The organism is Flavobacterium bizetiae, assembly GCF_902804475.1.
Classification (GTDB): Bacteria; Bacteroidota; Bacteroidia; order Flavobacteriales; family Flavobacteriaceae; genus Flavobacterium; species Flavobacterium bizetiae.
The window spans coordinates 1-57,671 of record NZ_CADCSU010000045.1 but is presented as its reverse complement, the minus strand read 5'-3'; the positions used below and the strand labels follow the sequence as shown (position 1 = coordinate 57,671).

The 57,671-nt window shown below is 35.4% G+C and carries 40 protein-coding genes (1 of these 40 running past the window's edge); 19 read left to right on the top strand and 21 right to left on the bottom strand.

All coding sequences use genetic code 11. The annotated features are described in order from the left end of the window. From FLACOL7796_RS04055 to FLACOL7796_RS04035, 5 genes are all read left to right on the top strand, one after another. Window positions 1-1,353: the 3' portion of an alkaline phosphatase gene (locus FLACOL7796_RS04055; RefSeq protein WP_173969554.1), read on the top strand. 471 nt of this gene lie to the left of the window's left edge; only the last 1,353 of its 1,824 coding nucleotides appear in the window; its start codon lies beyond the left edge, outside the window; it ends in the stop codon at window positions 1,351-1,353. A 441-nt stretch (window positions 1,354-1,794) separates the two neighbouring features. Then, window positions 1,795-2,130 carry a hypothetical protein gene (locus FLACOL7796_RS04050; protein ID WP_232067288.1) on the top strand — a complete coding sequence of 112 codons (336 nt, stop codon included), beginning with the start codon at window positions 1,795-1,797 and terminating at the stop codon, window positions 2,128-2,130. Window positions 2,131-2,237: 107 nt separating this feature from the next. Further along, on the top strand, window positions 2,238-3,893 hold the full coding sequence (locus FLACOL7796_RS04045; RefSeq protein WP_173969552.1) for a peptidase domain-containing ABC transporter: 1,656 nt from the start codon (window positions 2,238-2,240) through the stop codon (window positions 3,891-3,893). Window positions 3,894-3,895: 2 nt separating this feature from the next. Further along, on the top strand, window positions 3,896-5,251 hold the full coding sequence (locus FLACOL7796_RS04040; RefSeq protein WP_173969551.1) for an HlyD family secretion protein: 1,356 nt from the start codon (window positions 3,896-3,898) through the stop codon (window positions 5,249-5,251). After that, window positions 5,232-6,650 (top strand): TolC family protein, encoded by a 1,419-nt coding sequence (locus FLACOL7796_RS04035; RefSeq protein ID WP_173969550.1) that lies wholly within the window; start codon window positions 5,232-5,234, stop codon window positions 6,648-6,650. The genes FLACOL7796_RS04040 and FLACOL7796_RS04035 overlap by 20 nt, the downstream gene beginning before the upstream one ends. 117 nt (window positions 6,651-6,767) lie before the next feature. Here the strand turns inward: FLACOL7796_RS04035 and FLACOL7796_RS04030 are convergent, their stop codons facing one another. Further along, complete coding sequence (locus tag FLACOL7796_RS04030) at window positions 6,768-7,379, bottom strand: helix-turn-helix transcriptional regulator (protein WP_173969549.1); 612 nt, start codon at window positions 7,377-7,379, stop codon at window positions 6,768-6,770. Window positions 7,380-7,804: 425 nt separating this feature from the next. Between FLACOL7796_RS04030 and FLACOL7796_RS04025 the strand changes: the two genes are divergently transcribed. From FLACOL7796_RS04025 to FLACOL7796_RS04010, 4 genes are all read left to right on the top strand, one after another. Then, window positions 7,805-8,302 (top strand): DUF2480 family protein, encoded by a 498-nt coding sequence (locus FLACOL7796_RS04025; protein ID WP_173969548.1) that lies wholly within the window; start codon window positions 7,805-7,807, stop codon window positions 8,300-8,302. Window positions 8,303-8,305: 3 nt separating this feature from the next. Next, window positions 8,306-9,427, top strand: coding sequence for an efflux RND transporter periplasmic adaptor subunit (locus tag FLACOL7796_RS04020; protein ID WP_173969547.1), 1,122 nt, complete (start codon window positions 8,306-8,308; stop codon window positions 9,425-9,427). Window positions 9,428-9,433: 6 nt separating this feature from the next. Then, window positions 9,434-12,583, top strand: coding sequence for an efflux RND transporter permease subunit (locus FLACOL7796_RS04015; protein ID WP_173969546.1), 3,150 nt, complete (start codon window positions 9,434-9,436; stop codon window positions 12,581-12,583). Between the two features lie 256 nt (window positions 12,584-12,839). Further along, window positions 12,840-14,225, top strand: a complete 1,386-nt coding sequence (locus FLACOL7796_RS04010) for an efflux transporter outer membrane subunit (RefSeq protein WP_173969545.1) — start codon at window positions 12,840-12,842, stop codon at window positions 14,223-14,225. Between the two features lie 60 nt (window positions 14,226-14,285). Here the strand turns inward: FLACOL7796_RS04010 and FLACOL7796_RS04005 are convergent, their stop codons facing one another. Both FLACOL7796_RS04005 and FLACOL7796_RS04000 read right to left on the bottom strand, forming a co-directional pair. Next, window positions 14,286-15,695, bottom strand: a complete 1,410-nt coding sequence (locus FLACOL7796_RS04005) for an MFS transporter (RefSeq protein ID WP_173969544.1) — start codon at window positions 15,693-15,695, stop codon at window positions 14,286-14,288. A 127-nt stretch (window positions 15,696-15,822) separates the two neighbouring features. Further along, entirely contained in the window at window positions 15,823-17,211 is a 1,389-nt protein-coding gene (locus tag FLACOL7796_RS04000; protein ID WP_173969543.1) for an aldehyde dehydrogenase family protein, read from the bottom strand. Window positions 17,212-17,495: 284 nt separating this feature from the next. On the opposite strand from FLACOL7796_RS04000, the gene FLACOL7796_RS03995 reads away from it, so the two are divergent. Beyond that, entirely contained in the window at window positions 17,496-17,924 is a 429-nt protein-coding gene (locus FLACOL7796_RS03995; RefSeq protein WP_173969542.1) for an SRPBCC family protein, read from the top strand. Between the two features lie 337 nt (window positions 17,925-18,261). Here the strand turns inward: FLACOL7796_RS03995 and FLACOL7796_RS03990 are convergent, their stop codons facing one another. The 9 genes from FLACOL7796_RS03990 to FLACOL7796_RS03950 all read right to left on the bottom strand — a co-directional run bounded on the left by FLACOL7796_RS03990 (window position 18,262) and on the right by FLACOL7796_RS03950 (window position 34,529). Continuing rightward, entirely contained in the window at window positions 18,262-19,119 is an 858-nt protein-coding gene (locus FLACOL7796_RS03990; RefSeq protein WP_173969541.1) for a class D beta-lactamase, read from the bottom strand. A 484-nt stretch (window positions 19,120-19,603) separates the two neighbouring features. Beyond that, complete coding sequence (locus FLACOL7796_RS03985; protein ID WP_173969540.1) at window positions 19,604-20,875, bottom strand: acyltransferase family protein; 1,272 nt, start codon at window positions 20,873-20,875, stop codon at window positions 19,604-19,606. Between the two features lie 65 nt (window positions 20,876-20,940). Then, entirely contained in the window at window positions 20,941-22,149 is a 1,209-nt protein-coding gene (locus FLACOL7796_RS03980) for an anhydro-N-acetylmuramic acid kinase (protein WP_173969539.1), read from the bottom strand. A 134-nt stretch (window positions 22,150-22,283) separates the two neighbouring features. After that, window positions 22,284-25,286 (bottom strand): glycoside hydrolase family 3 N-terminal domain-containing protein, encoded by a 3,003-nt coding sequence (locus tag FLACOL7796_RS03975; RefSeq protein WP_173969538.1) that lies wholly within the window; start codon window positions 25,284-25,286, stop codon window positions 22,284-22,286. Between the two features lie 79 nt (window positions 25,287-25,365). Continuing rightward, complete coding sequence (locus FLACOL7796_RS03970; RefSeq protein ID WP_173969537.1) at window positions 25,366-26,871, bottom strand: sodium:solute symporter; 1,506 nt, start codon at window positions 26,869-26,871, stop codon at window positions 25,366-25,368. A gap of 128 nt (window positions 26,872-26,999) precedes the next feature. After that, window positions 27,000-27,866, bottom strand: coding sequence for an N-acetylmuramic acid 6-phosphate etherase (gene murQ / locus FLACOL7796_RS03965; protein WP_394367904.1), 867 nt, complete (start codon window positions 27,864-27,866; stop codon window positions 27,000-27,002). Between the two features lie 159 nt (window positions 27,867-28,025). After that, entirely contained in the window at window positions 28,026-29,225 is a 1,200-nt protein-coding gene (locus tag FLACOL7796_RS03960; RefSeq protein WP_173969535.1) for an exo-beta-N-acetylmuramidase NamZ family protein, read from the bottom strand. A 258-nt stretch (window positions 29,226-29,483) separates the two neighbouring features. Continuing rightward, on the bottom strand, window positions 29,484-31,217 hold the full coding sequence (locus tag FLACOL7796_RS03955; RefSeq protein ID WP_173969534.1) for a RagB/SusD family nutrient uptake outer membrane protein: 1,734 nt from the start codon (window positions 31,215-31,217) through the stop codon (window positions 29,484-29,486). A 24-nt stretch (window positions 31,218-31,241) separates the two neighbouring features. Beyond that, window positions 31,242-34,529: a SusC/RagA family TonB-linked outer membrane protein gene (locus FLACOL7796_RS03950; protein WP_173969533.1), complete on the bottom strand. Its 3,288-nt coding sequence runs from the start codon at window positions 34,527-34,529 to the stop codon at window positions 31,242-31,244. 246 nt (window positions 34,530-34,775) lie between these two features. Here FLACOL7796_RS03950 and FLACOL7796_RS03945 point away from each other — a divergent pair, with 246 nt between their 5' ends. The 9 genes from FLACOL7796_RS03945 to FLACOL7796_RS03905 all read left to right on the top strand — a co-directional run bounded on the left by FLACOL7796_RS03945 (window position 34,776) and on the right by FLACOL7796_RS03905 (window position 50,868). Next, complete coding sequence (locus tag FLACOL7796_RS03945; protein WP_173969532.1) at window positions 34,776-35,525, top strand: DeoR/GlpR family DNA-binding transcription regulator; 750 nt, start codon at window positions 34,776-34,778, stop codon at window positions 35,523-35,525. A gap of 136 nt (window positions 35,526-35,661) precedes the next feature. Beyond that, window positions 35,662-37,587 (top strand): glucosamine-6-phosphate deaminase, encoded by a 1,926-nt coding sequence (nagB, locus tag FLACOL7796_RS03940; protein ID WP_173969531.1) that lies wholly within the window; start codon window positions 35,662-35,664, stop codon window positions 37,585-37,587. Window positions 37,588-37,684: 97 nt separating this feature from the next. After that, window positions 37,685-40,600, top strand: coding sequence for an FAD-binding and (Fe-S)-binding domain-containing protein (locus tag FLACOL7796_RS03935; protein WP_173969530.1), 2,916 nt, complete (start codon window positions 37,685-37,687; stop codon window positions 40,598-40,600). An 85-nt stretch (window positions 40,601-40,685) separates the two neighbouring features. Continuing rightward, the gene (locus FLACOL7796_RS03930; RefSeq protein ID WP_173969529.1) at window positions 40,686-41,510 is read left to right on the top strand and encodes an alpha/beta hydrolase; all 825 of its coding nucleotides are present in this window, start codon (window positions 40,686-40,688) and stop codon (window positions 41,508-41,510) included. Between the two features lie 387 nt (window positions 41,511-41,897). After that, the gene (locus FLACOL7796_RS03925; RefSeq protein ID WP_173969528.1) at window positions 41,898-43,733 is read left to right on the top strand and encodes an outer membrane protein assembly factor BamB family protein; all 1,836 of its coding nucleotides are present in this window, start codon (window positions 41,898-41,900) and stop codon (window positions 43,731-43,733) included. Between the two features lie 427 nt (window positions 43,734-44,160). Further along, a complete protein-coding gene (locus FLACOL7796_RS03920) occupies window positions 44,161-45,633 on the top strand; it encodes a glycoside hydrolase family 10 protein (RefSeq protein WP_173969527.1) in 1,473 nt (490 codons plus the stop codon). Between the two features lie 22 nt (window positions 45,634-45,655). Then, window positions 45,656-48,160: a beta-N-acetylhexosaminidase gene (locus FLACOL7796_RS03915; protein ID WP_173969526.1), complete on the top strand. Its 2,505-nt coding sequence runs from the start codon at window positions 45,656-45,658 to the stop codon at window positions 48,158-48,160. A gap of 5 nt (window positions 48,161-48,165) precedes the next feature. Continuing rightward, the gene (locus FLACOL7796_RS03910; RefSeq protein WP_173969525.1) at window positions 48,166-49,470 is read left to right on the top strand and encodes a serine hydrolase domain-containing protein; all 1,305 of its coding nucleotides are present in this window, start codon (window positions 48,166-48,168) and stop codon (window positions 49,468-49,470) included. A gap of 252 nt (window positions 49,471-49,722) precedes the next feature. Then, a complete protein-coding gene (locus tag FLACOL7796_RS03905) occupies window positions 49,723-50,868 on the top strand; it encodes an exo-beta-N-acetylmuramidase NamZ family protein (RefSeq protein WP_173969524.1) in 1,146 nt (381 codons plus the stop codon). A 78-nt stretch (window positions 50,869-50,946) separates the two neighbouring features. Here FLACOL7796_RS03905 and FLACOL7796_RS03900 read toward each other — a convergent pair whose 3' ends face one another. From FLACOL7796_RS03900 to FLACOL7796_RS03860, 9 genes are all read right to left on the bottom strand, one after another. Next, on the bottom strand, window positions 50,947-51,414 hold the full coding sequence (locus FLACOL7796_RS03900; protein ID WP_173969523.1) for a phage holin family protein: 468 nt from the start codon (window positions 51,412-51,414) through the stop codon (window positions 50,947-50,949). 90 nt (window positions 51,415-51,504) lie between these two features. Continuing rightward, the gene (locus tag FLACOL7796_RS03895; RefSeq protein ID WP_173969522.1) at window positions 51,505-53,403 is read right to left on the bottom strand and encodes a fibronectin type III domain-containing protein; all 1,899 of its coding nucleotides are present in this window, start codon (window positions 53,401-53,403) and stop codon (window positions 51,505-51,507) included. Between the two features lie 79 nt (window positions 53,404-53,482). After that, window positions 53,483-54,142: a hypothetical protein gene (locus tag FLACOL7796_RS03890; protein ID WP_173969521.1), complete on the bottom strand. Its 660-nt coding sequence runs from the start codon at window positions 54,140-54,142 to the stop codon at window positions 53,483-53,485. A 15-nt stretch (window positions 54,143-54,157) separates the two neighbouring features. Next, the gene (locus FLACOL7796_RS03885; protein ID WP_173969520.1) at window positions 54,158-55,204 is read right to left on the bottom strand and encodes a hypothetical protein; all 1,047 of its coding nucleotides are present in this window, start codon (window positions 55,202-55,204) and stop codon (window positions 54,158-54,160) included. Between the two features lie 187 nt (window positions 55,205-55,391). Further along, complete coding sequence (locus tag FLACOL7796_RS03880) at window positions 55,392-55,694, bottom strand: hypothetical protein (protein WP_173969519.1); 303 nt, start codon at window positions 55,692-55,694, stop codon at window positions 55,392-55,394. Further along, the gene (locus FLACOL7796_RS03875; protein WP_173969518.1) at window positions 55,681-55,968 is read right to left on the bottom strand and encodes a hypothetical protein; all 288 of its coding nucleotides are present in this window, start codon (window positions 55,966-55,968) and stop codon (window positions 55,681-55,683) included. The genes FLACOL7796_RS03880 and FLACOL7796_RS03875 overlap by 14 nt, the downstream gene beginning before the upstream one ends. 211 nt (window positions 55,969-56,179) lie before the next feature. Continuing rightward, window positions 56,180-56,512, bottom strand: a complete 333-nt coding sequence (locus FLACOL7796_RS03870; protein ID WP_173969517.1) for a hypothetical protein — start codon at window positions 56,510-56,512, stop codon at window positions 56,180-56,182. Further along, window positions 56,499-56,981, bottom strand: coding sequence for a hypothetical protein (locus tag FLACOL7796_RS03865; RefSeq protein ID WP_173969516.1), 483 nt, complete (start codon window positions 56,979-56,981; stop codon window positions 56,499-56,501). Before FLACOL7796_RS03865 ends, FLACOL7796_RS03870 begins: the two co-directional genes overlap by 14 nt. 4 nt (window positions 56,982-56,985) lie before the next feature. Then, the gene (locus tag FLACOL7796_RS03860; protein WP_173969515.1) at window positions 56,986-57,468 is read right to left on the bottom strand and encodes a M15 family metallopeptidase; all 483 of its coding nucleotides are present in this window, start codon (window positions 57,466-57,468) and stop codon (window positions 56,986-56,988) included. Window positions 57,469-57,671: the final 203 nt, after the last annotated feature.

Genomic DNA, 57,671 nt, shown 5'->3' with positions numbered 1-57,671 from the left:
GACGGAAGATTAAACGAAAACTATACTCCGGAACAATTATCCCGCGTCGAAATGATTAGCGAGGATTTAAAACAAATCACCATCTGGAATGGTAAAGGAGTAATGACTCAGGCTGACGCCGAAAAAGTGCAGGCCATCATTAAAAAAGTACACGATCAGAACAAAAAAGTGCGTTTTTGGGCTACGCATGATAATGTAAATACCTGGATGACATTGATGAACCTAAAAGTTGATTTTATTGGTACCGATAATGTACCGGAATTAACGCATTTCATCAATAATATTAAATCGACTTTTTATCAAAATACGGAGTTTCATCAGGCATACGTTCCCAGAAACGGATTGACATTTTCGAAAAAACAACCTAAAAATGTTATTCTACTAATTGGTGACGGAATGGGATTAACGCAAATTTATTCGGGTTACACCGCAAATAAAGGTCAGCTGAGTTTGTTTAATATTCCAACACAAGGGCTTTCGATCACTAAATCATCCGACAGTTATATTACCGATTCGGCTGCGGGAGCAACAGCAATGGCAACGGGACATAAAACCAATAATCGTTTTATAAGTGTTGATGAAAGCGGAAAACCTCTGGAATTGATCACGCAACAATTGGCAAAAAGAAACTTTAAAACGGCCATAATTTCAGCAGGAAATATAACTGATGCTACGCCAGCCTGCTTTTATGCACATCAGCCGGAAAGAAGTTACAGCGAGCCTATTGCCGAAGACTTTTTATCAAATCCATCGGATATTTTAATTGGCGGTGGAACAAAAGAATTTACAACAAGAAAGGATGGTAAAGACTTGTCGAAAGTTTTAATGCAAAAAGGCTATACTTTTTCGGATAAATTCAGTTCACTTGATACGATTAAAAACTTCAAATTTATTGTTTTGGATGATGCTTCGGTGGTTTCTATGAAAAACGGAAGAGGAGATTTTCTAACGAAATCTTTGGCGAAAGCTACCTCAACTTTTACCAAAACTAAAAATCCGTTTTTTATTATGGCCGAAGGTGCACAAATCGATTATGGCGGACACCAAAATAATGTAGAATATATAGTTCGCGAAATGCTTGATTTTGACAAAGTGGTAGGACAAGCTATGGAATTTGTAGATAAAAATCCGGAAACCCTTTTGATCGTTACAGCCGATCACGAAACGGGTGGACTTTCGCTAATCGACGGAAGTATAGAAAAAGGTTACGTACACGGAAGTTTTAGTACCAACGATCATACAGCTGTTCCCGTTCCGGTTTTTGCTTACGGTCCAGGCGCACAAAATTTTACTGGTGTTTATCAAAATACCGAAATCTATACTAAGATTATGGAAGTTTTATCTAAAAAATAAAAGGAAATCATCTTCTAAATAAACCGCTTTTTTCTATTGTTGAAAAAAGCGGTTTTTGCATTTAGAAATCATTGTACAACGCAGGTTTTACATGAAAATTGGAGTTTTAATCTTGTATCTTTTTTTTTATAAAAAAGTAAGTTTTGGAAAAAAAGCAAATAAATAAAAGTTTCTGTGTTTTTTAAATAACTGATAATTAGTGTTTTGTTTGCGTGTCTTGAAATTCTAATGTTCCTCTAATGTGGCAGCGAAAATTTAGATTTAAATTGCGCGATTATTGTTTTTTTTTAGAAAAAGAACCTTGAATCTGAATTGGTTTTCAAGAGAAAAAACGGAGATCAAGAGTTCTTTTTTGTAATAGTATTTTAATAGATGTTGAATAAAATTAAAAATAGTTTTTTGTGTAAATGCCTTCAGGCGTTACTAATTGGCTATTTTTTAATGAGCAGCATTAATATATCCAGTAGTTTCAGCCAGATCATAAATAATAATACCGAGGTAGATTCTGTAAAAGGGATTACCTGCAATTTCTTGAAAAAAATATTCAAATGCGACAGAATTGCGGAAGAATTAGATGACTATGAAACAAAAGATACTAAAACCGCTAAACTGGCAAAAGGAATTGTTTTATTAGAATATCTGGTTCCGTTCGAAGCTTTTTTACCGGGATTATATTTGCAGATTGCATCAAAAGCCAAAAATTATACAGACAACCCCGTCTTTTTATTTGCATTTCATGGCAAGATTTATTTGCCTCCTCCTGAGATGATTGTATAAATATTTCACTTTTTTTTTGTAGATTTAAATGAAAATCTAGCATCCTTAATACGGTATTTATCGTACATTATTTTCTATCTATTAATCTTGTATTTATATATAAATTCATGACACCATTAAAACGTTTTTATAATTTACTGGCACTTGATAAGCGCGACGTATATCAAATTATATTTTACGCCGCTTTTGCGGGTCTCGTAAATCTTTCCCTGCCTTTAGGAATTCAGGCCATCATTAATTTTATTCAAAGCGGACAACTAAGTGTTTCGTGGGTAGTATTGGTTTTTTTAGTAACCGTTGGAGTTGGTTTTGGCGGTGTATTAATCATTTTACAACTTCGAATCGTCGAGAATCTGCAACAAAGAATTTTTGTACGTACCTCATTTGAATTCGCTTACAGAATGCCTTTAATTAAATTTAAAGAAATGTATTCTGAGTATGCGCCTGAAAAAGCCAACCGCTTTTTTGATACGCTTATGGTTCAAAAAGGAACTGCAAAATTGCTGCTGGATTTTTGTGCTGCCTTTTTGCAAGTAGGTTTTGGTATCATATTGCTGGTTTTGTACCATTCCTTTTTTACCGTAATCGGACTTTTATTTATCGTTATCCTTTATGTGATTTTTAAATTTTCGTACAAAGACGGTTTAGAAACAAGTCTCAACGAATCTAAGTTTAAGTATAAAGTAGCAGCCTGGATTCAGGAAATTGCACGCAATCGTGAAAGTTTTAGAAGAAAAGGCGGTTTCGAATATGCATTAAACAGAAACGATGGTTATGTGAGTCAATACATTAACTATCGCGAGAAGCATTTTCAGGTAATGAAAAAACAATACATTCAGCTCACTATTTTTAAAGTTATTGTTACGGCTGCCCTTTTGTCGATTGGCGGTTTTCTGGTAATTCACCATCAAATGAATATCGGGCAGTTTGTGGCAGCTGAAATTGTCATTGTATTGCTGATCAATTCGGTAGAAAAAATAATTTTTGGATTAGAATCTTTTTATGATGTATTGACTTCTGTCGAAAAAATTGGTCAGGTTACAGATATGGAGATTTCAGGTATTCCGCAAACTTCAGCCGTAAACGATACCGGTATTAATATCGAAACTGAAAGTGTTGCTTACAATTATCCCGATCACAACAAAAAATCTCTTAAAAATATTAACCTGAAAATATCTCAGGGCGAAAAAATCATTTTAAGAGGACCAAACGGAGCCGGAAAAAGTACGCTGTTACGCTTACTTTCAGGTTTACTTGAACCAGAAAGCGGTACCATGTACATTACAGACAACTATATGAATCGTCTGGACGAAAATACATACAGAGCGCAAGCGGGTACATTTTTACAAGGCGATACGCTTTTTGCCGGAACCATCAGAGAAAATATTCTTTTTGGTAACGAAACTATTGATAATGATGAACTAAAATGGGCTTTAGACAATGTTTGCCTTACGCCGTACATTAAAACTTTTCCTAACGGACTTGAAAATCAGATTCATCCGGGCGGACGTGAGCTTTCGGCTTCAGATGTTCAAAAAATTCTTTTGGCGCGAAGCATTGTAAACAAACCGAATATATTATTCCTCGAAGATCCCGTTGATAAAATGGACGAAATGACTTCAGGTAAAATTGTTGATTTTTTACTTTCTGATGAACATAACTGGACGGTTATCCTGACTTCTAAAAATGATATCTGGATGAACAAATGCGACCGTATGATCACGATCGATGACGGAAAAATTATTAACGACATAAAGCTTTAATCATGCTCAATATATCTAAAGATAATCATGTACTTATTACTCCGGGAAAATACGCTTCGATAACCAGCGTTGCCCGCAGACCCCATTATAAAATTTTAAACAGAGTCATCGTAGGGTTTTTATTGTTTGGCGTTGCCTGCTTATTCCTGCCCTGGACACAAAATATTTCAGGAAGCGGATCTGTAACGACTTTAAAACCCGATCAAAGACCGCAAACCGTGCATAACGCCATTGCCGGAAGGGTAGAAAAATGGTTTGTAAAAGAAGGTGATTTTGTAAAAAAAGGAGATACAATTCTTTTCATTTCAGAAACCAAAGAAGATTACTTAGATCCTAATTTAGTGGGGAATACCAAAGAACAGGTCGATGCTAAAAAGTTGGCAGTAGAATCTTATGGAGACAAAGTAACCTCTCTTAACGATCAGGCGACTTCGCTGAATGCCGAAAGAGAATTAAAATTACAACAAGCACAAAATAAAATAAAACAAGCCCTGCTGAAAATTAAAAGCGACAGTATGGATCTTGAAGCTGTAAAAACACAATTAAGAATCGCGCAAACACAATTTAATCGTTCTACTGCACTTAACAAAGAAGGCCTAAAACCAATGACTGATGTAGAGCAAAAACGATTAAAATTGCAGGAATCCGAAGCTTATATTATTACGCAGCAAAATAAATTTTTGAGCAGTAAAAATGAACTCATAAATGCTAAAGTCGAGATTAATCGAATCAAAGCAGAGTATTCTGAAAAAATTTCGAAATCAAGAAGTGATAAGTTTACCGCTTTAAGCACACAATATGATACAGAAGCTCAGGTCAATAAGTTAGAGAATCAATATGCCAATTACAGCATAAGAAACGGAATGTACTACATAACAGCGCCTCAAAGCGGTTATGTAAACCGTGCATTATTAACGGGGCTTGGCGAAACTATAAAAGAAGGAACGCCAATTGTAAGCATTATGCCGGCTACTTATGATATAGCAGTAGAAACTTATGTCGATCCTATCGATCTTCCGTTGGTGCATCGCGGTGCAGATGTACGTGTTTGGTTTGACGGATGGCCAAGAATCGTATTTTCAGGTTGGCCGGGATTATCTTACGGAACCTTTGGAGGTAAAATTGTAGCCATCGAAAATTTTATAAGTCCTAACGGAAAATACAGAGTACTAATTGCTCCCGATGGAAACAAAGAAGAAAAATGGCCAAAAGAACTCAGCATAGGTGCCGGTGCACAAAGTATAGCCCTGTTAGAAACCGTATCGGTATGGTACGAAATATGGCGTAACCTGAATGGTTTTCCTCCAAATTATTATAAGACAGATGAAAAAGCAACAAATGGAAAGGAGAAGAAATAAGATGAGAACCGTTATAAAATTATTTTCTTTTTTATTCTTATTAAGCATCGTAAAAGGCTATAGTCAGGATTTTAATAAAGAAGAATTAAGTTATAGCGAGTTTTTAGGATACGTAAAAAAATACCATCCATTGGTAAAACAAGCCAATCTTGAAGTAAGCAGCGCTCAGGCAATGCTTATGGTGGCCCGTGGAGGATTTGATCCGAAAATTGAAGTAGATTACAATAAAAAAGAATTTAAAGGAACCGAATATTACTCCTTATTAAACAGCAGTTTTAAAATTCCGACCTGGTATGGAGTCGAAATCAAAGCCGGTTTTGACGAAACAGACGGACAATATTACAATCCGCAAAATCGTACACCCGAAGCCGGATTAACCTCTTTAGGAATCAGCGTAGCTTTAGGTCAGGGAATGTTTATCAACCAGAGAATGGCAGATGTACGTGAAGGAAAATTGCAGCTAAAACTAAGCGATGCACAGCGAAAATTACGAGCCATCGAAGTTTTATATAAAGCCAGTGAAGCTTATTTTGAATGGAGAAAAAGTTACAACGAAGCCGAACTTTATAAAAGTTATCTCGGTTTTGCCAGTACACGTTTTAATGGCGTAAAAAAACTGATAGAATTGGGCGATTCGCCTGCAATTGATAGTGTCGAAGCCGGAATAACGGTAAGAAAAAGGGAACTGAATGTAGAGAACGGAAACCTGAAACTGGCCAAAGCCAAACTTAATCTTTCTAATTATTTATGGATCGAAAATGTACCGGTAGAATTAGAAGATAATGTAAAACCGGAACAGAATTTAATTCAGACATTAGAAGAAACATTAAAAACCTCAGCGATGATGGTCAACTCAGAAACATTTGAGGCTCATCCTAAAATTCAGGCTTTGGAAACTAAAATGTCGATGCTCGAAATCAACAGACAGCTCAAAGCAAATTCGTTATTGCCAAAGCTGAATGTGGGGTATAATTATATCTCAGAACCGTCATATTTTAATTCTTTTAATGCCGATGATTATAAGTTCAATATTGATTTTAGTATTCCTATTTTTTTACGAAAAGAAAGAGGAGGACTTAAACTCGCCAAACTTAAAATTCAGGATTTAAAGTTTGATATCGATCAGCAAAGACTAGAATTAAAGAATAAAATAAAAGCGCAGCAAACAGAAATTGCGTCTTTAAAAAGACAAAAAAATGTTATTGATAATCTGGTCAAAGATTACGTGACCATGCTTAACTCAGAGGAGAAATTGTTTTCCTTTGGCGAAAGCTCCATATTCCTTATCAATTCGAGAGAAAACAATCTGGTAAGTGCAAAACTATCACAGATAAGTATCGAAAATCAGTATTATATTTCGAATGCCGAGTTGTATAAAATCCTGGCAAACCCCGATTAATCTTGTATTATCTTAGAATTTAATTATATTTAATTATATTTAATTGTTGACTGAAAAAGCCTGTAAAATTGATGTTTTACAGGCTTTTTCTATTTAAAATCTATATTTAAAATCAGATTAATTTGCCGTAATCTGATAGGCACATCTTCTTTCTCCGGCAATAATATGACTAATGCGATTTATGTTTACTTCGTTTCCTAACACAGACCGGAATGTGTTTAATTCAGACGAGCAAAATCCCTGACAAATTGTTGCAGCAGCACAAATAGGGCAGTGGTTTTCTACTAAAAGATAACCATCGTCATTCTTAGAATATTCGGCCATATAACCTTCCCGGGTTCTTATTTCGACCAGTTTTTCTATCTTTTGTTCTAAATTATCGATCGTATCAATTTCTTCATGATACTTCTTTTTCCCTACTTTTTCATAAACATTAATAACATCATCCAATGTATTTTTGCCCATCGAGCTAATAATATTAATTAGTTTTAAGGTCAATTCAGCATGCGTATCCGGAAATTTTGCATTTCCATTAGCTGTAAGACTAAACGTTTTTTGCGGTCTTCCCACACCTTTAGATTCTTCCAGCGGATGAATAAGTTCTTCCTCAACAAGCTTAACAAGTTGTTGTCTAACGCCTTCCTTCGTTATTTTAAGCTCATGCGCAATCTCGAGAGCCGTAAGAGAACCTCGCATTTTGAGCAACATTAAAATCTTATTTGTAGTCATAAATTAATAAAACAAGTATTTAGTTGTTTTATTATGCAAAATTATTAATTTTGTCCTTCTTATCAAAGCCCATTGCGAGATATTATGCCGTAAAAGCAATCAAACTTGTGAGTTACAGAATTTATTAATGCAAATTGTAGATTATGGTACCAGAATTACGATCACCTCCCCTTAACTTATACGATAGGATGACTTTACCTGTTGATATTGTTCCGTATTGGAATGTATTGATGAAAACCTATAAATAATACATCCTCTCTACAGTAGATTTTAAAAATCTCAAAACTTTGGCTAAAGATTAAAACCTACTCAACCCGCTACAAAAAATAGTACTCAGGTTGGGACGGGGATACCTATGCCTAAAAATTAGCCCCATTCAACAAAATAAAATGCAGTAAATACCTCAATTTTTTAATCATCCAACTATGGAAATAATAAATAAAATAGATGCCTCAGGCATACAAACACTCGATTTACGATCCTACAAACCCGATGAAAATGATGTTATAAAATTCGATATCGTACCCTTTCTTATAGAAGATTTTCTATTACAGGAAAAAGCCTTCCGTTCAGCCATGAGCGCTATAGACTGGACTCAGTTTACAGGAAAAGATGTCGTAATTCTTTGTTCAAATGATGCCATCGTTCCGCTTTGGGCTTATGTACTAATCAGTTCATTACTAGCGCCACATGCAGCAATAGTAGTGTATGCCGCAACTGGAAATTATATTAATCTTTTGTGGACAGAAAGAATACGAAGAATAGAATTTTCGGCATTCATCAATCAAAAAGTAGTGCTTAAAGCCAATTCCTCCATACCCGAAGAAATCCTTGTTTTGGCCACAAGCCAGTTAACTAAATATGTACAAACCCTAATGTGGGGAGAAGCAGGTTCTCCTTTAATGATTTATAAAAGAAAATAACCAATGAAAAAAATAATAGCAATCCTCTTTGCAGGAACACTTTTGATAGTTTCGTGCGAGACTAAAAAAACAGAACAAGCAGAAACTCCGGTATCCTATCCTACGCTTACGATAAAGACTCAAAAAGCCGATGTTTCGGTAGAATATCCCACCATTTTAGAAGGTGAGCAAACCGTAGAAATACGCTCAAAAGTAGACGGATATATAGAGCAGGTTTATGTTGAGGAAGGTTCGGCTGTAGCCAAAGGACAAGCGTTGTTTAAAATCGATGCCAATAGTTATTTACAGGAAGTAAACAATAAAAAAGCAGCAGTTCTCGCCGCCGAAGCTAGTTTGGAAACAGCCGTTATTCAGACCAAAAGAACAGCTGCTTTAGCAGAAAAGAAAATTATAAACAACTACGAATTAACCTCGGCCAAAAACACTGAACGCGTAAAAAGAGCCGAGTTAAGTCAGGCAAATGCCGATTTATCTTCGGCAAAATCAAAACTTGCCTTTACCAATATTTTAAGTCCAATTAATGGAGTAGTGGGAAGTTTGCCTTTTAAAATAGGAAGTTTGGTCAGCAGTTCGGCGCCGGATCCTTTAACAACAGTTGCCAATACCAAAAATATTTTTGCTTATTTCTCTTTAAGTCAGCAACAATTAAATTCCTTTTTAGATCAGTTTTCAGGCAATCAGTTAAAGGATAAATTAAAAAATATGCCCGATGTTTCTCTCGTTACCGCCGATGGAAATACTTATTCTTCAAAAGGAAAAATTCAGACGTTGAGCGGAGTTTTAAATGCCGGTACAGGATCAGCCAATTTTAAAGCCATTTTTCCAAATCCTGAAGGTAAACTTTGGAGCGGGGCAAGTGCCACAATTGTTATTCCAACACAGTTTGCAGCCGCAATTTTGGTTCCTAAAAAAGCAGTCTTCGAATTGCAGGGACGTTTTTTTGTTTTTACTGTAGATGCCCAAAGCGTTGTGCATAATACTGAAATAAAAATAAGAAATACAGCAACCGAAAAGGACTATCTCATAACAGAAGGAGTAAAAGCGGGAGATATTATCGTGACAGAAGGAATAGGAAATTTAAGAGACGGAGTAAAAATCGCAGCGATTTCTTCTTCAAAAAAATAAAAAATCATGTTTAGAAAATTTATAGAAAATCCGGTATTATCAACCGTAATATCGATTATAATAGTGATTTTGGGATTGCTGGGATTAGCCTCTCTGCCCATATCACAATATCCTGAAATTGCACCGCCAACAGTTGTTGTAAACGCCTCGTATCAGGGAGCCAGCGCCAATGTGGTTTTAAAAAGTGTCATTATCCCATTAGAAGAACAAATAAACGGTGTTGAGAATATGAGCTATATGACCTCAACCGCCAGCAGTAATGGTAGCGCGGCCATAACAATATTTTTTAAGCAGGGAACCAATCCGGATATGGCGGCCGTAAATGTGCAAAACCGGGTAGCCAAAGCCACCAGTTTATTGCCCAATGAGGTAATTAAAGCCGGTATTACAACCAGTAAACAATTGAGCAGTACAGCTTTGAGTTTCCTGCTGTACAGCAACGACGGAAAATACGATGAAAAATTCTTGGATAATTATTTAAGGATCAATATTATGCCTGAGCTTAAACGTGTTGCAGGAGTTGGTGGAGCAGAGATTTATAGCAGTAGGGAATATTCAATGCGTATTTGGTTAAAACCCGATGCAATGGCTAACCAAGGCTTAGTTCCGGATGATATTATTGCAGCCTTGCAAGAACAAAACATCGAAGCAGCTCCCGGAAAAATTGGAGAAAACAGTAAAGAATCAGTTCAATATTCTTTAAAATTCACAGGCCGACTTGAAAATCCGGAAGAGTTTGAAAACATTGTATTAAGAAGTGATAAACAAGGAAGTTTATTACGATTAAAAGATGTAGCCGATATTGAGTTTGGCGCGTTAGATTATACGTCTTCACTTATTACGCAAGGTAAAGTTTCTTCGGGAGGGCAAATCAGTCAGATTTCAGGATCAAATGCGAGAGAGCTAATTATTGCCTGCGAAAATATCTTAAAAAAGGCATCCAAAGATTTTCCTCCGGGAGTAGAATATCATACATTTTTAAATGCAAATGATTTTCTTGATGCGTCTATCGAAAAAGTAATTTATACCATTATCGAAGCTTTTATTCTGGTTTTTATTGTGGTGTTTGTTTTTCTGCAAGATTTTAGATCCACATTAATTCCGGCAATTGCAGTTCCGGTTTCGATTATTGGTACCTTCTTTTTCCTGAAATTATTTGGTTTCACGATTAATTTATTGACACTTTTTGCTTTGGTTTTGGCCATTGGTATTGTGGTCGATGATGCCATTGTAGTCGTCGAAGCCGTTCATGCCAAGCTCGATCAAGGTGCAAAATCGGCTAAAAAGGCGACTATTCATGCCATGAGCGAAATCAGCGGTGCGATTATATCCATTACCCTGATTATGTCGGCAGTATTTGTTCCGGTAACTTTTATTACAGGTTCGGCAGGAGTATTTTACAAGCAATTCGGATTAACATTGGCTGTAGCCATTTTAATTTCGGCGGTGAATGCTTTGACTTTAAGTCCCGCGCTTTGTGCTATTTTATTAAAACCACATGATCCTGAAAAATCAAATCACAATAATGGATTTTTACCAAAATTCTACGCCAGTTTTAATGTTGCTTTTGATGCCGTAACCCGTAAGTATATTGGATCAGTCCGATTTCTGATTCGCAGAAAATGGATTTCCTTAGTAGCCATAGCAGTTTTTGGAATAATATTTTACGCTTTAATCAAAACAACACCTACAGGTTTTGTACCCAATGAAGATGGAGGAGCGATTTACGGAAACGTTGTTTTACCAGCTTCTTCTACATTGGAACGCACCGAACAAATCACAAAAGAAATCGACAGTATCGCCAGAAGTATTCCCGAAATAGAACTTTCATCTACCTTATCAGGAATGGATTTAATTCACGGAAATGGAGGTTCTTACGGAGCTTTATTCATTAGATTAAAACCCTGGAAAGAAAGAAAAGGAAAAAATCAGGATGTCAATTCGGTTGTGGCTAAATTGTTCGAAAAAACAGCGCACATAAAAGGGGCAAGTATTATTTTCTTTGCCTCGCCAACCTTACAGGGTTTTGGAAACAACAACGGATTCGAAGTTCAGTTGCAGGATCGAACCGGAGGAAGCTATCAGGATTTTGATAAGAATATTGCAAAGTTTATGGCAGCGATTAATAAGCGACCAGAGATTATGTACGCAACCAATCCGTTTAATATTACGTTTCCGGAAATGGAAGTGAATGTAAATGTGGCAAAATGCAAAGAGGCGGGCGTTAGCGTAAAAACCGTATTGAATACGCTTCAGGGATATTTTGGTGGAATCTACGCCTCAGACATCAATAAATTCGGAAAACAATACAGGGTAATGTTGCAATCCCACGCAAATTACAGAGCCAAAGAAAGCGACATCAATAAAGTTTTTGTTCGAACAGATAAAGGAGCAATGGCACCAATATCAGAATTTGTAACCTTGAAGAAAACCTACGGTCCGGAATTTATAAACCGTTTCAATCTTTTTACCTCAACAACGGTTACGGGCGCACCAAATGCCGGTTACAGCTCAGGAGACGCCATCAAAGCAATCGAAGAAGTTGCCGCACAAACTTTAGACAGAGGTTATGCTTATGAATTTTCCGGTTTAACCAAAGAAGAACTTTCAAGCGGAAGCCAAACCACTTTAATTTTCGGACTTTGTTTGATCTTTATTTACTTCTTATTGAGTGCGCAATACAAGAGTTATATTTTGCCATTTTCGGTATTGTTATCCTTACCAATAGGACTTGCAGGAGCTTTTATATTTGCGAATTTGTTTGGGGTCGACAATAATATTTTCCTGCAGATTAGTTTGATTATGCTGATTGGTCTTTTGGCCAAAAACGCCATTCTTATTGTAGAGTTTGCCTTGTTACATCGCTTAAGCGGAAGAGGTCTTGTGCAGTCGGCTTTGTTTGGTGCGAAAGCCCGATTACGACCTATTTTAATGACCTCGTTTGCTTTTATTTTTGGATTGATTCCGTTAATGATTGCGACAGGTGCCGGAGCTTTAAGCAACAGATCTATTGGTACCGCTGCCGTTGGCGGAATGTTAATTGGAACTTTATTCGGGGTTTTTGTAATTCCGGTATTGTTTATCATTTTCCAGTCTTTGCAGGAAAAAGTTGGGGGAGTAAAAGAACCGTCTCATGAACCGAGAGAAATTCATTAAAAGCTCCAGCAGGTATTTTACCGCAAAGCACGCAAAGTTTTTTTACAAAGATGGCTTAAAAAAAACACAAAGTTCGCAAAGCTTTGTGTTGAGCCAGCTTTGCGGTTATTTTTTTTTGCCACAGATTAAAAGATTTTAAAAATTTCTAATTTATTAATTCTCTCCCAAAGTCGCTAAGACGCCGAGTTTAAAAACTTAAAAAATAAAAACTTAGCGACTCTGCGACTTTGCGAGATTATATTAAAAACATATTAAAATGAACAAATACAATTATAAAATAATAGTCATTATACTGATTACTGCCAGTATATGGACTTCGTGCAAAATCACGAAACCGTATACCAAACCCGAAACATCAGTAACTTATCGAGAAAAAGAAACCACAGATACAACAAACATAGCCACTATGAAATGGTCGGAATTATTTACCGATCCTGCCTTGCAACAATTAATTTCTGATGGATTGGCGGCGAACCTGGATCTAAAGATTGCTGTTGAACGAATCAATCAATCTGCGGTAAATGTGAAACTGAGTAAAGCGGCTTTTCTGCCTTCGGTAAACGGGAATGTTTCGGTTAAGGAATCCAGATTGGCTTTCCCGCAAGGGTTTGGACTTTTCGATCAATCGACACAATACGATTTAGGAATTTCTGCCGGGTGGGAAATCGACGTTTGGGGTAAATTAAAAAGTGCTAAAAAAAGTGCGATTGCAAATTTATTGGCTACAGACGCTGCGAAACGCGCCGTTCAAACGCAATTGATTGCCAATATTGCCAATTCATATTACGAGTTGCTGGTACTTGATGAACAATTAAAAGTACTTAAAAAGACAGCCAAAAACAGAGAAACCGATGCTGAGACGATCAAAGTTCTTTTCGAAAATTCGATTATTAACGGAGTTGCCGTTGTTCAGAGTGAAGCCAACTTTTATGAAGCCGAATTAGCGATTCCGGATATCGAACAAAAGATAATCGAAACCGAACATGCTTTGTGTGTGCTTCTGGCAAAATCTCCAACTAAAATCGAACGAAGTTCTCTCGAAAAACAGCAACTTACGTATGATCTTAAAATTGGAGTTCCCATGCAGCTTTTGGCAAACAGACCAGATGTACAGCAAGCCGAATATAATTTTAGAGCAGCATTTGAAGAAAGTAATGTAGCGAGAACCTATTTTTATCCCGCTTTAACGATTAGCGGAGCAGCTGGTTTTTCAAGTTTCGGATTAAAAGACTGGTTTGCCAACGGAGGACTTTTTGGTAATATCGCCGGAGGACTTGCGCAGCCTATTTTCAATAAAGGAATTAACAAAGGAAGATTAGCAACCGCATTATCTTTACAAAAAGAAGCCCTTTATAATTTCGAATTTTCGATGTTAAAAGCCAGCGAAGAAGTTTCGAATGCATTGTCTAAATACGATAATGCCGCTTTAAAAGAAGAAAAAAGAAAAAAACAACTAGACGCTTTATTAAAAGCACTTGAGTTTAATAAAGAATTATTGAACAATTCGACAACCAATTATACGGATGTCTTAACAGCCGAACAAAATTTACTGAACGCACAATTAAGAGGAATCGACGATCAAAGTCAAAAGCTTCATGCTGTTGTCAATTTATATCGCGCACTTGGCGGAGGATGGAATTAAATAATTCTAAATTTCAGGAAATAATAAAGCCCAATCGTATCAGATTGGGCTTTGTTTTTTTTAATTAGCCGATTTTAAATTGTCACCATCTTTATCATGAAGTCTTCTAAAAACCAAACCTGAAAGAATAGTCAGAAATCCTACGACCAGAAATGTATATCGAAAAGCATTGTGAATTTCGTTATGAATAAGCTTTACATCACCCTGAAAAATTTTAAGTACCAAAAGTCCAAAAGCAATTCCGAAACCAATGGCTAATTGCTGATTTACAGAAACTAACGAATTACCACTACTGGTATGATACACCCTTAAATCGGCAATAGAAATAGAATTCATTGAGGTAAATTGTATTGAGTTAAAGAAACCTAAAACCGAAATAATAGGAACATACCAATAGAAAGAAGTATGAATTGAAGGAATTGCCAATGCGCAAATTAAAACTCCAATAATAAAAGTATTGACCATTAAGGTTTTTCTATAACCGTACTTATTTAGAATTTTAATGACGGCCGATTTACCAAACATGGCAGTAAGAGCCATTGGCGCGACAATCCAACCTGAAGTTACCGCCGATTGTCCGTAAGCAATCTGAATCATCATAGGCAACAATAACGGAATCGAACTAAAACCCAAACGCGTCGCAAGATTGCCTACAATGCCCACACGAAAAGTTCTTACCTGAAATAAATTTAAAGGAAAAAGAGGATTATTGTCTGTCACGGCATGACGATAGTACCAATACAACATTAAAAAGCCGGACATCAATACCAATAAAACGGGCGTTAGACGAACGGTATTTCCAAATAATTCTAAGGAAATCGACAATAAGAGCGAGGCCGAAGCAAAAATTAGGAACCCTTTTAAATCAAAATCGATAATAGGTGATTTATAATCCGGCATGTATTTCAGACTTAATAGAATACCAATAATCCCAAACGGAATGTTGATCAGGAAAATCCAGTGCCAGGATAAATAATCGACCATATAACCCCCAACCAAAGGACCTAAAACGGGACCAATTAAGGCAGGGATAATAGCAAAATTCATAGCCTTTAATAATTCTTTTTTAGGAAATGTTCTAATAAGTGCCAGTTTTCCAACGGGCGTCATTAAACTTCCTCCAATACCCTGAATAACACGTGAAAAAATAAGATGAGTTAAATTCTGCGAAAGCGAACAAAATAAAGACCCGATGCTGAATAACAATAAAGCAAAAATAAATACTTTCTTCGTTCCAAATTTATCCGATAAAAAACCGCTAACCGGCATAAAAAGCGCAAGAGTTAATACATAACTAATAATCGCATTTTGCATATCAAGCGGCGATTCGTGCAGATCTTTGGCAATAGCTGTTATCGAGGTATTAAGAATGGTAGAATCGAGCATTTGCATAAAGATCGAAGTCGCCAAAATAATGGGTAATACTTTTTTGGTAGTTTCGATGTTTTGTTCTGCTTTGTTTGTATTCATATTTTTATTTTGGCTTAACTATTTTTAAACACATAGACATAGATTTTTGTTTACTAAAAATAAGCCTTTCACTTATTTAAAATGCACATAGCGATGTGTTTAATAATTACAATTAATTTATTAAAACTTAAATTAATTTGCTTTTAAAAACGGTTAGTTTTTCTCTTGTCATTTCGTTTATGGCGTATGAAATTCCTCCCATGCCAATTCCTGAAGCATCACGACCTCCAAATGGCATCCAATCAACTCTAAAAGCCGTATGATCATTTACCATAACCGCTGTAGCATTTAGTTTTTTAACGGTTTCTAAAGCAATATCTATATTTTTTGTAAAAACGGCAGCCTGAAAATGAACATTGAGCGCATTGGCTCTTTTTATGGCTTCATCGCGGTTTGTAAAAGAATAAATGCAGACAACGGGACCAAAAATTTCGGTAGTAGAAACTTTCGAATCTTCGGATGGATTAAACAAAACCGTGGGCTGAAAGAAAGTGTCCGAAATTCTTTTTCCGCCTGTTATTAATTTAGCTCCTTTTTTAATCGCTTCATTCACCCATTTTTCGACGCGATTCACTTCTTTGGGCGTAATAAGCGGGCCTACATCAGTTTTTTGATCCAAGGGATTTCCTGTAACTAATTTAGTCGTTGCTGCTGCAAAAGCTTCAATAAAACGCTCCACAATCTTCTGATTGACATAAATTCGCTGAACGGAAACACAAACTTGTCCTGCGTGATAAAAACCTCCTTTTACCAGATCAGGAATCATTTCCTTAAAATCAGCATCACTTTCTACAATAACCGGAGCAGCTCCGCCATGTTCTAAGGCACATCTTGTACCCGGAGATAATTTACTTTTCAGGTACCAGCCTACTTTTGCAGAACCTATAAACGAGAAAAAATTAACTCTTGGGTCGGTTACCAATAATTCTGCGGCTTCATTGTCGCATAATATTATCTGAAGCCATCCTTCAGGTAATCCGGCTTCTTTTAAAATCTCACGAAGCGCCAAACTCGACAAAGGCGTTGCCGTTGCAGGTTTAAAAATTACAGGACAACCGGCAGCAAAGGCCGTAGCGATTTGATGAACGGCTAAATTCAACGGATGATTAAAAGCGCTCACCGCCACCACAATCCCAATAGGTTCTTTTGACGTAAAAGCGACTCTGTTTAAAGAAGCCTCAGTAAGTGCCATAGGTATTTGTTCGCCTTTTAATTGAGAGATATGTTCTGCTGCTAATTTTACGCCTTTTATGGCGCGAAGTACCTCAGCTTTAGAATCCTGATAAGGTTTTCCGCCCTCGCTTACCGCTGTTACTAATAAATCTTCGATGCGGTCAGCCATTATTGCAGCTGTTTTTTCCAGTATTTCGATTCTTTTATACGCCGGAATCCATTTCGATTGATCTAGAAATAAGTTTTGGGCAGTATTCAGTATTTTGTCGATCTCATTTTTGCCTGTTAAGGACAATTCTTTAATAAAACTCTGATCGTATGGCGAGGTTATTTCTATAGTCATTTTCATAATGTTTTTATTTTAAACAGTCGATTGCAAGTACAACTTTGTCTTTGGTAGAATTGTTTCCAAATAGCCTTAGCTATTATAATTCATTTAAAGTTACTTAAATAAATTCTCATAATAATCAAAAAAGCGCACTAGATTGCTCAATTTAGGTTTGGAGTAATCCCGTTTTTATACCTCAACAAAGCAAATTTACATGTAAAATTTTCAAAAATAGCACCATTGTCGGAGCGATACAATTTTCATTAACTTTGAATTTGCCAATCTAAAAAGTCTTGAAAATGGAAAAAATAGAGCACATCAATTATATCAAATCACCTATTGCAACTGTTTACAAAACACTAACCACGCAAGACGGACTTCATGATGTCTGGACAACAGAACTCATTGTAAAACCGGAAGTTGGTTTTATTAATGAGTTTGATTTCGGAGATAATGATACCACAAAAATGAAGATAGTAGAATTGTCTTCAAATAAAAGAATACTTTGGGAATGTGTCGATTCTGACCCGGAATGGATTGGTACAAAAATTTCGTTCGACCTTACCGAAAAAAACGGAGTTACGGCAGTCGTTCTCAAACATTTTGATTGGCGGGAATTAACAGAGTTTTACCAATGGTGCAATTACAATTGGGCAATGTTTCTGTTAAGCCTTAAAAGTCATTGTGAAGATGGCGAAGGAACACCATATCAAAAACGAAAGTTTTAGTTTTTAGGTGAATAAAAATTCCGGCGGAACGCTATGTATTGTTTTGTTATTCAGATAGATACTATGTCACCCCGCTGGGGCTTTTTCTTTTTCAATATGAAATTTCTATAAATATACCGTCCCGCTGGGACTATTCATTCAGTAATTCAAGCTCCAGCGGAGCGCCATATTTATAGCGATATATTTATAGCAATATACAAGTTCTGACCTTGCAGCTCCAGCGGAGCGTTATATTTATAGCAATATATAAGCCCCTGATCTTTTAGCTCCAGCGGAGCGAAATATATCATTACGTTGGAAATTTCACTAATCAGATGTTATTTTGATGCGCTCCTTTTTACTGTATGATATTCAAATCCCTAAAAACAGATTTTGTAATCTCTTTTCGGCAATTGCCAAAACTAGCACTATTTTGTTTTCGATCCTGCAATAGGCGTGTGGCAAAAAAGTACGTTCCGTTTTTATTCTCGAGATAACCTACCCACCAACCCGTATTGATGTTATTTTCTCTGGTCCAGCCAGTTTTTGAATGAATAGTATACTCTTGATTTTGTTCTGTTATCATTACCTTTTTTACAATGTCGATATTGCGTTTAGAGAAAGGCAGTTTTTCGTCATAAAAATTCTTCAGAAACTCCACCTGATTGATAGGTGAAATTCCAAAAGCACCAAAATTCCAAAAGTCCGGATCTGTTTGCGAAAGATCAAGATTTCCGTAATGGCAACGTTTTAAATATTTTTTGTAATTATCCTTCCCGATTTTCTTTGCTAATTCGATAAACGCCCAACCTGCCGAAACTTCAAAAGCTTCTTTTACAGCTATATCGTGGTAAATATTGGGGCGATAATCGTATTTTATGGTATCAGTACTTCCGGGCCATTTTACAATATCATTCTCACTCAAAATCGTTTTGGTTTCCAGAGCAATAAGCAAGTTAATAATCTTAAATGTAGAAGCAGGCAATGTTTCTTTTCTTGTGGCAACGGTGTCAGATACAATCCATTTATGATTTTTATTATCATAAATCACAATAGCGCCATCAACATTACAATCGTCAAAGTATTTTTTAAAATCCTGACGCACCAAAACCTCATCAACATTTGATTTTATTAATTGATTGTCTTTTCTCTTAGTCGAACAAGAAAATAGAAGTGCGATAAAAAGAAATCCCCAAATAAATTGCCTTAATCTCATGTTGTTTTTTTAAATAAAAATTTAGGAGCTAGATAAACTATAAATACATTGTTCAAAGCTTTATTATAACGCCATGTATTATTTTTGTCATATTGATAATATGTCACCCCGCTGGGGCTCTTCTTCATAATCAATATAAAATTGCTATAAATATACCGTCCCGCCGGGACTATTTCTTTAGTGAATCAAGCTCCAGCGGAGCGCCATATTTATAGCAGTATAAAAGTCCCTGATCTAAAGCTCCAGCGGAGCGATATATTTATAGGGATATATTTATAGCAATATGTTTTTTTAGGAGCTAATCCCGCACCCGAGCCTGAAAGTGCGAACTGGCGAAGCAATCCGTTCCAATCTTTTGTGGCGAACACCGCCACAAAAGGATTTCCTCCCGAAGCCTCGGGACTATCGGGGCTAGGACAATCATTGTCATAAAAAATTCGTACTCATTCGTGAAATTCGTGGCAAAAAAAACTAGTAAACTTTTTTACACCTTAAAAATCAATTTCTTTTTATAGAAAACCCATAATATGCAAGACCAAAAAACAGCATAAGAAAGTGCATAAGCCAAAGACGCATTCAAAGGATTTTCGAAACAAGGCGCAATCCCGAATTTGTAAATTGAAGTTTGTAAACTGATTTCTTCCGAAGCCATTTCAGGATTCTGAATTTTAATCGAACCTAAAACTCTCGGGATTATTCCTGAAAAGAAAAACACAATCATAGGATTTACACCCCAGATTAAAAACAGTTTTGTCCATTTGGTATAATTGGCAACATCTATTATGTAGTACAATATCGTTAAACATATTGTCGCGATTCCGGCTGTATATAAAACATACGAACTTGTCCAAAGGGATTTATTAATAGGGAAAAAAGTGTTCCAAAGTAAACCCAGAATCAATAAAGAAACTCCGGCGATGGCTAATTTCTTTACAATCTCGATTTTGGTAATCTGAAGATTTAATATTTGTCCAATAAACATTCCAACAATTCCGGTTCCTATAGCAGGCAAAGTGCTCAGAATTCCTTCAGGATCCCAGGTTTTACTCGAAGCCCATAAATGTCCGTTTAAAAGTAAATTGTCTAACCATGCAGCCAGATTAGTTCCTTTTTCGAAATTTGCAGGACCAAATCCCGGAACCGGAACAAAAGCCATCAAAAGCCAGTAAATCACTAATATCGAAGCCGCAACGATAAGCTGTGTTTTCAGGTTTGTTTTTAAATATAAAATAGAAGTAAAGAAATACACAATTCCTATTCGTTGTAAAACGCCCGGAATTCTTACGTCTTCAAAAGCTTCTATTCCGCTGTAGGCTAAGGATATTAAAATCGCAAATATTCCTACTGCGAGATAGGTTTTTACTTTTAAACTAAAGTTTCCTAGCAAAGCATAAGCTACTGCAAAAGTGATCAATAATCTCAAAATCAATAGAGGAATTCCTTCTAAACCAAATAATTGGAATCGGCTGAAAAAAGCCAGAAAAAATCCTAAACAGAAAATACGTAACGACCGAACTATAATTTTATTAAAAACTGCTGCATCAAAATGTTTTACCGGCATGGCAAACGGAATCGCGGTTCCCATTATAAAAACAAAAAATGGAAATACTAAATCGGTAGGAGTGCAGCCGTGCCATTCAGCATGTTCTAAAGGCGGATATATCGAGGCCCAGCTTCCGGGATTATTGACGATTGTCATCAATAAAATAGTAAATCCTCTAAATACATCTAGTGAAATTAAACGTTCTTTTGTCATTGGTTGGGGTTGTTTTTTGGTTTCGTTAATTTATCTGAAAGAGAAAATTGTATTAGGTTTTATTTTTAGTTCGGAAAAGAAATTTTCCCCATCGATACAGACGGAATTCTTTTTCTTGGGCCAAAATCTGAAGTGCCTCCGGAAACGGTTTCATTGGCTAAAATGGCAAATAATATGGCTTCTTTGGCATCGCCGGAAATTCCTAAAACATCGGTATTTTTAAATGTGCAAGGCAATAGTTCTTTTAGCCAACCCACTAATAATGGATTATGAGCGCCTCCGCCAGACATGTAAACAGTAAAAGTTTCGGGAGAATAAGTTGTATTGTTGATGGCCGAATGTATGGCATCGGCAATAGTTTCAGCACTAAATCTCGTTAATGTGGCGAGTAAATCTTCAATAGTAATTTTTTCGGTTTTACTTTGAGTTTGCGCTTTTCGAACATAATCGATACTAAAAAGTTCCGGACCTGTAGTTTTCGGGAATGGTTTCGAAAAGAATTCATCAGCCTTTAAAGCCTCTAAAAGAGCAGGATTTACGTTGCCTTGTTTCGCAATTTTGGCATCTTTATCATATGATTTATCCGGAAAATAAAGTCGGGTAAAAGCATCAATCAAGGTATTTCCGGTTCCGGTATCGGTCACAAAAACTTCTTCAGGATTATGGGTTGATGATAAATAAGTAAAATTGGCAATACCGCCCATATTAAGCATAATGCGGTTTTTATCTTTTTTGCTAAACAAAAAATAATCTCCATAAACGGCCAATGGAGCTCCTTCGCCGCCAGCAGCAAGGTGTTTTTGCCTAAAGTCGGAAATGGTTATAATTCCGGTTTTTACGGCAATATGATCCCCGTCGCCAATTTGTAAAGTGGCATTTGGAAATTTTTCCTGCTGATGTAAAATCTTCGGCGCATGAAAAACGGTTTGTCCGTGCGAAGCGACCAAATCAATTTTTTCTGCCGGAATTTTCCAGTGGTTCAAACGATCCAGAATAATATTAGCATGAAGAATCCCAATCCATTCATTTAGTAAAACCAAATGTTGAAAATCGATTGTTTGTTTTGCAAATACATTTCGGATTTCTGTTTTTACTTCTTCAGAATAATCAACGGTATCAAATTGAATTAATTCAACCTGTGTATTTTCGCCTGAACCTGAAATTTCGCATAAAGCCACATCCAAACCATCTAATGAAGTACCAGACATTAATCCGATAATGGTTCGCGATGGTTTTTGGGCAATTTTATACAGTGATTCCAGATTTGCGTTCATGATATTGTTTTTTTATAAATAGAATTATTCTTTGTTGGCTATAATTTTGAACCATATAAGGAATATAAGAACATATTAGTTTTGCTCTAACATTTAAATGAACTTACATTCCTTATATGGTTAATTATAATTTTTTACTTCACCATAATAGCTTCCTGAATAATTTGCTGAATTTCTTCTCTAATTTTTCCTTTGGCTAGTTTATTCTCGTCGCCATTTACTCCGGGATAGGTTCTGTTGGATAAAAATACATAAACAATTTCTGTTTCGGGATCAACCCAGGCGATGTTTCCTGTAAATCCTGTGTGACCAAAACTAGACGGAGATACGCAAGCACAAGTTGGACCGTCTTTGCCTATTCTTTTATCAAAACCTAAACCTCTTTGGACACCTTTATCTGCATAATAACAAGTATTGAAAGCATCAAATGTTTGTGACGAGAAATACTCTTTATTACCGTAATTTCCTTTTTGCAAATACAATTGCATCATTTTGGCAACATCCATCGCGTTAGAAAAAATTCCGGCGTGACCGGCAACTCCGCCTTCCATAGCCGCTGCCATATCGTGCACATAACCCTGAATAACCTGATGTCTGAAATAGGTATCAATCTCAGTAGGAGCAATGTTGCTTTTATCGAATTTGTCTAACGGATTGTAAAGCGTATTATTCATCCCGAGTGTGCTGTAAAAATTCTGCCTGCTCAGATCTTCCAGTTTTTTATGCGTTTTTCTTTCCAGATATTCTTTTAAAATAATAAAAGTAAAGTCGCTGTATTTGTATTCTTTTTTAAGCGATAACGGACTATCGGCAATGATTTTCATGATGGTGTCGTGATAGTCATTTCGAATATAAAGGCTGTCTGCCACTTTTGTTGTAAAGTTCGATCCGGCAACTTTACGATAGTATTTTTCAGATGGTTTTCCTTGTGGGTCTAAAGTTGCTTTATAGAAAGGAATCCAGGCCTGAAGTCCGGCGTAATGCGTTAACAAATCTTTGAAAATGATGTTTTCTTTGTTTGTTTTGGCAAAAAACGGCACCATATCTTTTAGTTTCGTGTCCAGATTTACTTTTTCTTTATCGTACAATTGCATCACATTTGGTAATGTCGAAATCATTTTTGAGATCGAAGCAACATCATAAAGATCTGTATTGGTTACTTTTTTTCCGTTTTCGTAAGTTTGATTCCCGTACGATTTCTGAAAAATAACATTTCCTTTTCGGGCTACTAAAACCTGCATTCCCGGTGCCATTTTTCCGTCGATTGCTTTTTGCGCCACGGCATCAATTTTTGATAAAATCGCCGGATTCATATTCACATTTTCAGGAGCATTAAAAGCCAGACGATTTAATTTTTCTGTAGATAATCCTTCGTTTACTTTGAAAAAATTATTGATCGATACCGGCAGTTTTCCTTTGGCTTCGATGGCTCCAAAAAGTAATTCAGCCGAAACTACCTGACTGATATCTGAGTTTTGATAAGAAACCACTAAACCTTCGATATCATCAAAATTATTAATAGACAATAACGAATAAGGTTTGGCAAAGATGTCAAGAATTACGTCGTTGCGTTTTGCAATTTCTTTTAGCCAAAGCATTTCTGTTAATGTAAATTCTTGCTTTTCCCAAGGTTTATTTACTTTATGAAAACTGATAATCACCTTATCAAACTTTTTCAATTCCTTATTCAGGCTATCAAGATTGGTGTCTTTAACTTCGGTTATTTCAGTATATTTTTTTAATGTAGAAATGAAAGCACTGTTCGTATCATCGCCCAATTTTACGTAGGCAATTTTCTCTTCTAAGTTTTTGATAGGCAATATTTCCTTTTCGTTTTTTAGAACAGTAACGGCGTTTTCGTATAATTTATAATGCAAAGCATCATTTTGCGACGGATTAAGATCGTTGTAAATATTGGCCATATCTATTGGCTTGTATTTGTTTAATCCGGCCTTGAATTTATAATGTAATATCTTTTTTACCGAATGTGCAAGACGTTCCTCAGTAATTACATTTTCAGTATAAGCTGCTTCTAATTTTTGAACGGCCACGGGAACATTTTCCGGACAAAGTAGAACATCATTTCCGGCAAGAATTACGGCAATTTCTAAATCTCCGGGACCTTTAAAATTGCTGGCGCCTTTCATCGCCAAACCATCGGTAAAAATCAAGCCTTCGAAACCTAATTCTTTCTGAAGCAGGTTCGTAACCACATTATAAGAAGCCGAAGAAGGAAGATTTGGAATTGGCTCTAAACTCGGAATATTAAGATGTCCGACCATAACAGATACTAAACCTTCGTCGAATATTCTTTTGTACGGATATAATTCTATTTGCTCCAGTCTTTCTTTCGAAAAATTAACCAAAGGCAAAGCATGGTGAGAATCGGTTGCGGTGTCTCCGTGTCCCGGGAAATGTTTTCCGGTACTAAAAACGCCCTGACTTTGTACGCCTTTCATTAAAGCAATTGCTTTTTCGCTTACATTAACTTTGTCTTCACCAAAAGAACGGTTCCCGATAATTGGATTTTTAGGATTGGTATTGATATCCAGAACAGGAGCGAAGTTAAAATGAATTCCGATTCGCTTGTTTTCATTGGCCATGTTTCGTCCAACGTTTTCAATTAATTTTAAATCCTGAATCGCACCCAAAGTCATATTCCACGGATATCGGTAAGTAGAATCTAATCGCATGGCTAATCCCCATTCGGCATCAATTCCTACGAATAAAGGTACTTTTGCTTTCGACTGATATAAATTGGTTAGTTTGGCCTGACGAACCGGACCGCCCTGAAAAAAGATTACTCCGCCAACTTTATATTCCTGAACTAATTTTTTGACTTCGTTTACGTGAACAGAATCTTTATTAGAATAAGCCGAAATCATAAACAACTGACCTACTTTTTCACGAAGTGACATTTTACTGTAAATGCTGTCGACCCAGGCAGTTTCTTTGTCAGAGTCTTTAAAAAAAGTCTTTTTCTCTGATGTTTTTGGGGCAACGTAAACTACCGTATCTTTTGTAACAGGATCTGTTTTTAAATCTTTAACTGTATTGTCTTTTTTAGAAACGCCACAATTGGTGATTAAAAATAAAAATGAAGCGCAAAGGCTGATTTTTATGATGTAATCTTTCATGTTTATTATTTTTTGGGCAATTGAAACTTAATAAAAGTATCAATTGATTAATCAATAGGGTTGTGTTTTTAAGGTGGTTTTAAAAACTTATTTTTTCTGTGCTGCGGGAACTTGTCAGGTATAATCCTAAATAAGTGATAAGTCCGTTAAGTACAATTAATTCATTATCAAAAACATATCCTGCAAATAATGCTGCTGAATTTTCGTTTATTAAATACGTAAAGAAAGGCGATAATAAGCAAATTACGGGAACAAATTTGTCTTTTACATGTCTTGATTTCTGGAACAATCCAAAAGCATATAATCCTAGTAACGGACCATAAGTATACGAAGCCACTTTGAAGATCATGCCCACTACAGAACTATCGTTGATCGAGTTGAAAATAAGGATCACAAAGAAAATCAATGCCGAGAAACTAATGTGCACGATATGTCTTGTTCGAACGGTATTTTTCTTGCTGTTTTCGGCTTTGTCCATGCCTAAAAAATCAACGCAAAAAGAAGTCGTTAATGCTGTTAATGCCGAATCTGTTGTGGCAAATGTTGCTGCGATGATTCCTAACAAAAATACAATAGCAGGAATTGTAGCCAAATGGTTCAGTGCGATTTCCGGGAAAAGTAAATCGGTTCTTGGTTTTCCTGTAACTAAATCCGTTGGAATCGCGATGCCGTTTTTGTTGGCATAGATATAAAGCAAAGCTCCAACACTCAAAAAGAAAATGTTGATCACAACAAAGATTCCTGTAAAGGTGAACATGTTTTTTTGTGCCTCGCCAATGTTTTTACAGCTCAGGTTTTTTTGCATTAAATCCTGATCAAGTCCTGTCATGGCGATTGTTACAAACATTCCGCCTAATATTTGTTTTACAAAATGAAATTTGCTTCCGAGAAAATCATCAAAGAAAAATATTTTAGAATAATTGCTGTTTTTTACTTCTTCGAAAGCGCCAATAGCACTTAAATCCATACGATCACAAATGAAATAAATGGTAAGGAAAACCGATGTTACCAGAAAAAACGTTTGCAAAGTATCTGTAATAATAATGGTTTTAAGTCCGCCTCTGTAGGTATAAGAAAAAATAAGTACAAGAGAAATCAGGACGGTAAAGGCAAACGGAATATTATAAAAATCAAATACAAAACGCTGTAATACAATAACCACTAAATAAAGTCGGAACGCCGAACTAACAGTTCTGCTGATCAGGAAAATAGAAGCGGCAGTTTTATAGCTGTAAAAGCCCATTCTTTGCTCGATATAACCGTAAATCGACGTTAGATTCATACGATAATACAAGGGCAATAATAATTTTGTAATTACTATAAATCCTAATGCATTGCCCAAAACAAACTGAAAATATTTGAATTGCTCGCCACTTGGCGCACCCACTTCTCCGGGAACTGATATAAAAGTAACTCCGGAAAGAGCGGTTCCTATCATCCCAAAAGCAACCAGATACCATTTTGAATTTTTATTGGCGGTAAAAAAAGCATCATTTCCGCCATCTTTTCTACTCACTCTGTGCGAGATATAAAATAAGGTTCCGAAATAAATGATGATAAGAAGGAGGATGGTACTTGGTGTCATTGTATAGTTGGGTGGTTTTGGTTTGTTATGTTGATTAAATCTGACCGGTTTCTAAAACCCGCCAGATTTTCGTTGCATTTCGAAATTTATAAATTAAAATTTTAAAGACTATAAATCTATTAAAAATTTTAGTTTTCCATGTTTTTGGTTTGTGACAATAATACGGCTCTTACACTTTTGTGTTTTTGCAGTAATTCTTCGGCTAAATCATATTCAATTGTAAGTTCTTCCATAATCATTTTGATACCGCGTTTTACCAGTTTTTCGTTAGAAAGCTGCATATCGACCATTTTGTTGCCTTTTACTTTTCCTAATTTAATCATTACCGAAGTTGAGATCATATTTAAGGTTAGTTTTTGGGCTGTTCCGGCTTTCATTCTCGTACTTCCGGTAAGGAATTCTGGGCCTACAATTAATTCGATAGGATAATCGGCTTCCTGAGCGATAAGTCCGTTGCTGATGCAGGAAATACTTCCTGTCTTAATATTGTGTTCTTTGGCTTTTTTCAAAGCGCCTAAAACATAAGGTGTATTTCCGGAAGCTGCGATCCCGATAATAAAATCCAAGCTTGAGATTTCAAATTTGGCAAGGTCTTTCCAGGCTTGCTCAGTATCGTCTTCGGCATTTTCTACGGCTTTTCTAATGGCAGTATCTCCACCGGCAATAATTCCGATAATCATATCATGCGGTACACCAAAAGTTGGCGGACATTCTGATGCATCCAGGATTCCAATTCGTCCGGAAGTTCCGGCTCCAATATAAAATAATCGACCGCCCAATTGCATTTTTTTTACAATGGCCTTAACCAGTTTTTCGATTTTAGGAATTTGCTCGTCGATAATATGCGGTACTTTTTTGTCCTCTGTATTGATATTCGTAAGAAGTTCTTTCACGCTCATTTGATCCAAGTCTTTGTACAAAGATTCTTGTTCAGTTTCAGGATTTTTATTTTTCATTTTTCTTTTTTTGATTTTTGAAACCAAAGTTGTTCGAATAACCGGTTTCGATATTTTGCAATTTAGTTGGTTCTATTTTTACTCGTTGGGTATTTTTTTTAAACACATAGTCCCGAAGCTTCGGAATAGTTTATTACTTTAAAAAAGGCATTTCATTTATTTAAAAAAAACATAAGAACTATATGTAATAACAATTGTTTAATAGAGTAGGTAAGCTTTTCTCATTTTTTTGAAGGTTTCTAAATCCTTCTGCCAGCTCTTTCTTATTTCATTTTCTGAAACTCCGCTTTCTATTTGTTGTTGTAATTTTTTTGTTCCGGCAAGTTTGGTGAAAAACGGATTGAAAAATTTCGTTTTATCACTTGTATTTTGATAGGCTTTTATGAGCCATTTAAGTTCTAATTGAGTGAGTTTTGGGTACGAAGTTAAATCTTCTCCAAAACATTCTTTTCCGTTATAAAGCGGATCTTTGGCTCCAAAATTTGGTTTTGGAGTAAAAGTAAAACTGGTTTTCGTTAAAAAAGGAGAACCATAAATCTGAAATTGTTTTTCGGTTCCGCGTCCCATAATTACGTTTGTTCCTTCAAAAAGGCATAAACTGGCGTATAAGTTAATCGATTGGTTATTAGGTAAATTAGGAGATGGTTTTGCAAGTAAACTATAAGACATATCTCGTTTGTAATCTACACACGGAATCACGGTTAGTTTGCATTGTACCGCATTTTTTAGCCATTTTTCGCCGTTGATCATTTTCGAATATTCTCCAATTGTCATTCCATGAAGCAACGGAATAGGGTGCATACCTACAAAACTGGTGAATTCTTTTTCTAAAAGTGGTCCGTCTACAATACCGCCATTTGGGTTAGGTCTGTCCAGAACTATAAGCGGAATTCCGTTTTCTGCACAAGCTTCCATCACATAATGCAAAGAAGAGATATAAGTATAAAAACGCGCACCGACATCCTGCAAATCGAATATCATAACATCGATTCCGGTTAATTGAGCTGCTTTTGGTTTTTTATTGTCTCCGTAAAGAGAAATGATAGGTAATCCTGTTTTTGGGTCTTTTCCGTCAACTACATGTTCTCCTGCATCTGCAGTTCCTCTAAAGCCGTGTTCTGGTGCAAAAATGGTTTGTACGGCCACTTTTTTTTCTAATAAAAAATCTACCAAATGTGTTTTATCAGATAAAATTCCGGTTTGATTGGTAACGATGCCTACTTTTTTATCTTTTAATAAAGGCAGGTATTTTTCGTAATTATCGGCTCCGGTTTTAATGGTCGAAGCTTTAATTTCGTGAATGTTATTTTTTGCAGTTTTTTGAAATGAGTTAGAATAAGACGGTGTGTATATTATAGAAGCTGCTATAAAGACACTTTTTGCTATGAATTTTATCATTTTAAATTACAGTTTAGTAGTGAGAAGACAAAAATTGACTCAATAAAATTATAGTATTATTTGATTGGGTTGCCTGATTTTTTGATTGGATGATGTTTGTGTGGTATTCTTGAAGGATTTGGTCTATGATTTTTAGACCGCAATTTTATTTTTGTCCAATTACTGTTTGTCTTTTTTACAAAGAAATAATTTTAAAATACTACCTCTGGTTTTGATGCCCAGAGGTAGTGTATTATTTTTTGGTTTAGTAACTAAGAATTACCAACCTGGGTTTTGTTTTAATGTAACACCTTGAGCTTTATACAAATCAATATCATTTGTTGGGATATTCATTAAGTAATGTTTTGCTTCAAAGTTTCTTGCACTTGAAGGATAAATTTTCACATATCCATTACCATCTACTACCGTTTGTGATCCTATCGGAGTACCAATTCTGGCTCCAAGATTTACATCAGGATTTTTTGAAGTATCAAGATAATCTCCTTTTTTCCAACGGTAAATATCTGCTTGTCTTAAAGTCGTCCAGCTCATGAATTCGATTTGACGTTCACGACGTACTTCCCAAATAAGCGGACTTACAACACCAGAGATTTGTTCTAATGCTGAAGTTCTTCTAGGGTCGTTAATCACTACACTTCCGGCAGAAGCATTATTTCCGTCAGTTGTCAAAGCAGCAATTCCTGCACGTGCACGTACTTTATTGATTGAGATATCAAGATCATTATTTGTAGCAGTACCTAATTCAGCACAAGCCTCAGCGTAGTTTAAGTATACTTCGCTTAATGTAAATACTGGCGCATCAGTATAGTTACGTCCACCTGTTGTAACATCAGGACCAGTTGTAGCAGGATTGTTGTACAATTCGAATACATATCCTGACATCGAAACTAAAGCTGTAGTACCAAAAGGTTTTCCTTTATAACCGTAGTTTGCAGGGTTTACAGTTTTTCCAAAACGTGGATCTCTGTTAGCAAAAGTTTTAGTTACGTTATCATCACCAGTATACTGAGCGTTTCCAACTTGTTGAATTGGTAATCCGTTTGTCGTTACATAACTATCAGCAGCCCATTTTGTTAAACCGTACTGAATCGTAGATGTATTCGTATAGTTTTGTAAAGAGTGCATCAATACGTTTGTTAAATAACGTTTTGCAAGTATCACTTCGCTATTACCAAGTAATTCAACTGAATTATAAAGTGATTTCCAGTCGGCGTTTAATTTATAAACCGGATTGTTCATTACCGCTAACGAAGCTACTTTTGCTTTGTTAAGGTAAGCGCTGCCATCCTGACCTAAATGGTATTTTCTGTACGTTCCTTCATAAATACAGGCATTACTTAATGCTGCATAAGCTGTGTATTTATTTACCGTAGCATTTTTATCATCTGATGGAAGCATTAAGTTTGCGGCCTCTTCTAGATCTGCAATTACTTTATCCATAATCTCTGCTCTTGGCATTGCCGGAGCATAAACTGCAGGATCTCCCTGAACTAAATATCTGTCAGTATACGGAACATCTCCCATTTTTTGCACTAAACGATAGTATGTATAAGCTCTAAAGAATTTTGCAACCCCAATATAGTGGTTCTTTTTCTCTGCAGACATGCTCACTGTTGGTATTTTTTCCAACATTAAGTTACAACGACGAATAAGCGTGTAATATTCATTCCATGAGTAAACATTTGTGGTAGCAGCAGTAACCGGCATTTGATAAAAAGTAAATGCTGATAAGTTATCATCTACTTTATAATCACTTCCATGATAATAGAAAAAAGAAAGTCCGATTGTTGTACCATTTCCGTAGCCATAAAAAGTATCATAATTAAGCCATGAAAATGTTTTTACATTATCTTCTGATTGCCAGAAGTTTTCGTTTGTAAATTTATCTGCAGGATCATCTGTTAAATAATCTGAACAACTAACCGCCGTTGTTGCTACTACAGCTGTAGCAAACATCAGCAGAAATTTTGATTTTATATTTGAATTTTTCATTTTAAAAGTTTTGAATGGTTAGTATTAAAAAGCAAGCTCAACACCAAAAGAGATTGTTTTGGTATAAGGATAAGCTCTTCCCCAGAACACCTCTGCTTCATCAATTTCAGGGTCAACAGGAAGACGTTTGTCTGCCCAAGTCACTAAGTTTTCTCCTGATGCATAAATTCTTACTTTCTCTAAGCGTGCTCTTTTTACTAAATCTTTTGACAGTGAATATCCAAGAGTAACATTTTTTAGACGTAAATAAGACATGTCTAGCAAATATCTTGTTGATGTAACAAAGTTGTTTGAACCTGAAGTACCCGAACCAAGAGTATTAGCTTCATTTCCATAATATGGATTTGGCCAATAAGCCTGAGTATTTTCTGGTGTCCAGTAATCAGCCTGGTTAGCATACATTTGCTGAGGCGCACGGTAGAAAGGCAATACTGCATCTGAAGCAGCCCAGTAATCACGTTTTCCAACTCCTTGAAAGAAACCAGAAATATCAAATCCGCGGTATTTTCCACCCAATGTAATACCATATTTGTAACGTGGCGTTGAATTACCAATTTTTTTCAAATCTCCGTGATCGTCTGCAGTTCCTGCACCACGACTGATAACTCCGTCGCCATCAAGATCTACATAATGAACATCTCCTGCTCCGTATTTAAAGTTACCTACCATTGTTTTAGAGTAATCAACACCATTTACTGTTTTACCGTTATTGGTAATTACGTCATCAGCCTGAAGAAGTCTGTCGCTGGTTAAACCCCAGATTTGTCCAATTTCGAATCCGTCATAATAAGGATATGTAGTAGTAGTAACTAAACCTAATAACTTAGAAGTGTTGTTCCATTTTGTAATTACAGATTTGTAATCAGATAAAGCTACATCAACAAATACAGAAGCATTTTCGCTTAAGTTTTTATTAAAGTTCAAAGACAATTCCCATCCTCTTGTTCTCATGTTTCCTGAGTTGGTTTGAGCTGCATTTTGACCAAATGAACCCGGAAGTGTTATACCAGGAGCCAACATTCCTTTTGTATCACGCTGGTACCAGTCAAACGAAGCACCAAGCATATCTAATATTTTAATATCAATACCCACATCTTTTGTGTATACTTTTTCCCATGTTAATGCAGGATCAACGTTAGTTGGTAAACCTGTAGAAGGAGGCAATGTAGAACCGCTATTTACCCATGAAGGATTAGAAGAATTCATGATCGATAAGAAAGCATTGTTTCCTACGTTTTGATTTCCGATTGCACCAATAGAACCACGAATTTTAAGGTCGTTTAACCAACCACGTGTGCTTTCCATGAATTTTTCATTCACAATTTTATATCCTACAGAAGCAGAAGGGAAGAATCCCCATTGTTCGTTTGTAGGGAATTTTGAAGAACCATCGTAACGTGCATTCAATTCTAATAAATAAATTCCGTTGTAATCATAGTTAATACGAGCAAAGAAACCTGCGATAGAATACGTTGTTTCTGCCGGATTAAGTGAAGTATTTGCAGATCCTGAAACAAATTGTTCTCCTACTGCAAGATTAAACTCTGGTTTTGATTTGTCTAAAAGGGTATTTCTTCTCGCATAATTACGAGAGAAATCCTGCCACTCAGAGTTAAAACCTCCTAAAACTTTAAAACTATGTTTGTCTATTTGTTTTTTGTAGTTAGCATAAATGTTAACAACATTGGTAATAGATTCTGATTTAGATTGTGCTACATAATCATTTCCGGCTTCAAGAGTTGCAGGAACTGCAGTTTGAATTGTTGTAGCATCGTATGGCATAGCAGACCAGCTGTCCCATGCTAAGAATTTACCACCATTTTGTTTTCTGTTGTACGTTTCAGTTACACTGCTAACCTCAGCAATTACATTAAGATCTTTTGTAATATCTGCTGTAAATTTACCACTTAACCTGTTATTACGTTTAACGTTTTCATTTCGTGATGCATTAGCTAAATATCCTCCTGCAGTACGGAAATTATACCCTCTGTATGTTCCGAAGTTCGGGAAATATTGTCCCCAACGAAGTGCATATCCAAAATAACCTGTATAAAGCGGATCATCAGTACCAGCACCACCGTAGTAGTTAAATGGTTGGTCGTATGTACTGTTAATCGTCATTACTTTGAAATCCGCCGTAAGCCAGTCAGCTAATTTTGTAGTAAATCCTAAGTTGATGTTTGTTCTTTGTCTTTGTTCCTGATTTACTCTTAACATACCCTCCTGGTTAGTAAGAGCAAGCGAAGCAAAGAACGAACTTTTTTCTCCTAAATTACCTTGCGCAGAAAGATTGTGAGTAGTCTGAAGCGCATTTTTTGCATACAATTCTTTGTTATTATCCCAAACTCTGTAGAAGTAAGGTGTACCATTTTTAATCTCCCAGTCTTCACCATAAACCATTTCATTACTGGTACGATTGTGTGCATATTTTTCTTTCCAGTTTTTAATTCCGGCTAGTAAAGTATTGTAGTTTGCACCAAAAATTTCCGGTACAGAACCATCAGTACGTGTTCCTGCAGCAACCAGCCCGGGAATTTCTTCTGTTGGATCTAAGAATTGTAAAGTAGAAATTGGGTTCGTAAACGCCGTATTGGCAGAATAAGAAAATCTTACTTTTCCTTCTCCGGTTTTTCCTCCTTTAGTTGTGATCAATACCACCCCAAAAGCAGCACGCGCACCATAGATAGAAGCCGAAGCAGCATCTTTAAGTACCGTCATTGTTGCGATATCATTTGGGTTAATAAGTGATAAATCTGTAGGAACCCCATCAACTAATATTAAAGGAGCATCTGAACCATTAATAGTACCGGCTCCACGTATGTTAATAGTAGCCGCACGATTCATATTTCCTGAGTTAAAACTAACATTTACCCCCGGTGTAGTACCTTGTAAAGCTTTACTTACATCAGTAAGAGGTCTGCTTCCAATTGTTTTAGCTACATCGATTGAGGCAACAGCTCCGGTTAAGTTTGTTTTTTTCTGAGAAGAGAATCCCACCACAACAACTTCGTCTAGTTTTGACGTACTCTCAGCAAGAGAAATGTTGATCTTTTGTTGCCCGTCAATTTTTACCACTTGTGTCTCAGATCCCATGTAGCTGAAAACTAAGCTTTGCCCTGGCGAGGCAGGAATACTGTAGTTTCCGTCAAAGTCGGTAGTGGTTCCGTTTTTAGTTCCTTGTATAAGGATACTAACCCCTGGTATAGGAAACCCATCCGTTTTGCTTTTTACAGTTCCGGTAATTGTTTTTGTTTGCCCAAATGTTACTTGAATGAACAAAACCAACAATGAAATAAGGAATAATTTTTTCATGATTATTTGGTTTTTTTAATGGTTGTTGAGCAAATATATTTATTTATTGCATATAAATGCAGTATTTTGTATTTTTTTTCGAAATTTAATTCAAAAAACGCAAAATAACGCATATTTAGTATGTAAAATCTTTCTGCTTTTTATTATTTAATATAAATATGCAAACTGTTGCAGTTTCTTACAAAATGCCTGCTATTCAATTGAAATATTTGATATATTTGTCCTGAATTTTAACTTTTTAAAAAAATGCTGAAAGCCGAGAGACATAAATATATAATGACTAAGCTTATTGAAGAACAGAAAGTTGTCACAACAGATTTAGCTTTGGCTCTGGATTTATCAGAAGATACGATTAGGCGTGATTTGAACGAACTGGACAGTAAAAAGCAACTGGAGAAGGTGTATGGCGGAGCTGTGCAGGTTTCAGAAAAATCAGTTGACGTTTTTAATATTAATATAGCTGCCGAGGAAGAAAAGAAAAAGATCGTAACAAAAGCATTGTCTTTATTACATGACGGACAGGTTATTATAATGAGTGGCGGAAGCACTAATTTAGTTTTTGCAAAGTTGATTCCTTCAGATTTAAAGGCGACAATATATACGTATAGTTTACCAATCGCCATGCAATTATCACAACATCCTAATATCGATTTAATATTTATTGGTGGCAAAATGCAAAAAAATGCAATGGTAACAATAGGTATGGATGTAATTCAGGTTGTGTCTAAAATTAAAGCTGATATTTGCTTTATTGGAGCCAGTAGTATTAATATAAAACAAGGCTTAACCGAGATTGGATATGAGATTTCAATTGTCAAAAAAGCCATGATAGAGGCTTCTGATAGGGTTGTGTCGATGTTTTCTTCAGATAAATTAAATACAAAGATGCCACATGTGGTTTGCGATTTAAATTTATTAGACACTATAGTTACCGAATTGGATCCGGAAGATGCAAGACTTGAAGAATACAGAAAATCGGGTGTTTTTATCTTATAGATTACAATTCAAATAACAATTTTTGCGTTATTTTGCGTTATTTGAATTTTATTTTGTTAAATAACGCAAAATAATGTATTTGTTCTGTTTTTTGTATATATATTTGTTAAAACTAATTTTTTAACTAAGATATATTATGAAAACGAATACTTCTTTGGCTTACGACATACCCGGGAAATTTGAAGAAACCAGATTTGAAAAAAATCATAACGTGATTTTTGAAAATTCTGTTCAGGGTTCAAAAATTGTTGCTCAGGAAATAGCCGAATTAATACGTTCAAAACAAGCAAACAATGAATCTTGTGTTTTAGGACTTGCCACAGGATCTTCACCTATAAAAGTATACGAAGAATTGGTGCGCATGCACAAAGAAGATGGCCTTAGTTTTTACAATGTTATCTCTTTTAATCTGGATGAATATTATCCAATGACCAAAGAGAATCGTCAGAGCTACCATTATTTCATGCATCAATATCTTTTTAATCACATCGATATTAAACCGGAAAATGTAAACATTCCCGACGGAACAGTTGCCATAGAAGAACTGAACCAATATTGTGTAGATTATGAATTGAAAATAAAACAAGCCGGCGGACTTGATTTCCAGCTTTTAGGAATTGGCCGTACCGGGCACGTAGGATTCAACGAACCGGGATCGCACATCAATTCAGGAACCAGAATTATTACCTTAGATCATATTACCAGAGTCGATGCTTCATCAGATTTTAATGGTATCGATAACGTTCCTAAAAGAGCGATCACAATGGGAGTTTCTACCATTCTGAGATCAAAAAGAATTGTTCTGATGGCATGGGGACAAAATAAAGCTTCTATTATAAAAAGAACCATTCAGGGCGAAATATCTTCAGATGTTCCTGCTACTTTTTTACAAAATCATACTAATGCAACTTTTGTATTAGACCAATTTTCGGCCTCAGAATTAACACGATTTGAAACACCTTGGTTGGTGGGCGGATGTACCTGGACACAGGAATTAAAAAGCAAAGCAATCGTATGGCTTTGTAAAGAAACCAAACAATCAATTTTAAAATTAACAGACAGAGATTACAATAACAATGGAATGTCTGATCTATTGGCGCAGGAAGGTTCTGCTTATGATTTGAATATTAATATGTTCAACGTATTGCAGCACACCATTACAGGCTGGCCAGGAGGCAAACCAAATACAGATGATTCTCACCGTCCGGAAAGAGCTACTCCTGCACAAAAACGAGTAATTCTTTTTAGTCCGCATCCTGATGATGACGTGATTTCTATGGGAGGAACTTTTTCTAAATTAATAAAACAAGGTCACGATGTACATGTAGTATATCAAACCTCTGGAAATATTGCGGTTACAGATGATGAAGCATTAAAATTTGCCGAAGTGGCGAAAGATTTTTTAGGCGATGCTGAAACACAAATCAACTTTAAAGCGGTGATTGATTTTCTAAATAGCAAATCTGAGAACCAAATCGATTCTCTTGAAGTTCGAAGATTAAAAGGATTGATTCGTAGAAGAGAATCTTACGCAGCGACAAGATATATTGGATTAAAAGATGAAAACACGCACTTTTTAGATCTTCCGTTTTATGAAACAGGACAGGTAAAAAAGAATCCTTTGGGACCTGAAGATATTGCGATCGTAAAAGATATTATTGCTAAAATAAAACCTCATCAGGTATTTGCAGCCGGAGATTTAGCAGATCCGCACGGAACGCACGAAGTGTGTCTGAATGCGATTTTTGCAGCGATGAAAGAATTAAAACCAGAGAAATATATGGATGATTGCTGGTTGTGGTTGTACAGAGGAGCCTGGCACGAATGGGACATTCACGAAATTGATATGGCCGTTCCGCTTTCTCCATCAGAAGTATTGCTAAAACGTAGTGCAATTTTATACCATCAATCTCAGAAAGACCGCGTAATGTTTCAAGGAAATGACTCAAGAGAATTCTGGGTGAGAGCCGAAGACCGTAATAAAAATACTGCCATTTTATATGATGATTTAGGATTGGCAGAATACGAAGCAATCGAAGCTTTTAAACGTTTTGATTATTAATAAAATCTAATATCCTAACAGGTTTTTAAAACCTGTTAGGTATCTAATAAAATAGATTATTTCAGATTAACCAACCAAAAGCAAACCAACCAATAAAATGTCCAGTCTTCTCCAATTACAGCAATTATCTGATTCATTAGAAGGAACTCTTTTTTATGACGAGCTTCATAAAAAGTTATACGCCACTGATGCTTCTGCTTATAGAATTATGCCTCAGGCAGTCGCAATTCCAAAATCAGAAGAAGATATTGTGAAGATCATTCGCTTTGCGGCAAAAAACAAAATTTCTATCACGCCCAGAACTGCCGGAACATCTTTGGCAGGACAAACGGTAGGAAACGGAATAATTGTAGATGTTTCTAAGCATTTTACCAAGATTGTATCTTTTGATGCTGAAAAGAAAACTATAACGGTTCAGCCCGGAGTAATTCGCGATGAACTGAATTTATATCTCAAACCACACGGATTATTTTTTAGTCCAACTACCTCAACAACAAATCGATGTATGATTGGCGGAATGGTAGGAAATAATTCATCCGGAACAACTTCGATACGTTATGGCGTTACCCGAGATAAAATTGTAGAGATAAAAGCGGTTTTAAGTGACGGAAGTACTGCCGTTTTTAAGGATTTGTCTTCGGAGGAATTCATGGAGAAAACCAAAGGAGATTCTTTAGAAAGTAAAATTTATAAAACGATTTACGAGGAACTTTCGAACAAAGAAAATCAGGAAGAAATCAAAAATGAATTTCCGAAACCTGAAATTCACAGACGAAATACTGGTTATGCGATTGATGCATTATTAAGTTCAGAATTATTTTCGGGAACAGAAAACACCATCAATTTAGGAAAACTACTTTGCGGAAGCGAAGGAACACTTGCCTTTACTACAGAAATCACCTTAAAAGTAGATGATTTACCGCCAACAAACAATATTATGGTTGTGGCGCATTTTCATACCATTCAGGAAAGTTTAGAAGCGGTGGTTACGGCAATGAAACATCATTTGTATACATGCGAAATGATGGATGATACGATTTTAGATTGTACCAAAACCAATAGGGAACAGGCTAAAAACCGATTTTTTATCGTGGGAGAGCCAAAAGCGGTTATCATGCTCGAAGTAGGATCTCATATTAGTATGGAAGATGCCGAGTTGCAAGCCGATGCTTTGATTAAAAATCTTGAGGATAACAATTTTGGATATGCTTTACCTAAAATTTACGGAGCTGATATTGATAAAGTAAATGATGTTCGAAAAGCAGGTTTAGGACTTTTAGGAAGTATTGTTGGCGATGATAAAGCGGCCGATTCTATTGAAGATACTGCAGTTGAACTGAGCGATCTACCCAATTATATTGCCGATTTTGCTGCCATGATGGAAAGACACGGACAAAGTGCGATTTATTATGCGCATGCCGGTGCCGGAGAGCTGCATTTACGTCCGAAGATCAATTTAAAAACAAAAGAAGGATTACACCAGTTTAGAAATATTTCTACGGAAGTGGCTCATTTGGTGAAAAAATACAAAGGTTCATTAAGTGGTGAACATGGCGACGGAATTTTGCGTGGAGAGTTTTTGCCTTTTATGATTGGCGATAAAAACTATGAACTGCTGAAACGAATAAAAAAAGCATTTGATCCTGATACTATTTTGAATGTTGGGAAAATTGTAAATGCTTCTAAAATGGATGAAAATCTTCGTTTTGAAGCAGGAAGAATTGAACCAGAAATAAAAACCATTCAGGATTTTTCAGACAGCATGGGGATTTTGCGTGCTGCCGAAAAATGTAATGGTTCTGGTGATTGCAGAAAATTACCATCGGCAGGAGGAACTCTGTGTCCTAGTTATCGCGCCACCCGAAACGAAAAAGATACCACTCGCGCCAGAGCCAATGCGCTCAGAGAATACCTGACACATTCAGAAAAAGAGAACAAATTCGATCACGAAGAATTGTATAAAGTATTTGAGTTGTGCGTAAGTTGTAAAGCCTGCGCCAGCGAATGCCCAAGTAATGTTGATGTGGCGACTTTAAAATCAGAGTTTTTGTATCAATATCAAAAAGCAAACGGATTTTCTGTTCGAAATAAAATCTTTGCTTTCAATTCAAAACTCAATAAGTTAGGAAGCATTGCGCCTTCTATGACCAATTTTGTTGCCAATTTGCCTTTGGTTAAAAAAAGTATGGGTATTGCTCCTAAAAGACAAGTTCCTTTATTGGCACCAACAACTTTTAGAAAATGGTACGAAAAAAATAAAAAACTGGCTCTAAATAATTCTTTCGAAAACGGAAAAGTCTATCTTTTTTGTGATGAGTTTACCAATTATTATGATGTTTCGGTAGGGATTGATGCTTATGAATTACTGACCAAAATAGGTTACGAGGTAATTGTAATAGATCATGAAGAAAGCGGAAGAGCTTTTATATCTAAAGGTTTTCTGGAAGAAGCGCAGGACATTGCCAATAAAAATGTCGCAATTTTTAAGGATTTAATTAATGAGAATACTCCATTAATCGGAATAGAACCTTCGGCTATATTGACTTTTAGGGATGAATATATTCGATTGGCGTATGATAAAGATAATGCCGAAAAATTATCTAAAAATACCTTTACAATTGAAGAATTCTTTAAAAGAGAAATTACAAAAGGAAAAATACATTCAGGACAATTTTCGGATGTAGAGAAAACAATAAAAATTCACGGGCATTGTCATCAAAAGTCCTTAAGTACTGTCGAAGCTTCGTTTGCGATGTTGAATTTACCTAAAAACAGTACCGTTACAATTTATAATTCAGGTTGTTGTGGTATGGCGGGATCATTTGGTTACGAAAAAGAACATTATGAAATTAGTATGCAAATGGGCGAAGATACCTTGTTTCCAAAAATTCGTACTACCGATGAAAAAACAGCAATTGCGGCTGCAGGAACAAGTTGCAGACACCAGATTTTTGACGGAACCAATAGAAAAGCAATGCATCCGGTAACCATCTTAAGAGATTGTTTGAGATGATTTTAGGAATTTTAAATGAAGCTTAAATTTCTTAATGGTAAAACATAAAGAACTTATTTTTACATAATTATTAAAATTAAATATTATGAAAAAACCAATCTGTTTAGTACTGTTATTTTTTATCTTTTTTTCTGCAAAAGCAGCTAAAATAGACACTTTGCAAGTTTTTAGCCCTGCAATGAATAAGAATATAAAAACGTGTGTTATAACTCCGGACAGTTATAAAAAAAGCAATAAAAAATTTCCGGTTGTGTATTTGCTTCATGGCTTTAGCGGCAATTATGCCACCTGGGTAAAAAGCTTTAAACACGTTGGCGAACAGGTTGATAAATATGGTTTTATAGCAATAGGTGTTGACGGAAATTTTTCAAGCTGGTATTTTGACAGTCCGATAGATCCGGCGTTTCAATACGAAACTTATGTGGTTAAAGAATTAGTCCCTTTTACTGATAAAAAATATAAAACGATTGCAAGTCGCGAAGGTCGTGCGATATCAGGTCTAAGTATGGGCGGACACGGCGCTTTGTATTTATCGTTTAAACATCAGGAGGTATTTGGAGCAGCAGGAAGCATGAGCGGAGGAGTCGATATTCGTCCGTTTCCTGAAAATTGGGACATAAAAAAACGTTTGGGTCCGATAACAGAATTTCCTGAAAACTGGGAGAAAAATACCATTACGAATATGCTCGATTTGGTAAAAGACAATAAGCTGAAATTGATTATCGATTGTGGAGTGGATGATTTTTTTATGGATGTAAACCGCGAGCTTCACAAGAAAATGCTGGCATTAAAAATAAATCACGATTATATAGAACGCCCGGGACAACATAACATTGAATACTGGGAGAATTCATTAAAATTTCAGTTATTATTTTTTGATAATTTCTTCAGGGAGAATAAATTGAAATAAAGAATTATGTATTGCGTTTCGCACTTAGCAATACATAAATATTGGTTTGGTTACCTATCCTAACAGGTTTTTTAAACCTGTTAGGTATTATTAGCCACAGATTAAAACGTTTTTTTGCCTCGAATTGCACAAATTAAATCTGCTGGATCTGCTAAATCTGCGAGAGAAAAAGTTGGCCACTCCCGATAGCTATCGGGATAAAGGGTTATAATGATTTTTTTCGCCGCGAATTGCACGAATTAAATCTGCCAAATCTGGTTGAAAAAAGAATATATAGATTGAAAGAAAGCTTTGTGGACATTGCGTAAACCCTTGCGTTCTTTGCGGTTAATCTAACACAACGCCACCATAATAAAATTTATTTAAGAATAAATTAAATACAACTCAATGAAATATTTATTTTCAAGAATACTATTCATTTTTATAATAACATCCGGTTTTTCTCAAACAGAAAAATCAGAGATTATAAAATTTGTACAACTTACAGATCTGCATGTTTCTGTGGGGAATGAAAATGATTTTTTATTGCAGAATATTATAAAAGAAATCAATAATTCTGATTTTGAATTTGTGGTTGTAACCGGAGATTTAACTAATCGTGGTGCCGATGATGAACTCAAACAAGTACATTCGATTCTTTCTAAACTGAAAATTCCGTATTACGTAATTTCAGGGAATCATGAAACCAACTGGAGCGAAAGCGCTGGTCTGACTTATAAAAAAATATTTGGAGAGGATCGGTTTGTGTTTTCAAAAGGAGAATATCTTTTTATAGGGTTTCCGTGCGGGCCTTACATGAAAATGGGAGATGGTTTCGTAAAACACGAAGATGTACTTTGGCTGGATAAAACCTTAAAAGAGAGCCTTAAAAACAACAATGAAAAAGTATTGAATTTTGCTCATTATCCGTTAGATAACAGCGTGAGTAATTATAAAGAAGTACTTTCGGTTTTAGAAAAATATCCAACTGTTGCAAGTTTCTGCGGCCACGGACATACTTTAAAAAAATATGATTTCTCTGGTTTGAGCGGAGTTATGGGAGCTTCGATAACTTCAAGAGACGGAAAAACTAAAAGTTATAATCAGGTAATTATCAGCGAGGATAGTATTAGTATTTATCAGAAGGAAATTGATAAAGCGGGAGTTTTTAAATTTTCTGTGTCAACGAAACCTTCAAAAATCGAAATTCCAAAAGATACTTTCGATACTGGTTTTGCTCCACTTGTAAAAGATGTTGCTTCTGTTTATAGTCTTCCTGCATTCGATAAAAAAAATCTTTATTTCACGAATTCTATTGGAGAAATACAATCTGTAAGCTTAAAGAATAAAACTTTAAACTGGAAAACAGGAACTGGAAACGCGATTTATTTCTCGCCAGCAATTGTAAAAAATAATCTAGTTATTGGTACAATCGAAGGAAACCTTTTAGGATTTGATACACAATCCGCCAAACAAAAATGGGCAATTCCGGTTGGCGGAGTTTTGGTAGGTTCGCCAATTGTCGAAAATAATAAACTTTATACGGCTAGTTCTACTGCATTTATTTGTATTGATGCAGTTAGTGGTAAAATAATTTGGCAGAATAAAATACCGCAATCTTATTCGCAGGGAACTCCGTTAGTGCAAGGTGATAGAATCATTTTTGGTACATGGGATACGAATGTTTATTGCCTGAATAAAAATACGGGAACGCTTATCTGGAAATGGAATAATGGCAACAATAAACAGGTTTTGTATTCTGCGGGAAATGTAAACATCGTTGCCTCAAAAAAGCGACTTTATTTTGTTAGTCCGGAGCGTTTTTTAACGATTTTGGATATCGAAACGGGTAAAACACTTCTACGGACTTCAAAATGGAAGGTTAGGGAATCGATGGGGAAAAGTCAGGACGGAAAATGGTTTTATGCTAAAACAATGAATGGCGAACTTTTAAGATTACCGCTTAATGATGATCTTGAATTAACGGAGGAAAATCTAATGGCTCAAAGTAAGGTTTTAGATCTAAAATTAGATTACGAGCATAATCCTGCGCCAATAGTAGAAAACAATAATAAAATATACATAGGAAGCCGAAAAGGAGAAGTGGTGATTGTTGATGCTTCTGGATTTGAAATTATAAAACAAGTTAATTTAGGAAGTTCCAGCGTAAATGGCTTCAAGATTGACGATCAGGGAAAAGTTTGGACATCGCTTATAGAGGGCGGTATTTATTTATTAGAGTAGTTATGTAGTTAGTTATCCTAACAGGTTTTTAAAACCTGTTAGGTATTTTTCTAGGCCACAGATTAAGAGGATTAAAATGATTTTTTTTCGCCACGAATTGCACGAATTGCACGAATTGAATCTGCTGAATTTGCTGAATTTGCAAGAGAAAAAGATCCAAAAATTACTGAGTTAAAGAATAAAATGAATTATTTAGAAATGATGATTATTTACAATTATTCCGGCCAGTTTGTCATTTCGACGAAGGAGAAATCCTCGCAAGAAACTCGACAACGATCGGCTTTTAGGAATGGAGCTGCTTGCGAGGATTTCTCCTTCGTCGAAATGACAATATTGAGTAAAACTTTGCTCGAATAGGTATCGGGATTACGATTTAATTCTCTACCAAAAAACACAAAACGATATTAACTAACCAAAAATAGTACTTATGAAAAGTTTAAAATTTTTAATTCTGATACTGCTGTTTCAAACCAATATTTTTAGCCAGCAACCTGCAAAAAGAGAAATGCGTGCTGCGTGGATATCGACAGTAGACAATATCGACTGGCCATCAAAACCGGGCTTGTCTGATAAGGAAATGAAATCTGAAATGATCACGATTTTGGAAAATTTACGATCTTATAATCTGAATACGGTTGTTTTTCAAATTCGTCCAACTGCCGATGCGTATTATAAATCGACAAAAGAACCGGCATCGCATTGGATAACCGGAACTCAGGGAGTGGCTCCGGGTTTTGATCCGTTGCAATTAATGATTGATGAAGCCGGAAAACGCGGAATGAGCGTGCATGTGTGGCTTAATCCGTATCGAGTACAAAAAGATACGACGAATGAGGTACTTTCAAAAAATCATTTGTTTTTTAAGAAACCTGAACTGTTTCTTACCTACGGGAAAACGAGATATTTTAATCCGGGTTATAAGGAAACGAGAGATTTTGTAGCTTCTGTAGTGGGCGAAATAGTTCGTAATTATGATATTCAGGCCATTCATATGGATGATTATTTTTATCCTTATAAAATTGCAGGACAAGAGTTTCCTGATCAGGCGGCTTTCGCCAAAGAGCCTCGCCAGTTTAAAGATAAAGATGATTGGAGAAGAGATAATGTCGATTTGATCATTAAGCAAATACGAGACACGATAATTGCCAATAAGCCAGATGTTGAATTTGGAATTTCGCCTTTTGGAGTATGGAGAAATATTGCTAAAGATTCGCAAGGTTCTAACACGGTGGCCGGAGCTACAAATTATGATGATTTGTATGCTAATATTTTGAAATGGCAAAAAGAAAACTGGATCGATTATGTTACGCCGCAATTGTACTGGCACATAGGTTTTGACAGGGCTAATTTTGAGGTTTTGGCAAAATGGTGGGCAGCGCACAAATACGGAGCAAATGTTTATATAGGTCATGGGGTGTATAAACTTTCGAAAACGGCCAAGGAGGTAGAATGGAGAAGTCCGGATCAGATTGTGAAGCAAATAGAAATGGTGAGATCAATGCCTTTGCTTGATGGTTCGATGCATTTTACAGCAACTAATTTCCTGAAAAAAGGAGATACGCTGCGAAAGCCTCTTATGGAAAAACAATATAAATACATCGCATTAACGCCGGAAGCGAACAGAGTTACGAGAATAAAACCTCAACCACCGATAAATGCTTCGATTGCTCAAAAAGGAGGTACTGCAGTCCTGACATGGAAAGCGGGTGTAAACAATCAGAAATATGTGATTTACAGATTTCCTAAATCAAAAATAACTGATTTCTCTAATCCGGAGAATATTTATTATGTTACTACAGCAACAAAATTAGAGGTTCCGAACGCTAATTTACAGCAATATACTTATGCCATTACCGCTTTGAGTAATACCCAAACGGAAAGTAGTCCGATACAATTTTAATACAATAAAAAAGCTTGAAAAGATGAAAAAAAGTATTTTACTAATCGCCATTTTCCTGAGTTCACTGAATACGATACAGGCTCAGAAACTGGATATAATCCCGAGGCCTGTAAAAATAGAACAGAAAGATAAAGCCTTTATAATTCCTTCATCAATAAAAATTGTTGTTGACAAAAAAATAGAACAAAGCACGATTTATATTGCAAGTAATTTTTTTAAAAATACCGGAATTAATGCCGCCGTTGTTACGGGAAACAAACAGGATAAAAACGCAATAGCATTTTTGGTAGACGAGAAAATAAGTCTTCCAAACGATGGTTATTTGCTTACTGTAAATAAAAAAGGAGTTATTGTAAAAGGAAAAACGCCAAACGGAGTTTTAAACGGTTTTCAGACTTTGATGCAAATTTGCACTGCAAAAGACGTTAAAAAAGGAACAATTCCGTTTGTGAAAATTGAAGATTATCCTCGTTTTGAATGGCGCGGAATGATGCTCGATTGTTCAAGACAATTTTTTGATAAACAAACGGTTGAAAATTATATCGATTGGTTGGCGGCACATAAAATGAATGTTTTTCATTGGCATCTTACGGATGATAATGGCTGGAGAGCCGAGATAAAATCGATGCCGGATTTAACTGCAAAAGGTGCCTGGAGAGGACTAGGAGAAGTATTATTGCCTTCTTACGGATCAGGAAACAAACGTTATGGAGGTTTTTATACTCAGGAAGATATGAAAGAAGTGGTGGCGTATGCATCTGCCAGAGGTATTGCTGTAATGCCCGAAATTGAGATTCCGGGACACTCGCGTGCGGTAACAGCAGCGTATCCAGAGATTGGTTGTGCTATAACGCAGGAACTTAAAAGTGTTCAGGGTGAGGTAAAAAATGTTTGGTGTGTAGGACGTGAAGAAAACTACCAAATTTTAGATTCGATCATTAGAGAAGTTTCGGGACTTTTTCCTTTTGAATACATTCATATTGCAGGAGACGAAGTAAATCGTGCCAACTGGGAGCATTGTCCAAAATGCCAGGCTTTGATGGCGAAAGAAGGATTTACAGATAGTTTTCAGCTTCAGAATTATTTCTTTAGAAGAGTTCAAACCATTGTCGATAAATATCATAAAAAAACAAATGGCTGGAATGAAATTTTAAAGGGTGGAGAAGTAAATCCAAATACTTTAATTAGTGCGTGGCAGGGAATAAGTTACGGAATTGAGTCGGCTAAAAGAGGTCATGAAACCATTATGATGCCGGGGCAATATACGTATTTTGATATGGCACAATCTGAAAATGAGCGTGGTCATCGTTGGGCAGCCATTACAGATACTAAAAGAGCGTATTCGTTTGAGCCAATTCCTAATGATGATTTAACGCCAGAACAACAAAAACTGATAAAAGGTGTTCAGGGCGCTTTATGGAGCGAATATCTCGATCGTCCGACCCGATTTATGGAATATCAAAGTTACCCAAGAATCAGTGCTTTATCTGAAATTGGATGGTCGAAAAAAGAAGATAAAAACTGGGACGATTTTTATGGAAGATTAACGCACAGTCATTTACAACGTCTGGCCAATATGGGAATTGCTTTTAGGGATTTTCCGCCAACGGCCATTTACAAAAGCGGAACTATTACAGTAACTCCGTCTTATGAAGGAGCTATTGTACGCTATGATACGCAGGGAAATGAACCTACAAGACAATCGGCATTATATACAAGTCCAATTCAGACAAAGGATTACGAGCAATATATGTTCCGTACTTTTTTTAATGAAGAAATCGCAAGTCCTGCTGTAAAAGTCGAGAAATTACCGGTAGCAAACTGGAATACTTCTAAAATTGAGGTTTTAAATATTTCAGAAGACATTTCAGAACATGTTGATAAAAGCGGGATTTGGTATCTTACTTTTGACCCAACAACTGACGGAAGCACAAGTGGAAATATTAAATCAGTTTCAATTTTTGAAAATGATAAATTAATCCAGACTTATGCAGATGAAAAAGCTTTAAAATCAAAACCTCGTTTGCGATTTGTTATTGAAAATTACAACGAAAAAAACAAGTATCGTTTGGATTTTACTGTTGATAATAAAGAAGCTAAAGCGTCTTCGGCTAAAGTAAATTTCAATTGTTCGCCTTATCTCGAACCAGAGGTAAAAGTAACCTCATCGATGGCCGAAAATCCTAAATTTCCTATTTCAAAATTAGAAGATTATAATATAGAAACGTATTTACGTACCGATGTTGCGTGTGCAAATGGAGACTGGATTTTGTACACTTTTACCAATCCTGTTGTTTCTTCAAAAATTGATGTATTAACAGGGATTCCGCATCATCCGAGATTTATTGTGAATGATGGTCATGTTGAATATTCGTATAATGGTGTTGATTTTGAAAAAGGAGATAGTTTTGATTACGGAAATGCTTCTATTTATCCGAAACAACCTGTAAAAGCAATAAAAATAATGATTACTGCCACCAACAACGAACCTTTGATGGCTGCTCAGGATTTAAGAATTAATCCATAATAAAAATGAAAAAAACAGGAGTTAGAATCGTACTTGTCTTTTTGATTTTTTTGGGGATTAGTTGCCATTCCCTTAAAAATTCAAAAAAGTCTTTTGATACAAAGCAAAATGAAGTTTTCATCGATTCGATGATGAATAATGCCCTGAGGAAAGGTTTTTTTCCAGGAGCGCAAATTATTGTTGGTAGTAAGGATTCTGTTTTTATTTTGAAGAATTATGGCTATCATGATTATTCGAAAAAAGAATTAGTGAAAACAGAGGACGTGTACGATCTGGCTTCTATGTCTAAAGTTTTAGGAGCTACGCTTGTAACCATGCGTTTGGTGGGTGAAGATAAAATAAAACTCACAGATCAAGTTGGCCAAATTGTTCCTTTTTACAAAAATACGGCTATTGCCAATGTAACTCTTTTCGAATTATTAACGCATACATCAGGATTAACGCCAAGTATTACTTTTTACCAAAGTTTACTTTCTACGCCAGACTTATCGCCTTTGTTGAGCAATCAGCAATCTGAGAATTATCCTGATTTATTTGATACCATGTACGTAAATAAGAATATTGTTTACGATGCTAATTTTCTTTCGTTTACATCAAAAGAAAATTGGATTCAGGTTTATAAAAACATGTGGCTGAATCCGGATTTTTATAAAACGGTTTATGATAGAATTGCTGTGGCCAATACGCATCCGCGTGGTAAATATTTGTATAGTGATCTCAATTTGCTTTTAGTGAAACAAATGATAGAAACCAAAACAGGAAAAAAATTAGATCAGCTGACAAATGAAATTTATAGCGAATTAGGAATTTCAAAAATTGGATATAATCCGCTAAAATGGACTTCGGAACAAAATGTCATGCCAACAGAATTGGATAATTTCTTTAGAAAAGATACGATCAAAGGTTATGTGCATGATGAAGCGGCGGCTATTTTTGGTGGTGTTTCGGGCAATGCTGGTTTGTTTGCTAATGCAGAATCGATCTCGGTTATCTGTCAGATGTTGCTTAATAATGGGAAGTATCACGGAAAACAAATTTTAAAATCAAGAGTGGTAAAAGAGTTTACAGATTCTCCGCTTACAAAAGAAGGTATCTACCGCGGACTTGGTTTTGATAAACGAAAACCGGATGAATTTTATAAGAAAAATGATTTCGGGCATACGGGTTTTACAGGAACTTTTTTCTTTATGAATCCTGATGATAACAGGTTTTTAATTATTTTAACGAATCGCGTAAACCCAACTCGAACGAATAGATTAATGTATAAAGATGATTTTAGTGCTAAAATTTGGAGGCAAATTAATAATTAATTTTAACCACAAATTACACGAATTAAATCTGCTTAATCTGCCAAATCTGCGAGAGAAAAATTTAGCCACAGATTAAAGGATTAAAATGATTTTTTGTTTTGATGACTTTAAGTTTTTCACGCAGATTTTACAGATTTAAGCAGATCATGACAGATTATAAAATCTAAATTAAATCTGCAAGAATCTGCCAAATCTGCGTGAAACAAAAATCTTTTTAATCCTAATAATCTGTGTCAAAAAAACTAAACTATTATGAAAAAAATAATAATATGCATATTGATCACGACAGTATCTTTTGCACAAAAAATAAAAACTGGAGCTGAAAATTATACCGCGTATTTGCCTTTGCTAAAAGGAAAAACAATTGGCATGGTAACCAATCAAACCGGAATTATCGATACGAAAACTCATTTGGTTGATTTTTTGGTTCAGAAAAATATCAAGATCAAAACGATTTTTGCACCGGAACACGGCTTTAGAGGTACTGCCGATGCCGGTGAACATGTATCTGACGAAATAGATTCAAAAACAGGTTTATCGATTACTTCTCTTTATGGAAAAAACAATAAACCAACGCCTGAACAATTAAAAGGAATTGATATCATGGTTTTTGATTTGCAGGATGTAGGAACGCGTTTGTATACGTATGTTTCTACAATGCACAGAATTATGGAGGCTTGCGCCGAGAATAATGTTCCGCTGATTGTGCTGGATCGTCCAAATCCGAATATTGGGATTGTAGACGGACCGGTTTTGGATATTGCTTTTAAAAGCGGGATAGGAATGCATCCGACGCCTTTGCTTCACGGAATGACTTTGGGGGAAGAGGCCAAAATGATCAACGGACAAAAATGGCTGAAAGATGGAATTCAATGTAAACTAACCGTTATTCCGTGTTTGAATTATACCAGAAGTATGGCGTATAGTTTGCCCGTTCGTCCTTCGCCAAATTTGCCTAACGATCAATCGATTAATTTATATGTGAGTTTGTGTCTTTTTGAAGGAACGAATGTAAGTATGGGACGCGGAACGGAAAAGCAATTTCAGATTTACGGATCGCCTTATTTACCAAAAAGTGATTTTGCTTTTACTCCGAAACCGAATTTTGGAGACAAAGATCCGTTGTACAATGGAGTAGAATGTAATGGCGAAGATTTATCGGCAATCCCAAGAATTAATAAGTTAGAAATTAAATGGCTAATAAAGGCCTATCAGACAACAGCAGACAAATCGAAATTTTTTGATAAAAGAAAATTCTCTATCCGCGCCGGAAATGAAAAACTACAACAGCAAATCGAAGCAGGAATTTCAGAACAGGAAATAAGAAACAGCTGGAAAGAGGGGTTGCAGGATTTTAAAAAAATGAGAAAGAAGTATTTGATTTATAGAGAGAAGTAGGGTTTAGAAAATAAACTAAAAGGGAATAGTATCACGCTGTTCTTTTTTTTTATGAAAGGAAGTAATTGAATTCAGTAGTTATTTTTCTACATGATATTTGGGATCAATTGTAATAAGAAGTCTTTTGAATAGCTGTATTAAACGATTTCTTATAGATTTAAGAATCAAAGTCATGGCATCAAAATTTTCGACTTCTTTTTTTGTTTTTATAGCAATGATATTACTGATGATCGAAATTCCATCACTAACAATAAGTAAATCCATTACTATAGTTACAAACCAGTTAAAGTCGTAATTAAGTCCTTTGCTCATTAAAGCCAAAGCGGTTGGTATTAGTAAAACGGCTAACTTGGAAACAAATCCTAAAGCTAATTTTTTAAAACTGAATTTGTTGTTTAGTACAATGGTTTTTATAATGCCAAGAAAGGTATCCATTACCATTAAGTAAAAGAGTACTTTGACAATTCCTGTGTCCATTTCTAAATAAATAAAAATAGCATACAGCAATAGTTTTAATTCATTCGAATATTCTGAAAATTTGTACATGATGGGTTGTTTTGTAGGTTTGAGGTTTTTATGAATAATCTTTTGGGGTTTTTATGCCCCAAAAGATTGTTAGTAATTTATTAATTGTATTTATAGAGAACTTATGGTTATTGAAGCTTCCTTATAAGCAGAAGCGTTTCCGCTAGGATCTATTGCTCGAACTCTGTAAGTATATGTTCCATTCGATGAAACTTGCTCACTATAATACGTGTTAGGATTTTTTTTCACAATCGTAAAAAGAGAACCAAAAGCACTACGCGAAAGTTCGTAATCTATTGGACTATCATCATCTTGTGATTGCCCCCATTCAACTTGTATGTAACCTTGACCATTATGAACGCAATGTAAAAAAGAAGGTACTGTTGGTGCTGTTGAGTCTGCGGCAAGTGTAGCTGTAGCTAAAACAGCAGGATCAGATAAATTTCCGGCAGCGTCTTTTGCTATGACTTGGAAGGTGTAAGTAGTATTGACAGATAATCCTTTTACATCATAAGTTAGAAGATCTTTTCCTAATTCGGCTAATAGGGTATTGCCACTGTCCTTATAAACAAGATAATTTGTAACACCAACATTATCAGTAGATGCGTTCCAGCTTAAAATTAAACTTTTGGTACCAATCTTTGATGCTATTAAATTTGTTGGAGTTGTTGGTGCTATTATATCAGCGGGATCGCTGGTTTTTCCAGTATATTCAATGAAATGAACTACTCTGTATGGATTTAGTAATGAAAAAGATTGTCCCCCGCCAATCCTGCTTGTCATATTAATTTTCCCTGTCTGAGGTCCCCCATATGTAGATAAATGACCACTTACCGCCGTTGTGCCTTTACCTGCATCATTAACTGCTTTACCTACAGTCCATTCAATAGATTCGTGGTCATGCTCTGGCATTTCGGCGATTGTTAATTTTTTGATTTTAGAACCTCCATCTCTTACATTCCAGTTATTAAATTCTGACTGTAAGCTATCAAATCCAACAGGCATTCTTCCTCTCAATGGTTCATATTCTTCCCAACCTTCAGGAAATGGAGCTGGTTTACCCCAAATAGCAATCATTCCTTTTGGTACTGCTGTGGCTGGTTGTTTTTCTAACTTCGTAATTCGACTTAATAATGAATTAAGCAGATTATTAGTTTTGGTAACTTGGTTGGCGCTATCTATCAGTAATAAAGAATTTGCAGAACTCTCTAAACTCTTAAAATCTTCAGGATTTGTATTTAAATTTTCTAAATACACTTTTCCTCCGATAGAAGTATTCTGCCAATCTGAACCATAATTTAAGGAAAGATTTGTATTGTCGTTTACTATTGCTCTGCCTAAGTTTGATCCCAGTCTAAAATCTGTAACCCTTACATTTGCAACAGCGCTGTCTTTTATATCTAATTTTGATAATTTATAAGATCCCAAATCCAGATCTCCTTCCATTGCTTTTGATCCGTTAAGAGGAAGATAGGATTGCTTGACTACATTAATATCTGTTTTAATTGAATTAATGTTTGCTTCAATTGTCTGAATAATCCCTTCAATTGTCTGAATGTCTTTAATGACGATAAAAGCGGGATCATTCAAATTATAATAATTTACAGTTAATGCATCAGTGAGGGGAGGAGATACAGGACGATTTGCGTAATCTGTGTCACTAATGTATTGCGCTTCGTAATCAAAATAGGCGGTTTGTATTACTCCTGTTCCGTATGTTAAATTTGTGCCAGTTCTGATCGTTTTTAAAAAATTGGTTTGAGCTCCTGTTTGAATAGGATATAAAATTCCTTCCTTTGTTCTTATTCCTTGTTCATTTTTAGGATGGATAATAGCCCAGCCTTCTTTTCCGTTTTTTGGTGGTGCAATAATATAATCATTATCAGGATTGATACCTAAATGACTTTTTAATGCTTCGAATAATTCATGTCTGTATGCAGTTTGAAGTCTATCTAAAGTTTCTTGCTCGAGAGGAAAACCTCCTGGATGACTAAAATTTACTTGTTTCATTTTTATATATTTAAATGTCTGTTATTTTTATTTTTTTTCTGGGATTTAGAATGCTTCTATTTTTATTTCAGATTTTGGTTTAATCTTTTTCCAAATAAGAATAGGTTTCAAAACTCTTTCCTGCGAGTTTATAAAAGTTAAGGAGATCGTTGTACTTTTTGTCTGTCACAGTAATGGCTTCTGTGTTTGATACAGTTCCTATTTTCTTTGGTTGACTAATTATTGTTCTATTCGCGATTAGATTTTCAGGGACAAATACTCTGAAATTAGCATAATTTACTTGGGTATAATCTGTACGATGTGCAAGATAAACCGGTTTGTAGTCTTTATTGTTATATTCCTCATGCGTATATACTTCTAATTGCGGGATCATTAACGGACCATCCACGAAAGTGTTATCTGGTGAAGCAATCTTCGGTTCGTAATATTCTTTATGTAGATAGACATATTGTAAAGTAGGTTTAACCGATTCGTCTATATAAATTAATCCGTCTAATCGTTTTTGCCTTGTGCTTGCATTAGGATTGTAACTTTTGTCCGGATTAAAAGTTTCGTTTAATACTTTTTCCAGATAAATGACCTGACCCGTATGCTGCATTTTATAAAGAATCTCTTCGTATATGGTGTGAAGCGGTGTCAGTAAAACATCGAGCCAGTCTATATGAGTTTTTTTTCTAAGAATAGGAGGGACGAGCCATAACAATAGCTTTTCCCATTTTAAAACGGTGTATTTATTCATTGTATATCTATTAGGCTATTGTTTATCTCGGTAAAATGCATAAGGAATATAGTTTACCTGAAACTCAAGGGTATCCATATCAAAATAACCGGCTTTTGGAATAAAATATTCTATGTTAGTTGCATCGGTAGGTGCAGGATTCTCAGCATCATTTGGATTTTTTGCAACAGAAGTCTGAACTTTGGTTAGAATAGGAATTTTAACTCCTTCTGCTTTTTGAATGGCGTCGACAAGATATGTTTTGACAAAAGCGCCATTGAACTCGATATTTTTAAGATGTTCTCTAACAGAGTTTATTACCGGAAATTCTTTATCATCTGTTATTAATGAACCATTTTTTGTATTTAAAGGATCTGTTAATAATGCTAATTCATATTCCGCTAATTTTATTTTTTCATTATCTTTTAAATCTCTGCTTAAACTTTTTAATTGATAATATTCAATGTCTTTTGGATCAATGTAAATAGTCAAAGGGTCGATGTAAACATTCAGATTTAACTTTAGAACATCCCCTTGATCAGATGTGATGTGTACTTGATTTCCAGCATCCTTTATTTTGGCGATATACTCCTTAAAAGCAAAGAGTTCATTAGGGACATCTATTCTAGAAATTTTATCACCTTTTACAGTAGCTACTTTTATAAAAACAACCCCAACTTTATTATGAAAATAATCTGAGAATATTTCTTCAGGATCTTTTTTTGGTTTTAGCACCGTTTCTAAATCAATTTCACTTACGGCGCAATGTTTTATAATTTTAGCATCTTCAATTTGGGTCGGATTCAGATTTGTGGTGTCGAATTGATAGGAGCCTTCTTTCCAGATCAGTGACATTCCGTAATGAAAATTTAGAGCCTGTTCTCTATACCAATTTAGAGTATGGGGTCTAGATATCAGGGCATTTTTTTCTACTATTTTTTCGTGTACCCAAATCGCAGTTGCGACGATGTTGATCCAGAGTTTCCAAATCGCAGCTTTTGAATCTGTTAAGCCGTTTAGGGAGGTTTGTTTCCCTTTCTCAACCAGGATTTCATCTTGTATTTCAGCAATTGTACGTGCCATATTTTAATTTTTTAATATAGTTTAGCCTGTAAGACATGTGTAATGTGCTTATAGATAATTGTTTATGTTTTTTTTGTAAATACTACAGAGATGTAGTTTGCTTTTAGAGATTTCTAAAAGCAGAGATTAAAATCTATCAATATCCAGAGATTCAGATATTTTAGATCATCATAATTTAAGCAATTGATTAATAAATGATAAAATCATCTTCAATAATCATATAATCAATTCCTGAGAAATTGTTCAGCAAATATTTTTCTTCGTCTGTAATAGAGGTTGCGGGTTTTAAGTTTCTTGAATTGTAGTATTCAACAATATCCTTTTTAAAGGCTTCACGGCCAATTTTTAGATCTTCGTAAACAGAAATATCGTCTGTAAGATTAAATTGATCATTGTCTTCTAAAATATCGAATACTTTTTCGATACTTCCGTACTCTTGCAAAGAGATGTCAAAAATGTTTTGGTTTTCCTGTGGTTTAATAGTTTCCATCGATTTTAATGTTTTGTAAATCGTTGACATCTAATTTTTTTACATAAAAGTTGTCATACGATAATTGTTTGTCTATTTCGTTTTCTAGTCTTAGCCTGGAGGTTGCGTCCGGACTGTTGATGTATTTTTTTATTCCTACTCCAAGAATAGGAAACTCTTTATAACTTCCTTTCTGGCTTAACAATAGATGCTCTATGTTTTGCTGATCTGCTTCTTTTATGGCGAAATCTCCATTTATAATCAACAAGTCTTCATCTATGATAAAATCTTTCATATGTCGTTATTATTTATTATGTTATTAATTGATTATCTTCTTTGAATCTGCGCGCCATACCCAAAAGAAAATGTTTATTTGATACTGTAAAAATAAGCTTTGCTAACTCTTTTATCAAGATTTTAAGGCTTAGTAATCAGTAGTTTCAGTAAGTTTCAAAGCCTTTAGAAGTTGACTTTTTTAATGTTCTTTTTGTTAAAAAAAATATTTTTTAAACTTTAGGAATTATAAGGCTGGTAATAATTTGAATAATCATTTTTATAATGTTGTTTTTAATGGTATTCAGTTTTATTTTTGATATTCCTGCTGTTTGTAATGCTTGTAGTGCAGTCAAATCTAATTGACTTTTTAAAAGCCATTCAAATTCTTCTTCGGTTAAATCACCGGCGGAAAAAAGTACAATCCAGCGCTCCAGTTTTTCTTTTGATGTTTGAAAAAAAGTAGCAAGATCTTTTTCTAACTGTGGTTTGATATCCTTATAACTGTTGGCTATAATTGCTTTTAATTCCTTCTTTAAGTTTTCTATCACTTTATCTTTGTTCATAAGTTGGTGTATTAAGGTTTATTAAATCCAAAAGAGCTTCTTTTGATTGTTTGTCTTTTTTGATTTCATATTCAATAAGTAAATCAAAAGCTTCTAAAATTTGTTTTTTTGATTCCTCTAAAAAAGATTTTGATATAATCCCTTTTGTTTCCCAATGTTTAAAGAAACCTGCTAAAAGATTTTTGTCTTTATCATTTAGCATTTTCAGCATTTCGAAAGTGATTTCGTTGTTGGGTTTGTTTTTTTCATATTCGACTAATTTTTCAAGGTTGAGAAATAATTTTTCAATTTCTTCCTGATTATCAGAATAGGGGGTAGTAGCCTTACTAATTAATTGATCCGTTTCTACTTTGAGTTCTATGGTTTTTTCGTATGAATATTGATCGAATAGGGCGGTTCTTGTAGAATTACAAGAAGTAATTGCAAAAGAAACCGCAATAAGAAATAGAAGGTGTTTTAAATGTTTCATCTGATTATTTGTATAAGATTACATAGTTTTTTCTGTCACGTTTTAGTTTACTTAGAACTTTCCAGTCGCTGTATCCCTTTTTATCAAAATGCGGAAGATCTTTAAAGGTTTTCCAGTCGCCGCCCCAGTTCCAGTTGTATTTCTTGAAGATTTCGACACATTCCTGCCAGTCCGAAATTTGGTCGCCATCCCAGTCTTTAGCTGTGTCCCAGGAAGCCGTTTTTCCATCAATAATTAAACAGATATCTACCGCAAAGCCATAATTGTGAATAGATTGTCCGCCTTTTGCATTCGTTACTTTTTTTCCGGGTTTCGTTCTTCCAAAAGCATAAAGATCTTCTTGTTCCTGAAAAGATCGAAGTCCTTGCGTAATGCGCACTTTTGCCCTTCCGGTTAAAGCAATATCACATTCTTCGATGATTTTTGTAACTTCTTCCCTGACCGAAGGATGCAGCAAATCAATGTGTTTTTTTGTTGTTTGATCCATATTTGTATTTATTTAGATTTCAAATTTTGAGAATAAAAAGCCTTTCTGGTTGTTTGAAGACAATCAGGATTTTTAATATTCAATAAGATTTTTTGTGTTTTGCGATTTATTTATGGTTAAGAAAAACTTTTAAATAAATTGAAAGCCCCTTTTAATGATCACATTTAAGAAGTGACATATGTTTTAAGAACACTGTAAAAATG

Coding starts and splice junctions, on each gene's coding strand:
- FLACOL7796_RS04050 (WP_232067288.1), top strand. CDS start 1,795: ATGAGCAGCATTAATATATCCAGTAGTTTCAGCCAGATCATAAATAAT.
- FLACOL7796_RS04045 (WP_173969552.1), top strand. CDS start 2,238: ATGACACCATTAAAACGTTTTTATAATTTACTGGCACTTGATAAGCGC.
- FLACOL7796_RS04040 (WP_173969551.1), top strand. CDS start 3,896: ATGCTCAATATATCTAAAGATAATCATGTACTTATTACTCCGGGAAAA.
- FLACOL7796_RS04035 (WP_173969550.1), top strand. CDS start 5,232: ATGGAAAGGAGAAGAAATAAGATGAGAACCGTTATAAAATTATTTTCT.
- FLACOL7796_RS04030 (WP_173969549.1), bottom strand. CDS start 7,379: ATGACTACAAATAAGATTTTAATGTTGCTCAAAATGCGAGGTTCTCTT.
- FLACOL7796_RS04025 (WP_173969548.1), top strand. CDS start 7,805: ATGGAAATAATAAATAAAATAGATGCCTCAGGCATACAAACACTCGAT.
- FLACOL7796_RS04020 (WP_173969547.1), top strand. CDS start 8,306: ATGAAAAAAATAATAGCAATCCTCTTTGCAGGAACACTTTTGATAGTT.
- FLACOL7796_RS04015 (WP_173969546.1), top strand. CDS start 9,434: ATGTTTAGAAAATTTATAGAAAATCCGGTATTATCAACCGTAATATCG.
- FLACOL7796_RS04010 (WP_173969545.1), top strand. CDS start 12,840: ATGAACAAATACAATTATAAAATAATAGTCATTATACTGATTACTGCC.
- FLACOL7796_RS04005 (WP_173969544.1), bottom strand. CDS start 15,695: ATGAATACAAACAAAGCAGAACAAAACATCGAAACTACCAAAAAAGTA.
- FLACOL7796_RS04000 (WP_173969543.1), bottom strand. CDS start 17,211: ATGACTATAGAAATAACCTCGCCATACGATCAGAGTTTTATTAAAGAA.
- FLACOL7796_RS03995 (WP_173969542.1), top strand. CDS start 17,496: ATGGAAAAAATAGAGCACATCAATTATATCAAATCACCTATTGCAACT.
- FLACOL7796_RS03990 (WP_173969541.1), bottom strand. CDS start 19,119: ATGAGATTAAGGCAATTTATTTGGGGATTTCTTTTTATCGCACTTCTA.
- FLACOL7796_RS03985 (WP_173969540.1), bottom strand. CDS start 20,875: ATGACAAAAGAACGTTTAATTTCACTAGATGTATTTAGAGGATTTACT.
- FLACOL7796_RS03980 (WP_173969539.1), bottom strand. CDS start 22,149: ATGAACGCAAATCTGGAATCACTGTATAAAATTGCCCAAAAACCATCG.
- FLACOL7796_RS03975 (WP_173969538.1), bottom strand. CDS start 25,286: ATGAAAGATTACATCATAAAAATCAGCCTTTGCGCTTCATTTTTATTT.
- FLACOL7796_RS03970 (WP_173969537.1), bottom strand. CDS start 26,871: ATGACACCAAGTACCATCCTCCTTCTTATCATCATTTATTTCGGAACC.
- FLACOL7796_RS03960 (WP_173969535.1), bottom strand. CDS start 29,225: ATGATAAAATTCATAGCAAAAAGTGTCTTTATAGCAGCTTCTATAATA.
- FLACOL7796_RS03955 (WP_173969534.1), bottom strand. CDS start 31,217: ATGAAAAATTCAAATATAAAATCAAAATTTCTGCTGATGTTTGCTACA.
- FLACOL7796_RS03950 (WP_173969533.1), bottom strand. CDS start 34,529: ATGAAAAAATTATTCCTTATTTCATTGTTGGTTTTGTTCATTCAAGTA.
- FLACOL7796_RS03945 (WP_173969532.1), top strand. CDS start 34,776: ATGCTGAAAGCCGAGAGACATAAATATATAATGACTAAGCTTATTGAA.
- nagB (WP_173969531.1), top strand. CDS start 35,662: ATGAAAACGAATACTTCTTTGGCTTACGACATACCCGGGAAATTTGAA.
- FLACOL7796_RS03935 (WP_173969530.1), top strand. CDS start 37,685: ATGTCCAGTCTTCTCCAATTACAGCAATTATCTGATTCATTAGAAGGA.
- FLACOL7796_RS03930 (WP_173969529.1), top strand. CDS start 40,686: ATGAAAAAACCAATCTGTTTAGTACTGTTATTTTTTATCTTTTTTTCT.
- FLACOL7796_RS03925 (WP_173969528.1), top strand. CDS start 41,898: ATGAAATATTTATTTTCAAGAATACTATTCATTTTTATAATAACATCC.
- FLACOL7796_RS03920 (WP_173969527.1), top strand. CDS start 44,161: ATGAAAAGTTTAAAATTTTTAATTCTGATACTGCTGTTTCAAACCAAT.
- FLACOL7796_RS03915 (WP_173969526.1), top strand. CDS start 45,656: ATGAAAAAAAGTATTTTACTAATCGCCATTTTCCTGAGTTCACTGAAT.
- FLACOL7796_RS03910 (WP_173969525.1), top strand. CDS start 48,166: ATGAAAAAAACAGGAGTTAGAATCGTACTTGTCTTTTTGATTTTTTTG.
- FLACOL7796_RS03905 (WP_173969524.1), top strand. CDS start 49,723: ATGAAAAAAATAATAATATGCATATTGATCACGACAGTATCTTTTGCA.
- FLACOL7796_RS03900 (WP_173969523.1), bottom strand. CDS start 51,414: ATGTACAAATTTTCAGAATATTCGAATGAATTAAAACTATTGCTGTAT.
- FLACOL7796_RS03895 (WP_173969522.1), bottom strand. CDS start 53,403: ATGAAACAAGTAAATTTTAGTCATCCAGGAGGTTTTCCTCTCGAGCAA.
- FLACOL7796_RS03890 (WP_173969521.1), bottom strand. CDS start 54,142: ATGAATAAATACACCGTTTTAAAATGGGAAAAGCTATTGTTATGGCTC.
- FLACOL7796_RS03885 (WP_173969520.1), bottom strand. CDS start 55,204: ATGGCACGTACAATTGCTGAAATACAAGATGAAATCCTGGTTGAGAAA.
- FLACOL7796_RS03880 (WP_173969519.1), bottom strand. CDS start 55,694: ATGGAAACTATTAAACCACAGGAAAACCAAAACATTTTTGACATCTCT.
- FLACOL7796_RS03875 (WP_173969518.1), bottom strand. CDS start 55,968: ATGAAAGATTTTATCATAGATGAAGACTTGTTGATTATAAATGGAGAT.
- FLACOL7796_RS03870 (WP_173969517.1), bottom strand. CDS start 56,512: ATGAACAAAGATAAAGTGATAGAAAACTTAAAGAAGGAATTAAAAGCA.
- FLACOL7796_RS03865 (WP_173969516.1), bottom strand. CDS start 56,981: ATGAAACATTTAAAACACCTTCTATTTCTTATTGCGGTTTCTTTTGCA.
- FLACOL7796_RS03860 (WP_173969515.1), bottom strand. CDS start 57,468: ATGGATCAAACAACAAAAAAACACATTGATTTGCTGCATCCTTCGGTC.